Annotated in this window: 49 protein-coding genes, 1 tRNA gene and 1 pseudogene (2 of these 51 only partly in view); 27 read left to right on the top strand and 24 right to left on the bottom strand. The window is 62.5% G+C overall.

Annotated elements, in window-relative coordinates:
- Nucleotides 1-2551 carry the 5' portion of an efflux RND transporter permease subunit gene (locus EK23_RS15525; RefSeq protein ID WP_045226282.1) on the bottom strand. It extends 566 nt beyond the left edge of the window, so only the first 2551 of its 3117 coding nucleotides appear in the window; it begins with the start codon at nt 2549-2551; its stop codon lies beyond the left edge, outside the window.
- A complete protein-coding gene (locus EK23_RS15520) occupies nt 2548-3669 on the bottom strand; it encodes an efflux RND transporter periplasmic adaptor subunit (protein ID WP_045226281.1) in 1122 nt (373 codons plus the stop codon). The genes EK23_RS15525 and EK23_RS15520 overlap by 4 nt, the downstream gene beginning before the upstream one ends.
- A gap of 120 nt (nt 3670-3789) precedes the next feature.
- On the opposite strand from EK23_RS15520, the gene EK23_RS15515 reads away from it, so the two are divergent.
- The 5 genes and pseudogenes from EK23_RS15515 to EK23_RS24925 all read left to right on the top strand — a co-directional run.
- A complete protein-coding gene (locus tag EK23_RS15515) occupies nt 3790-4368 on the top strand; it encodes a TetR/AcrR family transcriptional regulator (RefSeq protein ID WP_052808239.1) in 579 nt (192 codons plus the stop codon).
- Between the two features lie 320 nt (nt 4369-4688).
- Nucleotides 4689-5255 carry a winged helix-turn-helix transcriptional regulator gene (locus tag EK23_RS15510; RefSeq protein WP_235282111.1) on the top strand — a complete coding sequence of 189 codons (567 nt, stop codon included), beginning with the start codon at nt 4689-4691 and terminating at the stop codon, nt 5253-5255.
- The gene (fabF, locus tag EK23_RS15505) at nt 5252-6526 is read left to right on the top strand and encodes a beta-ketoacyl-ACP synthase II (RefSeq protein WP_045226278.1); all 1275 of its coding nucleotides are present in this window, start codon (nt 5252-5254) and stop codon (nt 6524-6526) included. The genes EK23_RS15510 and fabF overlap by 4 nt, the downstream gene beginning before the upstream one ends.
- Nucleotides 6527-6536: 10 nt before the next feature.
- Nucleotides 6537-6815, top strand: coding sequence for a glutathione S-transferase N-terminal domain-containing protein (locus EK23_RS24725; protein ID WP_082054238.1), 279 nt, complete (start codon nt 6537-6539; stop codon nt 6813-6815).
- Between the two features lie 678 nt (nt 6816-7493).
- Nucleotides 7494-7604: pseudogene (locus tag EK23_RS24925) on the top strand (transposase); the annotation flags it as partial.
- Nucleotides 7605-7743: 139 nt separating this feature from the next.
- Here EK23_RS24925 and EK23_RS24870 read toward each other — a convergent pair.
- From EK23_RS24870 to EK23_RS15485, 4 genes are all read right to left on the bottom strand, one after another.
- Nucleotides 7744-7980: a hypothetical protein gene (locus tag EK23_RS24870; protein ID WP_235282110.1), complete on the bottom strand. Its 237-nt coding sequence runs from the start codon at nt 7978-7980 to the stop codon at nt 7744-7746.
- A gap of 77 nt (nt 7981-8057) precedes the next feature.
- Entirely contained in the window at nt 8058-8516 is a 459-nt protein-coding gene (locus EK23_RS21950) for a hypothetical protein (RefSeq protein WP_145998693.1), read from the bottom strand.
- Between the two features lie 73 nt (nt 8517-8589).
- Entirely contained in the window at nt 8590-8829 is a 240-nt protein-coding gene (locus EK23_RS15490; RefSeq protein ID WP_145998692.1) for a hypothetical protein, read from the bottom strand.
- 261 nt (nt 8830-9090) lie between these two features.
- A complete protein-coding gene (locus EK23_RS15485) occupies nt 9091-9282 on the bottom strand; it encodes a hypothetical protein (protein ID WP_045226276.1) in 192 nt (63 codons plus the stop codon).
- 190 nt (nt 9283-9472) lie between these two features.
- On the opposite strand from EK23_RS15485, the gene EK23_RS15480 reads away from it, so the two are divergent.
- Nucleotides 9473-9928: a hypothetical protein gene (locus EK23_RS15480; RefSeq protein WP_045226275.1), complete on the top strand. Its 456-nt coding sequence runs from the start codon at nt 9473-9475 to the stop codon at nt 9926-9928.
- A gap of 182 nt (nt 9929-10110) precedes the next feature.
- On the opposite strand, the gene EK23_RS15475 is transcribed toward EK23_RS15480, so the two are convergent.
- The gene (locus tag EK23_RS15475) at nt 10111-11151 is read right to left on the bottom strand and encodes a threonine aldolase family protein (protein ID WP_045226274.1); all 1041 of its coding nucleotides are present in this window, start codon (nt 11149-11151) and stop codon (nt 10111-10113) included.
- 371 nt (nt 11152-11522) lie between these two features.
- Nucleotides 11523-11819, bottom strand: a complete 297-nt coding sequence (locus EK23_RS15470) for a hypothetical protein (RefSeq protein WP_145998691.1) — start codon at nt 11817-11819, stop codon at nt 11523-11525.
- Nucleotides 11820-12204: 385 nt separating this feature from the next.
- Here EK23_RS15470 and EK23_RS21945 point away from each other — a divergent pair, with 385 nt between their 5' ends.
- Complete coding sequence (locus EK23_RS21945) at nt 12205-13407, top strand: ComEA family DNA-binding protein (RefSeq protein ID WP_082054236.1); 1203 nt, start codon at nt 12205-12207, stop codon at nt 13405-13407.
- Between the two features lie 52 nt (nt 13408-13459).
- Here the strand turns inward: EK23_RS21945 and EK23_RS15460 are convergent, their stop codons facing one another.
- The 6 genes from EK23_RS15460 to EK23_RS15435 all read right to left on the bottom strand — a co-directional run bounded on the left by EK23_RS15460 (nt 13460) and on the right by EK23_RS15435 (nt 17186).
- Nucleotides 13460-14728 carry an RNA polymerase sigma factor gene (locus EK23_RS15460; protein WP_045226272.1) on the bottom strand — a complete coding sequence of 423 codons (1269 nt, stop codon included), beginning with the start codon at nt 14726-14728 and terminating at the stop codon, nt 13460-13462.
- Between the two features lie 20 nt (nt 14729-14748).
- Complete coding sequence (locus tag EK23_RS15455) at nt 14749-15225, bottom strand: VOC family protein (RefSeq protein WP_045226271.1); 477 nt, start codon at nt 15223-15225, stop codon at nt 14749-14751.
- Nucleotides 15222-15629: a YciI family protein gene (locus EK23_RS15450; RefSeq protein WP_045226270.1), complete on the bottom strand. Its 408-nt coding sequence runs from the start codon at nt 15627-15629 to the stop codon at nt 15222-15224. The genes EK23_RS15455 and EK23_RS15450 overlap by 4 nt, the downstream gene beginning before the upstream one ends.
- A gap of 12 nt (nt 15630-15641) precedes the next feature.
- Nucleotides 15642-16169, bottom strand: a complete 528-nt coding sequence (locus EK23_RS15445; RefSeq protein ID WP_045226269.1) for an SRPBCC family protein — start codon at nt 16167-16169, stop codon at nt 15642-15644.
- A gap of 109 nt (nt 16170-16278) precedes the next feature.
- Nucleotides 16279-16719 (bottom strand): YciI family protein, encoded by a 441-nt coding sequence (locus EK23_RS15440; RefSeq protein ID WP_045226268.1) that lies wholly within the window; start codon nt 16717-16719, stop codon nt 16279-16281.
- Between the two features lie 110 nt (nt 16720-16829).
- Entirely contained in the window at nt 16830-17186 is a 357-nt protein-coding gene (locus EK23_RS15435) for a YciI family protein (RefSeq protein ID WP_045226267.1), read from the bottom strand.
- Nucleotides 17187-17363: 177 nt separating this feature from the next.
- Here EK23_RS15435 and EK23_RS15430 point away from each other — a divergent pair, with 177 nt between their 5' ends.
- Nucleotides 17364-18779 carry a mechanosensitive ion channel domain-containing protein gene (locus EK23_RS15430; protein ID WP_082054235.1) on the top strand — a complete coding sequence of 472 codons (1416 nt, stop codon included), beginning with the start codon at nt 17364-17366 and terminating at the stop codon, nt 18777-18779.
- A 231-nt stretch (nt 18780-19010) separates the two neighbouring features.
- On the opposite strand, the gene EK23_RS23700 is transcribed toward EK23_RS15430, so the two are convergent.
- From EK23_RS23700 to EK23_RS15410, 4 genes are all read right to left on the bottom strand, one after another.
- Nucleotides 19011-19325 carry a hypothetical protein gene (locus EK23_RS23700; RefSeq protein WP_158002526.1) on the bottom strand — a complete coding sequence of 105 codons (315 nt, stop codon included), beginning with the start codon at nt 19323-19325 and terminating at the stop codon, nt 19011-19013.
- Nucleotides 19326-19579: 254 nt separating this feature from the next.
- Nucleotides 19580-19655, bottom strand: a tRNA-Lys gene (locus tag EK23_RS15420).
- Between the two features lie 330 nt (nt 19656-19985).
- The gene (locus tag EK23_RS15415) at nt 19986-20645 is read right to left on the bottom strand and encodes a thiopurine S-methyltransferase (protein ID WP_045226265.1); all 660 of its coding nucleotides are present in this window, start codon (nt 20643-20645) and stop codon (nt 19986-19988) included.
- Nucleotides 20646-21084: 439 nt separating this feature from the next.
- Nucleotides 21085-22035 (bottom strand): LysR family transcriptional regulator, encoded by a 951-nt coding sequence (locus tag EK23_RS15410; RefSeq protein WP_045226264.1) that lies wholly within the window; start codon nt 22033-22035, stop codon nt 21085-21087.
- A 100-nt stretch (nt 22036-22135) separates the two neighbouring features.
- Between EK23_RS15410 and EK23_RS15405 the strand changes: the two genes are divergently transcribed.
- The 12 genes from EK23_RS15405 (at nt 22136) to pbpC (ending at nt 41807) form a co-directional block, all read left to right on the top strand.
- Nucleotides 22136-22738, top strand: a complete 603-nt coding sequence (locus EK23_RS15405; RefSeq protein WP_045226263.1) for an FMN-dependent NADH-azoreductase — start codon at nt 22136-22138, stop codon at nt 22736-22738.
- A 46-nt stretch (nt 22739-22784) separates the two neighbouring features.
- Nucleotides 22785-23345 carry a YceI family protein gene (locus EK23_RS15400; protein WP_045226262.1) on the top strand — a complete coding sequence of 187 codons (561 nt, stop codon included), beginning with the start codon at nt 22785-22787 and terminating at the stop codon, nt 23343-23345.
- 29 nt (nt 23346-23374) lie between these two features.
- On the top strand, nt 23375-24271 hold the full coding sequence (locus tag EK23_RS15395; protein ID WP_045226261.1) for a pirin family protein: 897 nt from the start codon (nt 23375-23377) through the stop codon (nt 24269-24271).
- Nucleotides 24272-24338: 67 nt separating this feature from the next.
- A complete protein-coding gene (locus EK23_RS21940) occupies nt 24339-24716 on the top strand; it encodes a dioxygenase family protein (protein ID WP_158002525.1) in 378 nt (125 codons plus the stop codon).
- Nucleotides 24717-24766: 50 nt separating this feature from the next.
- Nucleotides 24767-25285, top strand: a complete 519-nt coding sequence (locus tag EK23_RS15385; protein ID WP_158002524.1) for a tetratricopeptide repeat protein — start codon at nt 24767-24769, stop codon at nt 25283-25285.
- Entirely contained in the window at nt 25282-27225 is a 1944-nt protein-coding gene (gene yoaA / locus EK23_RS15380) for a DNA repair helicase YoaA (protein WP_327037061.1), read from the top strand. Before EK23_RS15385 ends, yoaA begins: the two co-directional genes overlap by 4 nt.
- The gene (gene tsaB, locus EK23_RS15375) at nt 27222-27911 is read left to right on the top strand and encodes a tRNA (adenosine(37)-N6)-threonylcarbamoyltransferase complex dimerization subunit type 1 TsaB (protein WP_045226260.1); all 690 of its coding nucleotides are present in this window, start codon (nt 27222-27224) and stop codon (nt 27909-27911) included. Before yoaA ends, tsaB begins: the two co-directional genes overlap by 4 nt.
- A gap of 129 nt (nt 27912-28040) precedes the next feature.
- Nucleotides 28041-28223, top strand: a complete 183-nt coding sequence (locus EK23_RS15370; protein WP_235282108.1) for a hypothetical protein — start codon at nt 28041-28043, stop codon at nt 28221-28223.
- Between the two features lie 492 nt (nt 28224-28715).
- Nucleotides 28716-32912 carry a bifunctional diguanylate cyclase/phosphodiesterase gene (locus EK23_RS21935; RefSeq protein WP_052808234.1) on the top strand — a complete coding sequence of 1399 codons (4197 nt, stop codon included), beginning with the start codon at nt 28716-28718 and terminating at the stop codon, nt 32910-32912.
- An 87-nt stretch (nt 32913-32999) separates the two neighbouring features.
- On the top strand, nt 33000-33869 hold the full coding sequence (locus EK23_RS15360) for an aldo/keto reductase (RefSeq protein ID WP_045226258.1): 870 nt from the start codon (nt 33000-33002) through the stop codon (nt 33867-33869).
- A 43-nt stretch (nt 33870-33912) separates the two neighbouring features.
- Nucleotides 33913-39678: an alpha-2-macroglobulin family protein gene (locus tag EK23_RS15355; protein ID WP_052808233.1), complete on the top strand. Its 5766-nt coding sequence runs from the start codon at nt 33913-33915 to the stop codon at nt 39676-39678.
- Complete coding sequence (pbpC, locus tag EK23_RS15350) at nt 39675-41807, top strand: penicillin-binding protein 1C (RefSeq protein WP_052808232.1); 2133 nt, start codon at nt 39675-39677, stop codon at nt 41805-41807. Before EK23_RS15355 ends, pbpC begins: the two co-directional genes overlap by 4 nt.
- Nucleotides 41808-41812: 5 nt before the next feature.
- Here the strand turns inward: pbpC and EK23_RS15345 are convergent, their stop codons facing one another.
- Nucleotides 41813-43150: an MFS transporter gene (locus EK23_RS15345; RefSeq protein WP_045226257.1), complete on the bottom strand. Its 1338-nt coding sequence runs from the start codon at nt 43148-43150 to the stop codon at nt 41813-41815.
- Between the two features lie 28 nt (nt 43151-43178).
- Between EK23_RS15345 and EK23_RS15340 the strand changes: the two genes are divergently transcribed.
- Nucleotides 43179-44201 (top strand): glycosyltransferase family 4 protein, encoded by a 1023-nt coding sequence (locus EK23_RS15340; RefSeq protein WP_045226256.1) that lies wholly within the window; start codon nt 43179-43181, stop codon nt 44199-44201.
- Between the two features lie 2 nt (nt 44202-44203).
- Here the strand turns inward: EK23_RS15340 and EK23_RS24245 are convergent, their stop codons facing one another.
- Complete coding sequence (locus tag EK23_RS24245) at nt 44204-45172, bottom strand: FKBP-type peptidyl-prolyl cis-trans isomerase (RefSeq protein ID WP_158002523.1); 969 nt, start codon at nt 45170-45172, stop codon at nt 44204-44206.
- 287 nt (nt 45173-45459) lie between these two features.
- On the opposite strand from EK23_RS24245, the gene EK23_RS15330 reads away from it, so the two are divergent.
- On the top strand, nt 45460-45831 hold the full coding sequence (locus EK23_RS15330) for a cupin domain-containing protein (RefSeq protein WP_052808230.1): 372 nt from the start codon (nt 45460-45462) through the stop codon (nt 45829-45831).
- Between the two features lie 38 nt (nt 45832-45869).
- Here EK23_RS15330 and EK23_RS15325 read toward each other — a convergent pair whose 3' ends face one another.
- Together EK23_RS15325 and EK23_RS15320 are read right to left on the bottom strand one after the other, a co-directional pair.
- A complete protein-coding gene (locus tag EK23_RS15325; RefSeq protein WP_045226316.1) occupies nt 45870-46757 on the bottom strand; it encodes a carbon-nitrogen hydrolase in 888 nt (295 codons plus the stop codon).
- Complete coding sequence (locus tag EK23_RS15320) at nt 46757-47812, bottom strand: agmatine deiminase family protein (protein ID WP_045226315.1); 1056 nt, start codon at nt 47810-47812, stop codon at nt 46757-46759. The genes EK23_RS15325 and EK23_RS15320 overlap by 1 nt, the downstream gene beginning before the upstream one ends.
- Nucleotides 47813-48018: 206 nt before the next feature.
- On the opposite strand from EK23_RS15320, the gene EK23_RS15315 reads away from it, so the two are divergent.
- From EK23_RS15315 to EK23_RS15300, 4 genes are all read left to right on the top strand, one after another.
- Nucleotides 48019-49122: a hypothetical protein gene (locus tag EK23_RS15315; RefSeq protein ID WP_235282105.1), complete on the top strand. Its 1104-nt coding sequence runs from the start codon at nt 48019-48021 to the stop codon at nt 49120-49122.
- Nucleotides 49123-49188: 66 nt separating this feature from the next.
- Nucleotides 49189-49743, top strand: a complete 555-nt coding sequence (locus EK23_RS15310) for a hypothetical protein (protein WP_145998689.1) — start codon at nt 49189-49191, stop codon at nt 49741-49743.
- 883 nt (nt 49744-50626) lie between these two features.
- On the top strand, nt 50627-53113 hold the full coding sequence (locus EK23_RS15305) for a multicopper oxidase domain-containing protein (protein WP_052808229.1): 2487 nt from the start codon (nt 50627-50629) through the stop codon (nt 53111-53113).
- 17 nt (nt 53114-53130) lie between these two features.
- On the top strand, nt 53131-54081 hold the full coding sequence (locus tag EK23_RS15300; RefSeq protein ID WP_052808228.1) for an SCO family protein: 951 nt from the start codon (nt 53131-53133) through the stop codon (nt 54079-54081).
- 196 nt (nt 54082-54277) lie between these two features.
- On the opposite strand, the gene EK23_RS15295 is transcribed toward EK23_RS15300, so the two are convergent.
- Nucleotides 54278-56356, bottom strand: coding sequence for a PQQ-dependent sugar dehydrogenase (locus tag EK23_RS15295; RefSeq protein WP_052808227.1), 2079 nt, complete (start codon nt 56354-56356; stop codon nt 54278-54280).
- A 239-nt stretch (nt 56357-56595) separates the two neighbouring features.
- Here EK23_RS15295 and EK23_RS15290 point away from each other — a divergent pair, with 239 nt between their 5' ends.
- Nucleotides 56596-57120 carry an MOSC domain-containing protein gene (locus EK23_RS15290; RefSeq protein ID WP_235282104.1) on the top strand — a complete coding sequence of 175 codons (525 nt, stop codon included), beginning with the start codon at nt 56596-56598 and terminating at the stop codon, nt 57118-57120.
- A gap of 30 nt (nt 57121-57150) precedes the next feature.
- On the opposite strand, the gene EK23_RS15285 is transcribed toward EK23_RS15290, so the two are convergent.
- On the bottom strand, nt 57151-57256 hold the final stretch of the coding sequence (locus EK23_RS15285; RefSeq protein WP_045226253.1) for a response regulator transcription factor. Its footprint extends 557 nt past the window's final position; the window shows 106 of its 663 coding nt (coding positions 558-663); its start codon lies off the right edge, out of view — the gene reads right to left on this strand; it ends in the stop codon at nt 57151-57153.

Below are 57256 nucleotides of genomic sequence, written 5' to 3'. Positions count from 1 at the left end.
CGTCTTCCTTGGCGGCACCGGTCTCCATGAAATAGCCGGGCGGCAGTTCGGCCTGAAGGGCTGCCAACTGTGGAATGATCTCGCTCGCCACATCCGGTGCCTGCACGCCGTCGACGATGTCAGCCCGTATTGAGATGGCCGGATAGCGGTCGCGCCGCCAGCGGATGCCGTCCTCGAACATCGTTTCCAGTTGGGCCAACTGGGAGAGCGGCACGGCTCTGCCGTTGCCGGTCTGAATCGAAACATCGGGCAACTCGGCCGCCGAGGCGCGTTGCTGCGGCTGCGAGCGCCAGACGATGTCGATGATCTCGTTGCCCTCCCGGAACTGCCCTACCGGTAGCCCCGAATAATGGCCGCGCAGGGCCTGAGCCAGACTCAAGGAACTGACCCCCAGTGCCCGCGCCTTGTCCTGATCCAGCTTCAGACGCAGTGATGGCAGGCGTTCGTCCCAGTCATCGTTCACGTCCACCGTGTGCGGATTGGCCCGGACAACACCCTTGACCCGATCGGCAATCCGCCGCACCTCGGCAGGTTTTTCGCCTAGCACCCGGAACAGCACCGGGTATTCCTGGGGCGGGCCTACGTCCAGGCGCATGACGCGGCCACGCAGTTGTGGAAAATCCGTCTGGAACAACTCCCGCAAGCGGTGCAGCACCCGTTCGCGCGCGGCTTTGTCGCGGGTCATGACCATGGTCTGGGCCAGGTTGGAATGATTCAACTGCTGCGTGATTAGCAGGAAGAAGCGCGGGCTACCGCCGCCCACATAGGTGGCGTAGTGGACCACATCGTCGTCCTTGGCGAGGACGGCTTCCAGATCACGGGCGGCGGCCTCGGTTTCGGCGAAGGAACTGCCTTCCGGCAGCCACAGGTCCACCATGAGTTCCGGCCGGCTCGACAGCGGAAAGAACTGCTGAGGCACCCGGCTCATGGCGACGATACCGAGACCGAAGAGCGCGACCGTCAGGGCGATTACCGCGCTGCGGTGATCGACACACCAGCGCACCGAGCGCCGCAGCCGCCTGTAGAAGGGCGTGTCGAAATGCTCGCCGCTCGCTTCACCATCCGCTTGACCCTTGAGCATCCAGTAGCCCAGATAAGGTGTGAAGATCACCGCACCGACCCACGACAGCAGCAGCGAGATGCCCACTACCTGAAAGATCGCCACCGTGTACTCGCCCGCCGACGAGCGGGCCAGCCCCACCGGCAGGAAGCCGGCGATGGTGATGAGGGTGCCGGTCAGCATGGGAAAGGCGGTGGCGCCATAGGCGTAGGTGGCGGCCCGGACGCGGTCCCAACCTTCGTCCAGCTTGCGGGCCATCATTTCGATGGCGATCATGGCATCGTCCACCAACAGCCCCAGCGCAAGGATCAGGGCACCCAGGGAGATTCGGTGCAGATTGATACCGAAGACCAGCATGCACAGCAGGGTTCCCGCCAGCACCAGGGGCACGGTCAGTGCCACCACGGAGCCGGCCCGCCAGCCGAGACTCAGGAAGCTCACCAGCAGCACCGTTCCCAGGGCCTCGAAGAAGGTCTGCAGGAACTCGCCGATGGCCAGCTTCACCACCTTGGGTTGGTCAGCCACCTGCTCGATGGTGGCGCCAACCGGCAGTTCGGCCTGGATGCGGTCCATCTCCGCCTGGAGCGCCTTGCCCATGGCCAGCACGTCGCCGGTCTTGTCCATGGTGATGCCCAGCCCGACCACGTCCTTGCCATTGAAGCGCATCTTGAATTCTGCCGGCTCTTCATAACCCCGCCGCACCGTCGCCACATCAGCAATCCTGATGGACGTGCCGTTGACCCGGACGGCCAGGTTTGCCACCTCGTCCACCGAGGCCAGACTTCCGGTGATCCGGATGGGCAGGTTGCGTCTGGGTTCCTCCACTTGGCCCGTGGATGCCAGGGTGTTTTGGCCGCGCAAGGCCTCGCCGATCTGCGCGGTGCTGAAGCCCAGCTTGGCGAGCTTCTTGTCGGAGAATTCCACGAAGATCTTCTCGTCCTGAGTGCCTATGAGATCGACTTTTTCCACATCCGGTACCCGGAGGAAGCGCTGGCGGGCCGATTCCGCCAAGTCCTTCAGCTCGGCGTAGCCGAAACCTTCGCCGGAAAAGGCATAGATGACGCTGTAGGTGTCGCCGAATTCGTCGTTGAAGAAGGGTCCGATGACGCCCGGCGGTAGCCTAAGGCCGATATCGCCGACCTTTTTCCGCGCCTGATACCAGAGATCCGGGATTTCATCGGCCGGAATGTCCTCGCGGGCATTGATGAAGATCACCGATTCGCCCGGCTTGGAATAGCTGCGCAGGTAATCCAGATCCGGCAGTTCCTGCAGCTTCTTCTCCAAGCGGTCGGTGATCTGCTCCTCCACCTCGGCGGCGGTGGCTCCGGGATAAAGGGTCTTGACCACCATGACGCGGAAGGTGAACTGGGGATCTTCGCCCTGGCCGATGAGGAAATAGGCCACGACGCCACCGAGGACGAGCAGGACCATCAGCATTCCGGTGAAGGCGCGGTGCCGCAGCGCCCAGGCGGTGAGATTGAAACCGTTCATGGCCGCCCTCCTTCGGCAGCGAGTACCCGCACGGCCTGGCCTTCGATGAGCCGCTGCACACCCGCGCTGACGATGGTTTGGCCGGGCGCGACGCCGGCCACCTCGATGTGTTCGCCATCCAAGGCCCGCCCCAGCGTCACGGGAACGGATCTGACGGTGTCGGCATCGAGCAGCCAGATCTTGGGCTGCTTCGGATCTTGATGGGTGGTGAAGACGGCCGAGCGAGGAATGACCGGAACAGTGGGCTCGGTGGTCGTCAGCCAGACCGTGGCCGTCATGCCCAGCAGCGCCTGATCACGGCCATCCAGCAGTGCCGCTTTCACGCGGTACGTGCGCGTCGCGGGATCGGCGGCGGGCGCCACTTCGCGGACGCTCCCGCGAAATCGCCGCTCGCCCTGGGACCACAGCGAAACCTCGACCGCCTGACCCGGCGTGACATCGCCGATACTCTGCTCGGGGACATGGACAGTCACTTCCTTTTCATCGAGTTGGGCCAGCCGCGCCACCGACTGCCCCGCAGCGATCACGTCGCCCGCCTCGACGCTGAAACCGGAGATGACACCATCGCGTTCGGCTGTCAACTCGGAATAACGAAGCTGGTTCGCGGTCTGCTCCAGCTGTGCTGACAGGGCAGCCACACGCTCCTTCGCGCCGGTGTAGGCGGTCTGGCGCCGGTCGAATTCCGGCGGGGCGATGATGTTCTGGTCCAGCAATTCCCGGTAACGAGCCAGATCGGCACGAGAGAACTCGCATTCGGCCCTGGCGGCGGTGAGTTGGGCCTTCAGGTTCTGAGTGGCCAGCCGGTAATCATTGGCGTCCAGGCGGGCGATGACTTGCCCCTTGCGGACCCGGTCGCCCACCTCCACAAGCCGGGTGACCACTTTCCCGGCAACGCGGAACGCCAGCGCGGTTTCCCTGCGGGCGGTGACCTCACCTGCGAAGCCGGCTGTGGGGTGGGCAGCGGCTTCCCCCACGCGGATGACGCGCACCGGGCGGGGCGGGGCAGGGTTTTCTGGCGGCGTCGAGCAGCCGGCCAGCCCCAGGATTCCCAAGAGGATGGGAATAGATGAGTACCGGAACGTCCGTGCCGGGCGGGGAGTGGAATTGGATTTGATCATGGCGACACCATTAACTATACTGGACCGTAAAGTAAGTCTACATAACTTTACTGGACGGTCAAGTAATTTATGAACAATTCATCACAACCCAAGCAGGGTCGGCCCCGTGATCCGGAGCGCATGCGTCGGGTCCTCGAGGTGGCGGAGCAACTCTTTCTGGAACAGGGATTCGAGCGGACCAGCGTGGAAGCGATTGCCAAGGCGTCGGGGGTGTCGAAGATGACGATCTACTCCTACTTCCCCACCAAGAAGGCGCTGTTCGAGGCCACGATTGGCAAGCGTATCGATGCCGCGTTCGATTTCGGGAGCGATGTAAGCCTGCCCTGTGGCGAGCCACGCAAAGCATTGACCCTCGTCGGCCGCCATTTCCTGGCGCTGATTCGGGCTGAGGACGTCATCCGCAAGCAGCGCGTCCTCTTTGCAGAGGCCGGCGTGCAGCCTGACGCCTGCGGCGCCTTCTTCCATCAGGGACCGCTCAACATCGTCGCCCGCGTGCGGGACTTCCTGGACGGCGCCGTGGCGGCTGGTAGCCTGCAGGCCCACGATACCGAGACCGGAGCAGACCAGTTCCTCTCATTGTTTCTCGGCGCCGCTCACATTAAGGCCATGCTGGGGCTTGGCAAGCCGACGCCCGAAGAGGACGAGCATCTCTTGGAGCGGAACGTGGACATGTTCATGAGGGCTTACGGAAGAGACTGAAGATTTCGAAAAGGGCTATGTGTGATCGTTTGCACTCATCCGAGCCTCCCCGGGTAATTGTCCGGCGTTGGCGAGTCTCACCCGACGCTTCAAACATCTGAGCTTATTGGACTTCAATCACGGCCCCGGTCTCCTCCTGAAGCGCCTCAAAGGCGGAGCTAGTCCTTCTCCGGAAAGCCTTGCTGCTGGAACGCCTTTTTGATGAAGGACAAGGCAGCCTCCATGTCACGCCGCACAGTTGTCAGACGTTTGACCGCTGACAATTCAACGAGGCCAACACACTGGGGGTAAAACAAGCTGATCATGAAATACCCACAGACTTGCATTATGAAAGCTGTGCTGATAACGTTACTTTCACAATGCAACGAACTAGTTTTAAAGACATGGAATGTCCGGCCGCCCGGGCGCTGGAACGCGTCGGTGAATGGTGGAGCATCCTGATCCTCCGGGATGCCTTCCATGGCCTTTCGCGCTTCGACGAATTCCAGGCGAGCCTTGGCATCGCGCCAAACATCCTGACGCGTCGGCTGAAGCATTTGACCGAAAACGGTTTGCTCGAACGCCTCCGGTACAACGAACGCCCGCCGCGCTACGAATACAGGCTGACGGCCCAGGGCCGCGACTTTTTTCCAGTGCTGGCGGCGCTGCTCGCCTGGGGAAACCGGCATCTGACCCCAGAGGGCATTTCGGTGCAGCTGGCGGATCGAGACTCAGGTCAAGTGCTGGAACCGATTCTGGTCGACCGGAGCACCGGAAGGCCGATCACGCCGGACAACGTAAGGCTGCATCCGGGGCCGGCGGCCAGCGCTCAGGTCCACGCTCGGGCGGCGCGCATCCATGGGCGCTACGCCCGCGCATCTTTGCCGGATGAGGAGAAGGAATCATGAAGCCGCGCCGTATCGTGGTCACTGGGTTGGGCCTGGTTTCACCCTTGGGCTGCGGGGTGGACATCGTCTGGTCGCGCCTGATCGCCGGGCGGTCTGGTCTCAGGGTCCTTCCCGATGAAATGGTCGCCGATCTGCCCGCCAAGGTGGGGGGCGTGGTGCCGACCCAGGCGGAAGACCCGGAGGCAGGCTTTGATCCCGATGTCGCCGCCGCGCCCAAGGATCAACGCAAGATGGACCGTTTCATCCTGTTTGCCTTGGCGGCGGCGGAAGAAGCCATCACCCAGGCGGGCTGGCGGCCCGTCGATGCCCTTGCGCGCGAACGAACCGCCACCATCATCGCCTCCGGCATTGGCGGCTTCCCGGCCATTGTCAACGCCGTGCGCACTACGGACTCACGCGGCGTGCAGCGCCTGTCGCCTTTCACGATCCCGTCTTTTCTCGTCAACATGGCCGCCGGCCATGTGTCCATTCGCCATGGCTTAAAGGGGCCTCTGGGAGCTCCGGTGACCGCCTGCGCGGCGGGCGTACAAGCCGTCGGCGACGCCGCGCGGTTGATTCGCTGCGGCGAAGCGGACATCGCCTTGTGCGGCGGCGCGGAAGCCTGCATCGACAAGGTCAGCCTGGGTGGATTTGCGGCCGCCCGAGCGCTGTCCACCGCCTTCAACGACGAGCCGGAACAAGCATCCCGGCCATTCGACAGTGCGCGCGACGGATTCGTGATGGGGGAAGGTGCCGGTCTGCTGGTGATCGAGGCGCTGGAGCACGCACGTGCACGAGGAGCCAAGCCTATTGCCGAAATCCTGGGCTACGGCACCAGTGCCGATGCCTATCACCTGACCGCCGGTCCCGAGGATGGCAGCGGCGCGCGGCGTGCCATGCAGACCGCCTTGGAACAGGCGGGCCTCGCCGCAGCGGATGTGCAGCATCTGAACGCCCATGCCACCTCCACGCCGCTGGGTGACCGCGGGGAACTGGAGGCCATCAAGGGCCTGTTTGGCCGGGAAGGGCGCATCGCGGTGAGTTCGACCAAGTCGGCCACTGGCCATCTGCTGGGTGCGGCCGGTGGCATCGAGGCCATTTTTACGGTGCTGGCCCTGCGCGACCAGATCGTGCCCGCCACGCTGAATCTGAAAAATCCCGATCCGGCCGGCAACGGCGTGGACCTCGTCAGTGGTGCGGCCAGACCCAAGGCCATCGAGCATGCCTTATCCAACGGCTTCGGCTTCGGCGGGGTGAACGCCAGTCTCGTCTTCCGGCGCTGGCAGGACTGAAGGTACGGCCATGGCTGCCCCGAATTGCCGTGGGGCGCCGATTCCGTTGACCTTCCACCCCTGGGCGGTGAGGTTGGCGAGCTTGTCCATGAAACTGTATTCGACGCCGCGCACACGGTCGGCTCGTTGCCGATGGGTATTGCAGGAGCTAGGAGTGCACTTCGAAGCGATACCCGTGAGACTCTCCCAGGGCGACACACGCTTCCTGAAACTGAATCCTTATGGACGCGTCCCAGTGCTGGTCGATGGCGATTTGGTGTTGTCGGCGTCTGTCGCTATCTGCCTATAGCTGGCGGAGAAATATGCGGATCGGGGCTTTATTCCGACGCCGGGGACTGCCCAACGTGCTACGCATGACCAGTGACGCCTGTTCCGCTCGACCGAACTGGAGCAACCCCTGTGGCAAATTCGCCGGCATACGGCGCTGTATCGGGTTGAAGAGCGGCTACCCACTTAAGTCGCCTTCGCCCGGGATAACTTTCACCTGCAGTAGGAAAGGTTTTGAATGAGGTGTTGCGAGACAAGGTCCATCTGACGGGCTCTCGTTTCAGCGACACAGACCTTTCGACCGGGAGTCCGCCCGCCCCTATGGCCCATTTAGGGCGACGTTACAAGCGCAGGGCACGCCCATTGGACCGACGAAGTTTCCTCATCGCCGCCCACGCGCTCGGATTACGCGCAGTTCTGGTGACCAAAAACACCCGCGAGTTTCAGCGGGTAACTGGGCTCAGCTTGCAAGACTGGTCAGTAATCCCTGATAAAGGCAACCTTCCGAGTTCGCGCCTTCGATCCTAACTGCCCCAGCAACTCACGAACGTCTGCTCTCCCAAAATTCGGATGACGCGTACATGCCCTAACCAGCTTGTAGGTCCAAACAGAACCGGCCCCGAAAAATCGGACAGCCGCTGAAGTGAAGTCTCTGTTCTAATCACCGCCCCCGCGAGAGGGCAGATCCTGAGCCCAGAAGATGAAACGAAAGAGAAGGAATCGCTCGGCGGCCTTCAAGGCCAAGGTGGCCCTGGCGACGATCAAAAGCGACAAGACCCTGACCGAGTTAGCGGAACAATTCGAGGTTCACGGTGAATGTCTGCATATCGGGACTGCCGAACAGCGGCTAAGGTCGATGCAGCGGCGTATTCAGCAAGGACGGCAGTAATGCGAACTTCACCGGCCGTCCCGGCGCGGAATGGCCGTAATGCTCCAGGTCGCGGACAGCTTTACACAGCTAGGATCTCATGAGCCCGGCGTTGTGGCTTGGCGCCTTTAAAAGCCCCGCAAAGACCTTTCGTGAGCACTTTCAGGTGATCATCAACGCTTACAAGCAGGGTATTTCCAATGCCGCCGCTGAGTCGATCAACAGCCAGATTTAAGCGGCCATTGCCCGCGCTCGAGGCTATCGCAATCTGGAAAACCTGCTGAATGTGATTTACCCCGATGTCGGCAAACTCGCCCATTTGCTCGCTTCACCCTATGTCCCGGCAACACCACCAACATGAAACCCGATTCCACACCAATTGGCGTAGACCCCAGTTTAATGCGGATCCCATGCCGGCGTGCCATTTGGATTATTGTTCCATGCATCGGGCCCTCCCCAATATCCCCACGGCGTCATGGTTCCCCAACCGGACTGCTGGTCTTCACTCAACTCGTGGGCGATCATCGCCTGATCGGATAGTTGGCGATCAACGGCCAGTTGCTGCAACTTCTGAAATTCAATATCGCGACCCACATAGAGGCAGGCGCAGGTATCCGGATCGGCGTAGATGTAGAAAACGCCCTCAGGCCGCTCTATCCGGGTGATAGCTTCAGGAGCCAGCGTATTCATCATGTCCTGAGTCTCCTTGGTGTCCGCGATCACGATCTTGAATCCGGCATCCAGCAGATGTTGTTCTTCGATGCGGTTTTCGGAATCCTTGATTTCCGAGTTGATGGAACTGCAACCGGTGAACAAGAGCGGCGCTAGAAGGCTGAGGGCGGCGATTGATTTCATGCGTCTGTCGGGTGTTGGCCAGCGGGCTGGACAGGATCTTGTAGAGAATGGGTTGAAGCAAGCCTTTTTTGCTTCAGCTGTCGCGACTCAACAACTCGGTCCGGGTCAGCGCCTTTTGAGCGTCGGCGATACGCTTCTCCATGTCCAGGTGCCATCGTTCCCACTCCTCGACGCCATTGCGGCTGCCAGACATGGGTCGCATCGGGAATCCGTCTGCCATGAGGGTTTCCAGTGCCTCCGTCAGCCGGCGTAGCTCCGTCCGCAGTAAATGGATGGCTTCGATTTCGCCCAAAGGCTCATTTCTATCGTTCATTGACTTGGAAGCTGTCGTTGCCTGCGCCGTAATGGCTGAGTCGGGCCTATCGCATTGCAGGAATTGCGGCATCGCAATCTGCGCATGTCGCAGCGCCGTGGTAGCTGTGATGCCAGTGGAAAAATGGACACACCTGTACCGTCGCGCCTGAAGTCGTCGGCGTATCCGATTGCGCCGGGTGGAAGCAACAGCGCACGGAATGGCACCTGATCCGGCCGATTCCAGCAAGCGCGTCGTTGCCGCTGCGGAATCTTGCAAAGCTCAGTGCCCGGGAAATGGCGGTATTGCCATCCAATGGGTAGCGCCGAAGTAGGGTTCGGCGTTACGGTCCAGCCAGCGCAGCAAAACCTGGTTCCAAGAAATCAATTCCGCCAGCTCCTCTGACCCCGCCTTGCAGACCAGAATTTCGGTGCCATCCTTGGGTGCCGATGCGATGGGTTGCCACTCACTCACGTCAAATTCTCCGCATGATCCAGGGTTTCGGCTGATCTTACCATAGGGGCTTTGGATTCTCGGGCCATCGTTGCGCCGATTGATTCAATAGTCCATTCGGTGCTATCGGTGGGCGTGAATGCATTCAGAGACACGGCCATTCCGGTATGCTCCTGTCCCAAGACCGGCAGCAAGCGCGCGGAAAACGAGAATGTCCGACGATGAGTTCTTCGATCAACTTTGGGATACACCGGCGCTGAGGCGGATTGGGGAGCGCTTACGCCGCGACCCTTATATCGCAATTCCCGAGCTGTTGCGGGCGGGCAGGACGGTATGGGAAGTCGCTAAGGCTTTCAAGTCGTGTGCGCTTGTCACCGAATTCGGCGAAGGCTATCTTGTGCCCGAGGTTGAGGTGATTCATGCCGCTGCCAAGAATGGGGCCGATTGGGAAATCGCTGATGTATTCCATACCCGGAATGAGGCCGCGCAGCGGGTTGCCGAGGAAATTTACGCCGAAATCACTCACAAACTGACGCCTGGCATCGATGATTTCGTCGAGGTGGAGACATTTCTTTTCGGATTCGATTCCAGTGGAAATCCTGTTCGGGTAAAACCCCAAATCCATATCATCGTGTTGCCGGATGCGGAGGAGTTGGGGCGCCTGTAAAAGCGCGGGCGAGCATGACCTGAGCGCATTCAGTCCCGTTAAGCCCGAAAGAGGAATACCACTTGTCCGAAGTTGCGGATTCACGCATGCGTGCCGCCGAAGCAAGGCAGGTTCGGTTGGCGCCTCGATCCGAGTCTTCAACAGTCGGGCGCAATGCAAGGGGGGGCAGTGATCTTAACCAGTCAAGATTGATTGCGGAGGGATTGCTCGAGATCGTTGAGCAAAAGATCGATTTGCTCCCGGGTCGTATCCCATCCGCACATGAAGCGCGCCGCCCCGTGGCAAGCGCTGACATGAAGTGGCCAGCCGCGATGGCGGAGTTCATCCACTGCGCGCTCCGGCAATTGAACGAAAACTGCATTGGCCTCTGGCGGAAACCTCGGCTCGACGCCCACCTGGCTCAATCGCTTTGCAAGGTAAGCTGCGCATTCGTTGGCATGGCGGGCGTTGCGGAGCCATGCGCCGCTCTCGATCAGGCCCAGCAAGGGCGCAGCGATCAGGCGCATCTTGGCGGCCATCTGGCCGCTTTGCTTGCAGCGAAACTCAAAGTCACGCGCCAATTCTCGGTCGAAGAAGACGACCGTATCACCGATTCCGCCGCCATTTTTGGAAGCGCCCAGACTCAAGACGTCCACACCGGCTTTCCAAGTTGCCTCGGCGGGACTCGTAGCGAGCGCCGCGACCGCGTTCATCAGGCGCGCACCATCCATATGGACTTTCATGTTCCGCTCCTGGGCTAGCTGGGCGAGCAGGGCGATCTCACATGGCGTGTAGATGGTGCCGACCTCGGTGGACTGGGTGAGGCTTAAGACCGCTGGCTTGGGAAAGCGGAAGTCACCATCATGGCTTGCGAGTTGCTCGACGGCGTCCGGTGTCAGCTTGCCGGACTGGCTCCTGGCGAGCAGCAGGCGCGCGCCTTGCGTGAAGAATCCAGGAGCTCCGCATTCATCGGTCTCTATATGTGACCAGGCATGGCAGATGACGGCTTGATAGGGCCGGCACAAATGCGCCAGCGCCATGCTGTTCGCCGCCGTGCCATTGAAGGCGAAGAAAATCTCCGCATCGTGCTCGAATAGTTCGCGAATGGCGTCCGCGGCGCGCGAAGTCCACTCGTCATTCCCGTATGCGGGCGCGCTGCCGGCATTGGCCCGGACGAAAAATTCCATGGCTTCCGGACATAGCCCGGACCAGTTATCGCTCGCAAATTGGGGGCCTTGATTCATGGGCACACTGCGGATTTGGTGGAGGGGGAAAGTCCTCGGGGCAGTCTGAAACCTTAACATGGCGGGGGTTGAAGTTTGTAGCGCGAGACAGACTTGCGACCATTCCTCTGCCAGCAGATCGGATCGAGCTGGCTGCCGAACTCGGACTGAGGGTCTCACGCATGTAGGCGAGATCGAAAAATTGAAGAAGTGAAATCTGGAGTCTGCCTGAGGGCGACGCGGAGAGCCGGGGATTGATTGCCCGTTTCCCCCGTTTGAAATCAAAGCTCGCTTGAGGGTCGTCCTTCCCTGGACGAAGCGTGTTCAAGAACGAGTTCTAAATCCGGCGCTGAGTTGCGGCTGGGAAGCGCCCGATTCGATGGAGCGTGCGCCTAAAGACCAGCCATATCGGCTGCGGCATTCAAGGTCGCCTTCGGCTCGTTCTTCTGAGTCGGCGTCACCTGCGCCAGACTGCCCCTGGCGGAAAGATTGCGGGTTTGCTGCACGGTTCCCGGCACCTTCGCGATGCTTCCGCGGGCGGAAAGGTTCTTGATGGCAGGACTTTGAGCATCCAAAGCAACGCTGTTCGCGCCGGATTTCCCTTGGGCCTGGGCGGCACTCAACGGCGCCAGCAGTGCGCAAGCAGTGATAATCGAGACAAGAACGGTACGACCATTACAAGTTGCCATGAACCTTCTCCTTCCAGTGTGTGTTCGATTCGACCTTATGTCCCGAAGGCAACTCGTAATTCAATTCATCAGAATCGCATCGGGGTTGGGTATAGTCTCCATGGTCGGTAACCGATCTTCCGTATCCTATTCACCATCAAAGTTGTGAAGTATTCACAAATTGCCCGATGGCAGCTCCCTGGCTCCGAATGTCTGCCATATCCTCCGTATGGTTACCAGAAAGCCGATCGAGGCTCTGAAACCGAGTCAGCAGATGCTTACATAATTGCACTATTAGGTTGCATGGCGCACTATTAGGGGGCGTCTCAGATTCTAATTGAGTGTGGGTTTGAATTGCTCCGTTATTCCCCTACAATGGCGCCTCCTCAATAACTGAGTCATTTCAATGCATGCAATCCAAAATCTGGTTACCTATCCCCAATCGATAGAGTTGGGGTTTAATGGCACGAGCGGTTATACAATTACAAATAATCGTCTTATCTTGAATACTGGGGAAATTTTCAGTAATCGCCCATCGGGAAATCTCAGCGGGACCCTGTCCCTCGAGCTTTGGGCCTTGAATGAACCCTATCGGGGCTTGGATTTTTGCGGAATCCCCTTGGCGGGAATAGCCATCGGCGAATTGCGGGGCCAGCACGTCATTGGCCCAAGCACGTGGGACCTGGCATTCCAGGAACCACCCGCAGGTTCCTGGCAGCTCACCTTGATGCTGCGGGAATGGAACGGAAGCGCTTTTGAGACCCGCGACTTTGTGAATTTCGCGCTCCCCTACAGAACCGATTCTCGCCCTGGGCAAGCGGTATACGGCAATCAGGCGGTGACCCATGTCAGCTTCGTGGAGCAGACGAAGTCCGCCAACTTTGACGCCCAAACGGGACATTGGATCAGCAACGAGTCCCTCATTCAGTCCCATGGCACCAGACCTGTGCCGGGTGACTTGCTTCTGCAAGGCAACTGTGGCTATGACCTGCAGAACAACCGAATTTCCATGAATGTTGGCGAAATTGTCAGCCGACGTCAGTCGGGCAATATCAGTGGAACCTTGTCATTGGAATTGTGGGCCCTTCATCAGCCCTATCAAGGTGGCTACTTTGAGGGCTTTGCCTTGGCTGGGGTTAGCATCGGGCAGGTTCACGGTCAGCAGTTCGTGCAGGATCTTAACGTTCAGGCAGATTTTCACGAAGCTCCCGAGGGTACCTGGTATCTAAGCCTGATGCTGCGTGAGTGGGACGGTAGTGCTTACATTACGCAGGATGCCATCAACTTTGCTGCCCCTTATGTCGTGAAGCAGAAGGGCATTGCGGTGCGCGGCGATCAGGACAATGTCATCACAGTCAATTTCGGGGACGGCAAAAGGTCACCGGCCCAAGTCAGCGAGCCCAGCCCGGTGGAAAGCGCCAGCACGGTCACTGGTGCGTCCATCAATCAAGTGACACTGGATGAATTGGCATCCTTGAAAGGCGTGCCCAGAAAGACAGCAGAAAGCATCATCGCCGCAAGGCCGTTTTCGACGTTTGAAGATGTCTCGAAGGTCAAAGGCGTCGGGCCCAAATTCTTGAAATTGCTGCGTGAGCTGTTTTCGCTCTGAGCGGGGAAATCCGGAGAAAGGGCTTCGATGCAGCCTTTTCTCCGTCACACGCTTACCGCTCACCGCCGGGATGCCTTGCCAACTCCTGCAACCGACTGAGCAGAAACCGTCGCTCCGGTTCCTGCCTGGCGAGTTCGAGGGCACGCTCGTAGGCCTCACGCGCGGCGGCAATTCTGCCCAGTCGCCGGCATAGGTCGGCCCTGGCGGCGTGAGCGAGGTGATAGTTTGCCAATTCGCCCTGTGCCAGGAGGTCGTCGACATGAGTAAGGCCGATTGCGGGGCCGTCGCGCATTGCCAACGCCACCGCCCTGTTCAACGCGATGATCGGCGAAGGGTCGATTCGCATCAGTACGTCATATAAACCTACGATTTGGGGCCAATCGGTATCGCCGCTGCTTGGCGCTTCCGCGTGCACGGCGGCGATGGCGGCTTGAAGCGTGTAAGGCCCGAAGCGGGGTGAGTTCAGTGCTTGTTCCAGCAAAGCGATGCCTTCGGCAATTTTGGCGGAGTCCCATAGGAGGCGATCCTGCCGTTCCAAAAGGATCAGTTCACCGTTAGGCGCAGTCCGGGCCTGACGACGGGATTCATGCAGCAGCATCAGCGCCAGCAAACCCAAGACTTCCGCTTCCGGCATGAGTTGGACGATCAAGCGGCCGAGCCGAATCGCTTCATCGGAAAGATCGCCTCGGGTCAAGGAGTTTCCAAATGAGGCGGAATAGCCTTCGTTATAGACCAGATACACCACGCGCAGAACCGCATCCAGCCGCTCGGGCAGTTCCTCCCGAGCCGGGACCTGATAGGGAATGCGCGCGTCGCGGATTTTGGCCTTGGCGCGCACGATGCGCTGGGCCATGGTTGGCACTGCCGCGAGGTAGGCGCGGGCGATCTCTTCGGTGGTAAGTCCGCACACTTCACGCAAGGTGAGGGCGATGCGAGCGTCGGGCGCCAGGGCAGGGTGGCAGCAAGTAAAGATCAGACGCAGTCGGTCGTCTTCCACATCGTTATCCATCCACGCAGTCTCCTGCTCGCTGCGTGGATCGATAGTGTCGGCTGCATCATCCAATGGCTCAAATCGGGCCCGGCGTCGCAGGGCATCGATGGCTTTGAACCGACCCGTCGAGACCAGCCAGGCCCGAGGCTGGCAGGGGATCCCCTGACTGGGCCATTGCTCCAATGCTGCGCGGAAGGCGTCATGCAGGGCTTCCTCGGCCAGGTCGAAATAGCCCAGCAACCGGACCAGGGTAGCGAAGACGCGGCGAGATTCTGTCCGGTAGATGGCGGCTACCACCTCCGCGATATCCTGCTTCCCTTTTTGTTCCATGGAAAGCTCGCTATGGCTGGCTAGGGCCGCTCGCAGGCATATTGCAATGCGGCGATGTCCAGTTTGGTCATGCCCAACATGGCTCGCATGACGCGTTGTGATTTGGCCGAGTCCGGGTCGTTCAACAGATGGCCTAGCACCGATGGCACGATCTGCCAGGACACACCGAAGCGGTCGGTCAGCCAACCGCATTGGACAGGCTTGCCGCCGGCGGAGAGCTTTTCCCAGAGTTCGTCCACCTCGTCCTGTGTGGCGCAATTGACAACAAAGGAAATGGCGGGGCTGAACGCGTAATGGGGGCCGCCGTTGAGGGCGACGAACTCCTGGTCTTCGAGTTCGAAGGTGCAGGTCATGACCGAACCTTCAGGTCCTGGACCGGCAGCCCCGTAGCGTGTGATGGAGCCTACGCGCGAGTTCTTGAATACCGAGACATAGAAGTGCATGGCTTCCTCGGCCTGGGTGTCGAACCAGAGAAAGGGCGTGATTCTTTGCGTCATGAGGTGGAACTCCGGTGGCTTGATCCCTGAATTCCGCCATAGCGGCTCTCCAGCCGGAGTGTTTCCTCGATGGGGCGTACCTCAATGCTGCCGATACGCGCCGAGGGCCATTTCAATGCCATCTGGATCGCGTCGTTCATATCGGTTGCCTCGATCAAAAAGAAGCCGCCCAAAGTCTCTTTGGTTTCTGCGAACGGGCCGTCCGTTATCATGGCTTTGCCATTCCGGACCCGCGCCGTCGCCGCGGTTCGGACGCTTTGAAGGGCGTTTGCCGCAATCAGGCGGCCATTGCCGCGGAGTGTTTCCACGTAATCCAGCGTTTCACGGCGCAAGGCATCCCATTCTTCGGGATTCAGAGCATCGAGGGTGGCTTCCGATTCGTACGCCAGGCATAAATATTTCATCTCATCGCTCCCTCATGGCATTTCGGCGACGGATTTGAGTTGCGCCAGTCCCGCCTCGAAGTCCTTTCCGCACATCTTGTCCATGCTGAAGAAGGTGGTCATCACTTTTGAAAGGTAAGGCATGGGACCGAACATGGCCCAGACGACGCGAGTCTCTCCGGCTTGTTCGTCGAAGCTGAATTCTGACGTGTTGCGAGCTTTCATGGGTTTGAAGAAGTCCAGTTGGATCGCGATCTTGGTCGGTCGCGAGCTCTCTATGATTTCCATGCGGCCCATGCCGACCTGCTTATTACCTTCCCAGGCATAGCTGGCACCTATGCCGCTGGCGACATGGCTGAATGTTCGCTTCATGGCCGGATCCTTTTTTTCCCAGGGCGACCAATGGCTCCAGGCGTGGAGGTCGTTGACCAGATCGTAGATCCGATCGGCCGGCGCCTTTATCCGGGTGCTGCGTTCGATGCGGAAGCTGTCGGGCTTGGTGGCCGCATAGATGAGCAAGGTGGCGAGGGCTATTGCGAGGATGGACATAAATTCGATCATGGGTTTGCTCCCTTATCAGTTTCGATTGGCTTACGGTTTTCAGGCTTCGTCACGCCGAAGCGGAAACCGGTATGCAATAAGATTCCTCCTGCAGTTTTGAGTTGGGTATTCAGTTTCCCCGGGACCTGGCCCGGTCTTCCGCCGCGACGCGCAGCCGCGCTTCTTGTTCCCGAAGTTCTGGCGTAAGTTCGGAGCCGAAATCCTCCATCTCGAACAGTGGACGAATTTCGATTTCCGCATCACCCAGCAAGGGCTTGGGACAGCGTCGGACCCAAGCGATGGCTTCCTCAAGCGACCGACACTCCCAGAGCCAGAAGCCGCACACCAATTGGCGGGTTTCGCGAAAGGGCCCGGGAACCACGGTTTGCCCGTCGCCGGTAAACAACACGCGAGCGCCCCGGCTGCTGGGTGTAAGCCCGTCGCCTCCGAGCATGATGCCGGCTTTTGCCAGTTCCTCGTTGAAACGGCCCATCTCCGTCAGCATGGCCTCGCTTGGCATCACCCCGGCTTCGGTGTTTTCATCGGCCTTGATCAGAATCATGAATCGCATGGCAGTAACCTCGCATTTGCGTGTTGTCATGGTGTGCGGCTCGGCGCCGCGCGACAAGTAGTCGATTTACCGCCAGCCAAATCGACAGCTGGGACGCATTGCGTTCGACCTTATCCTTCGCTCGGGGCGTTCAATCGGCGTACCGGCCTTATTTCAACGCAGCCCACACGGGCTGGGGGAATCCCGGCGGCAATTCGGATGGCTTCGTCCAGATCGAGGGCTTCGATCAGATAGAATCCGGCCAACTGTTCCTTGGTTTCGGCAAAGGGGCCATCGTTGATGGACAACTTGCCACTCCTGAGCCTCACCGTCGTTGCCGTTTGTACCGACTCCAGGGCCTCACCGCCGATCAAGTGCCCGCTCTCACGCAAGGATTGCGCATAGGCAAGACATTCAATGTCTTGAGGGCTTTCCGGCAGGGTGTGCAATTTTTCCTCTTCGCTGTAGACGAGACACAGATATTTCATCGGGTTCTCCACACTGTGTTCGGGTTGCCATCTGCTCATTAGTCGAATGGAGTTGGGCCAATTCGACACCGGATTCGATCTGCCTGAGGATGCGCTACAGGAAAGTTCGGTGGACGCTTGGCGGATGAGCCGTGAATGGCTTGACGCCTCACGACCTGCAGCGGATCATGCGGCCAAATGGAAGTAAATACCATAGAAAATTCAGCCCTTTGGCACGTCCTGGTGGCCGGGGTGAGGCACCCGATCTTTACGCTCGGATCTCAGGCTGTGAGCCTGGCGTGGCTTTTCGAAGTGATCCTGCTGTTTGCGGTGGTCGTTTTGGCCGCGAAATCCTCAAAGCGGGTCATGCAGCGCCGCATCCTGACCCGCTTCGGAATGAGCGAGGGCAATCGCGAAGTTCTTTCGAGCCTCATGGGCTTCGCCATCGGCTTGCTGGGAGGCGGACTTCTGCTGCAGGCTCTCGGGCTCAATCTGGACAGCCTGGCCCTGGTTCTGGGCGGGCTGGGCGTCGGGGTTGGTTTCGGTCTGCAGGATCTGACCAAGAATCTGATCAGCGGAATCATGTTGCTTGGCGAACGCAAGCTCAAGGTGGGCGACTTGGTCGAATTCAACGGCAAGATCGGCTTCATTCAGGAAATCGCGATTCGATCCACGGTGATCCGCACCTTGCGCGGCTCGGAGCTCATTGTGCCCAATTCCGAATTGACGAACGCCTTGATGGAGAACTGGAGCTACACCAATCGCCAGGGGAGGATCGATCTTCCCGTTCAGGTGCGGGCTGACGTCAATCCGGTTTGGGTGACCGAAGTGCTTCTGGATATTGCGTACCGCGAAAGGCATGTGCTCGCGGAGCCTGCGCCCAAGGTGTTGCTGGATCGCTTTGGCGCCGATTTGCTGGAGTTCCAATTGCAAGTTTGGGTCGATGGCATCGACCAGGCCGCCGCTATCAAGAGCTCACTCAACTTCAGCATCGAGTACGGCTTTCGCCAGAGCGGTATATCGCTGCAAGGGCAGACGGCTGGTTTATCCAGAGCAGGGAATACCGGGGCTGACACTCGGTTCCCGGATTCTGCCGGTGGCGAGCGTGGCCTGCTCCATCGTCTCAAGGAATTGCCCTATTGTCAGTCGTTTGATGAGCTGCAGTTGCGCCAGTTCATCGAACTGGGCTATCGCAAAACGCTGGCGCAGGGCGAAATCTTGGTGAGGCAGGGCTCGATGGAACACGCGTTTTGCCTTGTGCTGGCGGGATCGGTCGATGCCATCTTCGAAAACGCACGCATCAGCCGCCGCCTTTTCACGTTTGGGGTGGGCGATTACTTCGGCGAGCTCCCCTTATTGCTGAATATCCCTTACCCGACAACGATGCGGGCGGTTGGTGAAACCGTGCTGTTCGTCATCGGACGTCAGGGATTCAACAAACTACTGCAGACCTATCCGGGGTTGGAGCGCGAAATAGCGGAGGAAGTTATGAAGCGGCAGGAACGTATCCAGGTCTGTCAGCAGGGACTAAGGGAACAGGGTTTGCTGGAATCGGACGAGCCGGAAAACCCCGTCGCCTGGCTTCGCAGGCGCCTCATGCGCTTGTTTGCCTGAATCGAACTGCCCACGCTCCCGAGCGGTTTCGGAGGCGCTGCGCGCCGAAGGATTTTGGGAAATGACCAGCTAGACCTGACGAGATGCTGATCGCCTCAAGCAATCTGGTTGGCCAGATAGACCGCGGCTACGTCGCCGATGATTCTTAGTCGAGCGGCCCTGGAATGGGGTTGACTGGATCAGGCTCCCCGGGGGCGGATGCTACCTGTACCCAAGCGGCGTATTCGGTTCCTAACTCATGGTGGGGCGGAACGGCTCCTTGCCGAGTTTCCACTGCATCTGGCGGATATGGCTCGGTTCAGTCTGGAGCCAGGACTTCGGTGGGCGAATGTGATGTACCTTGAATGGACACAGGTTGATGTGATGAGGCGTTGTGTATGGATTCATCCAGATCAAGCGAAAGCCCGTAAAGCCATCGCTGTGAAGGGTGTATTCGTCATCCGTAGTCAGTTTGGCAAGTGTCAGATGCACGTTCTCAGATATAAGCGAAAGCCGTTTACGGTGGAACACCATGGCTTGGCGGCAAGCATTGAAGCGGGTGGGCATTCAGGACTTCCGCTGATACGATTTGAGGCATACCTGGCCTTCATGGCACGGACAGGCCGGAACGCCTCCTAACGTATTGCAGGAGCTTGGCTGATGGGAATTCGACGAAATGGTTAGGCGCTACGCGCATATGAGCGGCGAACACCTCTCGGGATACGCCAGGAGCATGACGGAAGGCCTTAGGTCCGTGGCTACGAATCGGCTACGGTCAGAAGGCTTAGGAGAGTAGAATGGAGATTAAGTGTTTGAAATCATGGTGGGTCGTGTGCGACTCGAACGCACGACCATCGCATTAAAAGTGCGGTGCTCTACCGACTGAGCTAACGACCCCAGACCCGTAATCATAATTAAACTCCTGGGTTACCGCAAGCCAAAAGCGCTAACTCACTGCTTCCGGAATGCTATTTCTTAGCCGGTCATTTGCCCCAATGCATTGCTTACCACTCTGATTCCGGTAGGGAAACGCGGAAAAAAATCCAAACGGGACTTCTCCATGCCCGTCAACGCAAACTGACGGGCTTCCGTTGCCGCTGCGGGCTTGCTTCGCGCAAGCCGGCAGTGCCTCCGTCATGCTCTGATCCGCTGCTCAGCCCCTCGTGGTCCTGCCCACAGGGATCCACGGCCTGGAATGCCCGTGGCTGAACACGTCTCCGTTTCGCGTCATTTGGGGTGTATCGCATAGGCACTTTCATTCAGCATGGCAAGCCCTCTCGCCGCGAGGCCCGGATGCTCGGGCAGGACGTCGCGGGTGGCGATCCGCGTGACTTCATGGGTCCTTTCGAACAACTCCCTGACCCTCGCTTCCGGCGTGGAAAACGGCGGACCTTCCATGGTGGCAGGGTCGTATTCCAGGGTGATCAGCAGAATCGGAGCATGTTCGGGCGCGATCTTGCGCAAGTGGTCGACATAGCGCTGCTGCAAGTCTGAAGGCAGGGCAATCAGGGCCGCACGGTCGTACACGGCGTCCACTTCGGGCAAATGATCCGGCTGTACCTGGAAGAAGTCACCACACAGCAATTGAAGGCCATGACTGTGATAACTCAGTAGTCCAGCCATCTGGTCGATCTCGAAGGCAATCGCCTGCTCCTGAAAGAAATCGGTAACCGCGATAGAACTGAGTTCGACACCCACCACACCGACGCCTTGATCGCGCAGCCAGAGCATGTCCAGTGTCTTGCCGCACAGGGGCACGAATACCTGACGCGGCGGAGTTGCTCGGGTAAGGTTTGGCCAATGTTCCACCAGCAGGGCGTTGTATCGGGGCTGGTGAAAGCCGATTTCGTGAAGTTTCCAGCATTCAAGCCAGAATTGAGGATCCATGAGAATTCTGTGCGACTTTAATCATTGAATTTGCCAAATCAACTGACGGCCATATAGCGGCCTGCAGTCCGCGGCAATTGGTCCATTGTATGGCCGATGAAACCGGCGCGCCGCAGTGAAGTGTTAAATGAATGGTCGGGTAATTGGCTACAGCGCAAGCTGTGTCATTACGGTAAAAAGTGTCTAAAGACAGGGTAAGCGCCTGAGAAACTCAAGGATGGGCGCCACCAGGCGATAACGTAAACAGATGGTCCGTGCGGAACCGAACCTGTAAATCCGCACCTGAGCCGACCGGCGGGGAGAGCCCCGCCGAGCCGGTCCGCAAACCAGTTTCCTCCTCTGACGATGACACTATCGTCGCTGAAACGCTCGGCAATCGCATGCAGCCTTGATTGCCGGGCGTTTTTTTCCGTCCGTTACTGAGGCGCACGGCACGTGCTCATCCGGCTTCGCGAGATGCGGCTTGGGGTTCCGTTGCGTCTGTCCTGGATGGGCCGCCGCAGCGCCTCTCCGTCTCGTCACGGATGATCTGAGCCAGGGTTAAAGTGCCGGGACCCGCGCTGTCGCGGTCGGCAAAGATCAGGTAGAGGCTGGCCCAGCGCTCGGCGCCTTCACGCAAGGGGAGGGGCCGCAATGTGCCCGCTTCGATCTCCTCGCGAATGCTGTCCTCCGCATACCAGGCAAAGCCCAGACCCATGCAGGCCGCGCGGATGGATGTGGCTTTGTGGCTCACGGTCAAGCGTTGCTCGTTGAGCCAGCCGGGTGTGCGCGTGCGTTCCCGGCCGGTGTCGCGGACCACCAGGTGACGGTGCTGGCGCAGGTCGTCGAGGGTCAGGGGGCGACCCAGACGATGCAGCGGATGCCCGGGATGGGCCGCCGCGATGAAGCGCATCTGCATCAGCGCGTCACCGACGAAGCCGGGTGGCACCGAGGTGCCGATGGCAAGGTCCACCTGGCCTTCCAGCAGGGCTTCGTCGGTGCCGCCTAGCACGGATTCGATCAGTTCGATGCGAATATCGGAATGCTCCTCGGCAAAGCGGGCGAAACAGTCCAGCAGCAGCCAGGTGGGGAACACGTTTTCCACCGCCAGGCGCAGCTCCGGCTCCCAGCCGGCGGAGAGGCTGGCGGCAGTGCGCTCCAGGCGCAGCGCCTCATCCAGCAGGATCTTGCCCCGTCGGTATAGGACCTGGCCTTCCTCCGTGAGGACCGCGCGCCGGCCCTGTATCCGGAAGACCTGGATACCCAGTAGTCTTTCCAGTTTCTGGACCGCGTAGGTCAGCGTCGACTGGCTTTTGTGCAAGGTCTCGGCAGCCTGGGCGTATCCGCCGGCATCCACGACGGCGATGAGACTGCGCCATTGGTCCAGGGTGATCTTGGGCAGGGTCTGCATAAAGATCGAAGAATTAGATTTAATAAGACGAAAGTTTCTGCTTTTTTATCGAACCAATCAATAGTCAAATGTTGCCACCGACACACCCCGGAGGTTCATCATGCAAACCCTGCTACAAATCAACACCAGCCTGTTTTCGGAACAAGGCCATTCCTCGCTCCTGGCGCAAAGTTTCGTCGATGCCTGGCGCCGTACGCATCCCCAAGGCCAGGTCATTCTGCGCGATCTGGCCCGCAAACCGGTGCCCCATCTGACGGCGGAGCGATTCCAGGCCCTGTTGACGCCGGCGGAATCGCGCAGCGCGGAACAGCAGTCCATCGCCGCGTTTTCCGATGCGCTGATCGAGGAGTTGGAGCGCGCTGACCACATCGTGCTCGGGCTGCCCATGTACAACTTCGGCGTGTCTTCGATCCTGAAGGCTTATTTCGATCATGTGGCGCGGGCCGGCATCACGTTCCGGTATACGGAAAACGGCCCGGTCGGGCTGCTGCGAAATAAGCCGGTCCACGTGCTGGCGACTCGTGGCGGCGCCTACCGAGGAACCGACAAGGATACCCAGACTGCCTATGTGCGGGACTTCCTGGGATTCATCGGCCTTCGCGATATCCATTTCATCTATGCCGAGGGCTTGAATCGGAGTCCGGACACCCAGCAGGCCGCTCTGGCCGCGGCGGAGGCGGAGATCGCCAGGATCGCCGCGTGAGCGCATCGCTGTTACACAGATTGACCAACCCAACCCGGAGTACATCATGAAAGTCGTCGCTGGCTTCGCCTTTTTGCTGCTCGCCGCCGGTTCCGCCTGGGGCGACACCTATACCATTGATCCCAATCATACCCTTCCGGTATTCGAGGTCGGGCATCTGGGTTTCTCGACCCAACGCGGCCGCTTTGAGCAGACGGCCGGGACCATTCACTTGGACTGGGAAAAAAGGACCGGTTCCGTCACCTGGACCATCCAGGCGGATTCCATCGACATGGGGCAGGCCAAATGGAACGAGCACTTGAAGTCGCCAGATTTCTTCAACGTCGCGTCCTTCCCGACCATCACCTACCGCGCCGAGCGTCTGCAATTCCAAGGCGACACCCCGGTGTCCGCCGAGGGCGAGCTGACCTTGCTCGGCGTGGCTCGGCCGGTGAAAGTCTCGATCCTCCGTTTCACCTGTGGCACGCACCCGATCAATCACAAGGAGTTGTGCGCGGCTGATATCGAGGCAACGCTGAAACGCTCCGAATTCGGCATGTCCAAGTACCTACCCGGCGTCAGCGACGCGGTGCGGGTGCTGGTCCCGGTGGAAGCCTATAAAGACTGAAAAGGGTCCTTGGACCTTGGGAGAGTGCCATGAATACACGTACCCTTGCTCGGATCATCCCTTCCGTTGCCGCCTCTGATGGCGCCGGCGTCAAGCTGCGCCGCAGTCTCGGCAATGCCCAGACACTGCGGCATGATCCCTTCCTGATGCTGGACGAGTTCTACTCGGATGACCCGCAGGACTATCTGCGGGGTTTTCCGGCCCATCCGCACCGCGGCTTCGAGACTGTCACCTACATGCTCGACGGACATATGCGGCACGAAGACCACCTGGGCCACCGGGGCGACCTGGGACCTGGCGACGTGCAATGGATGACGGCCGGACGGGGCATCGTGCATTCGGAAATGCCCCAGCAGACGGAAGGCCGTATGCGTGGCTTTCAACTCTGGATCAACCTGCCGGCGAAGGAGAAGATGAGGCCGCCGGCCTACCGCGATATCGCCGCCCGTGAGGTGCCCGTAGTGACTCTCGAGTGCGGCGGCAAGGTGCGCGTTATCGCAGGGACACTGATGCAAGAAGGGCGAATAGCGGAAGGCCCGATTTCGGGCGGCAGCACCAATCCCCTGTACCTCGACGTCGTCCTGCCCGCAGGCGGGCAGTTCATGGCGCCGGTGGAGCCGGAGCACAATGCCTTCATCTATCTGTATGAAGGCGAGGCATGGGTTGGTGACGACCGGCGGGAACTACCAATGCGCGCGGCGGGGCTGCTCTCGGCAGGTGAGCAGGTGCGGGTGGATACCTCGCAGGTGGGGGCGCGTTTTCTTCTGCTGGCGGGTAAGCCCTTGGGCGAGCCCGTGGTTCAGTATGGGCCGTTTGTGATGAACACACGGCAAGAAATCGAGCAGGCCCTCGCGGATTACCGGGATGGGACCCTGACGGCTCCAGCCGGCAGCGGGCCGGAGCAGCGGAGAAGCCGCAATGGCTGAGGCGTAGGGGCAAGCTCGGAAGAGCGTCCCAAGGATGCCGGTCATCTTCATGGGACATGGAAGTCCCATGAACGCGATCGAAGACAATCGGTTCAGCCATGCCTGGACCGCTTTGGGCGCTTCGCTTCCGCGTCCCGAGGCCATCCTCTGCGCTTTCGCGCACTGGGAGACCTGCGGAACGCCAGTGAAGGCGACACCGGCGACAGCTTGCGACTTCCGTGGCTTTCCGAAAGAACTCTACCAATTTCGTTATCCGGCCCCCGGTACGACCGACCTGGCTGAACGAATCGCCCGGCTCGAGCCGGCTGTTTCACATCGCGGACGCGGTTTCGCGCTCAAGGCCAATCTTGCTATGCTATGGCCCCGGCGCGTCACGCGCGATGCCTGCATGGCGCGCCTCGGGGTGAGGGCTTGCAGCAATGCAGGCCTTTTGATTTTTTGGTAGCGCTGGCCAGAAACCCGTCCACCAGTTCTACCCCGTGTCTTGACCATGTCATGAATCGTTTGTTGCAGGCTTTTTGCCTCATGCTCCTCGTCTCCGGGTGCGCTTCGGTTTCAGGTCCCGAGGTCGCGCCTCGGGCACCGAAGGCGCCATCGGACGTCGCGCCCGCGCAGCCCGAATCCGTGCTGGAGGCGCCGGTGGAGCAACCGCGCAGAGTCGAGCGTCTGCGCCGCCCAACCGAGCCGTCGGTGCCCGCTACGCCTGCTGTGGCGGCCCTGGTCCGGGATGCGGAGCTTAGCCGCAGCCGCGGCGATCTGGACAAGGCCGCTTCGTCTCTGGAGCGCGCTATCCGCATTCAGCCGCGCAATCCGGAATTGTGGACGCGCATGGCCGGGCTGCGGCTGGAGCAGAACCAGCCGACTGTCGCCGAAAACCTGGCGAAGAAGTCCAACGTGCTGGCCAAGGGCAACCGCAGCCTGATCCAGAGAAACTGGGCCTTGATCGCACAGGCTCGGCGCAACGCGGGCGACAGTTCCGGCGCCGCGGAAGCGGAAGCCAGGGCAGGGCGGTGACGTCCATCAGCCTGGAGGCGGTTTTTGGGCCCGAGGGCCTGCTGGCTAGAACGGTTCCGGGCTATGTGCCTCGGCAAGGTCAGTTGGACATGGCCAAGGCGGTACAAACTGCCATTGGATCGGGCCGTACCCTCATCGCCGAAGCGGGCACCGGCACGGGCAAGACCTACGCCTATCTAGTTCCGGCCATTCTGTCGGGCCGCCGCAGCGTCATTTCCACCGGCACCAAGAACCTGCAAGACCAGTTGTTCCGCAAAGACCTTCCGGTGGTGCGCGACGCCTTGGGCGTGCCATTTCGCGCCGCGTTGCTCAAGGGTCGCAACAACTATCTCTGCCTGTATCGCATGGAAAACGCCCTGGCCTACCGGAAGGGGCATGCGCGGGACGAGACGGCGATGCTGGAAATGCTGTCGCACTGGTCCCGCACCACCCGTTCCGGGGATACCTCGGAGATGACCGGGGTGGCGGAAGCCTCGCCCTTGTGGATACAGGTCACCTCCACCGCCGACAACTGCCTGGGGCAGGAATGTCCCAAGCTGGCGGACTGCTTCCTGGTGAAAGCCCGGCGCACGGCCCAGGAAGCCGAGGTGCTGGTGGTCAATCACCATCTGGTATGGGCCGACTGGGCCTTGAAGACCGATGGTTTCGGCGAATTGTTACCGAAAGCCGAGGTAGTCGTTATCGACGAGGCGCACCAGTTTGCCGAGACGGCGGCAAACTTTCTGAGCCTGACGATCACATCGCGGCAGATCAACGAACTCGCCGACGACGTGGTGACCGAGCAGGTCAAGGACGCGCCGGACCAGCCTGAGCTTTCCAAAAGCGCCGAAGACCTGGAAAACCGGGCCGCCGAGCTGCGCCTTTCGCTCGGTGCGGAGATGAGGCGGGACGCCTGGGCAGCGGTCAGCCACGACGAGCGGGTGCGCGAGAGCTTGCAAGCGCTGCAGCGGCAGCTTGAAGACCTAGGCCTGGAATTGCGGCAGGCGGCGGTGCGGGGCAAGGGCCTGGAGGCCTGCTGGAAGCGTTGCGAGGAACTGCAGGGTCGGCTGGCAGCATTTCTCGAAGAGCGCGAAAGCGATGCGGTGCGCTGGTTCGAGACCCAAAAGCGCGGATTCTCCCTGAGCCGAACGCCGCTGGAGGTCGGGGATGAATTTTCCCGTTTTCACCAGGCGTCGGAGGCGGCCTGGATCTTCACTTCGGCCACCTTGAGCGTGTCCAGGCGATTCGAGCATTTTACCCAGGCCTTAGGTCTGCGCGATGCCGACGCCCGCGCCTGGGACAGTCCCTTTGATTATCCGCGTCAGTCGCTGCTGTATGTGCCCATGGATCTGCCCGACCCGTCTGCGCCGGATTACACCGCTAGCGTGGTGCAGGCCGCCGTTCCGGTGCTGCAGGCCAGTCGGGGCAGGGCATTCTTTTTGTTTACCAGCTACCAGGCTATGCAGACCGCCGCGAACGTGTTGAGGGATCAACTGCCCTATCCGCTGTTCCTGCAAGGCACCTTGCCCAAGGCAGCCCTGGTGGATGCCTTCCGGGCGGCGGGAGACGGCGTATTGCTCGGCACCGCCAGCTTCTGGGAGGGGGTGGATGTGCGCGGACCGGCCCTGTCCTGCGTCATCATCGACAAACTACCTTTCGCCGCGCCCAGCGACCCGGTTTTGAACGCCCGCCTGGAGGCCCTGAAAGCCCGCGGCCAGAGCCCTTTTGCCGGGTATCAGTTGCCTGCGGCGGTGATCGCGCTCAAACAAGGGGTGGGGCGTCTGATCCGTTCCAGCGATGACCGTGGCGTGCTCATGTTGTGCGATCCCAGGATCGTCAGCCGGCCTTACGGCAAGGTTTTTCTCAACAGCCTGCCGCCTATGCGGCGGACCCGCCTACTGGGTCGGGTACAGGCTTTTTTCGCCGAGGAGGCGGCGGGAATCCCGCCGAACGACCCATGAAGATTCTGGCCGTTGAAACCGCTACGGAAGCCTGCTCCGCCGCCTTGTACGTGGATGGTGCAGTGCTGGAGCGCTATGAACTCGCTCCGCAGCAGCATAATCACCTGATCATTCCCATGCTTGATTCCATTCTGGCGGAGGCCGGCCTGGGCCTTGCTCAGCTTGATGCGCTGGCCTTCGGACGGGGGCCGGGCTCGTTTACCGGTGTGCGCATCGCCACCGGCGTGATCCAGGGGCTGGCCTTTGCCAAGGATTTGCCCGTGGCGCCGGTGTCGACCCTCGCGGCCTTGGCACTGCAGGCCTTCGACGAGGCCGAAGACGGCCATGCCTTCACCTGCATGGATGCGCGCATGGGGGAGGTGTATTGGGGCGTCTACGCGCGGACGCCCGAAGGGGTGGAGTCGATGCTGATGGAATCGGTGGGGCCCGCCGATTCCGTCGCCGTCCCGGCAGAACTGGCGGGAATCGGCATCGGCTCGGGTTGGGGGCCGTATGGGGACACCCTCAGACAACGGGTGGGCGGCGCCCAGTTGCGTGGGGTGATTGAGGGCCGATTCCCGCGCGCCGGCCACGTCGCGCGCTTGGGCAGCAGTATCGTTCTCGGGGGGGCGTGCGTTGCCGCTGAATTTGCGCAACCGGTTTACCTGCGCGACGACGTGGCGAAAAAGCCGGCTCCGCGGGTTTGAGTAAGCTGTACGAAAATGGAGAATGCCAGAAAGTTGAGTTGGATCAAATAACCATACTTCGGTTAAGGTAATGTTTGCCTGCGCGTCAAGCTTGACCGCCTCAAACAACCAAAAATGCGAGGAGATACTATGGAGCAGCAAAAAGATTACTTCTGGGTCTACATCGGCGGCGTGGTACTGATTGCCGGTTCAGTACTCTTTATGGTGAAGAGTTCCGAGCATGAAAAATATGCAACGGCCTCCAAGGCCATCGCGGAAGACTCTTCCAATTCCGCTTATCGCGATACCGCCCACTATGGGATCGGGAAGTAGCAGGATCTCCGTCGTGTGAATGGGAAGTCCACCCATGGCTAGGACGCGCGGCGCAGCCAGAGGAGGCAGGCGGCCAGGCTAAAACCTGGGGGCGATGGGTTGAGATACCACTCGCAATCGATTCGCAGGAACCGATTGCGAATCGGCAAAACTCCGGCGCGCAAGGTGCCGGACAAGCGAGCCAGATATCCAGGAAGGTATCTGGCTCGTTTTATACCCGCTAAAGAAAGTTGCCTTATCTTTTTATCAGGTCTGAAGGAGAAGCCAAAGGCCCATTTTCCATCACATCCTGCTCATAAGGCTTGCCGCGTGCACATCAAGTCTTCGCCGCCTGGCCTGCGTTCTCGGCCTCAGTAGAATCACCACGTTCCCCAAGCAGCCGTTACAAGGCGCCCGATCTTCTGCACAATGCACTAGTATTTCGCGAGTCAGCGCATTTCGGTCCGGCAGCACGCTGGGTGCGCAAGGGAGCCATACCATGTCCGAGCCGTTATGAGCCGACGCTTTTCGCCCAGTGCGGTGGCCGTTGCCTACGCGGCTTTTGGTGTGCTCTGGATTGCGGTGTCCGACCGCCTGCTGAGCCTGATCGTCGACAGTCCGGCCTTGCTGGTCCGCATCAGCACGGTCAAGGGCTTTGGGTTCGTCCTGTTCACAGCGGGCTTGTTGTATTTCCTGCTGAAGGCCAAATTGGCCCCTCCCGATTCGCCTTCGCCCACAGGGACGTTTTCCTATCAGCGGGGCCAGCGCTATTTCATCCTTACCTTCCTTGGTCTGGCCCTGGGTGCCCCCCTGCTCGGCTATGGCATCTACAGGGTGCACAGTCCGCAGGTAGAACGGGAGGCCCTGTCCAATCTCACCGCCATTGCCCGCCTCAAGGTGGAGGAAATTGAAGGCTGGCTGGCGGAGCGGGATGGCGACGGCTTCGCACTGGCAACCAGTCGCGGGTTTGCCGATCTGGTCCAGGCCGGTGCCATGCATCCGGATGACCCGGGATCGGTCAACCGGCTTTTAGAACGCCTGGAAAATCTACGCACAGCGTATGCGTACGACCAGATATCGGTGTTCAGCCCCGAAGGGCGGACACTGGCGGTCGCGGGCGAGCGCGGCGTCATGCCTGCCGCGATCAAAGAATTCATGCAAAGGGCGCAGGCTTCGCGCACCGTTACACGCACCGAGATTGACCGGGATGAAGACGGCACGCTGCATCTGGACTGGATCGTGCCCATCGTGTTTCGCGATGCCCCCGGCATGCCCCTGGCCGGCACTGTGGTACTTCATGTGGAGCCGGAGCGGTATCTGTTCCCCCTGATCCAGACCTGGCCCACGGTGAGTGGGAGCGGCGAGTCGCTCCTGGTGCGAAGGGATGGAAACTTTGTTCTGTTTATCAACAAATTGCGCCATCGCGACGACCCGCCTTTGAGTCTGCGTTTGCCGCTTGATCTTCAACTGCCAGCGGCGCGCGCGATAGCGACCGACGGCAGCGGTGTGATGCGCGGCATCGACTACCGGGGCAATGCCGTGTTGGCGGCATTCCGGCCGGTGCAGGGCACCAACTGGCGCCTGTTGGCCAAAGTGGATCGGGACGAGGTGCTGGCGCCGGTGCTGGAACTGGTGGTATGGGTCAGCCTCTTCGCTTTTTTCACGGTGGCCTTCACCAGCATGGCCCTGCTGATGCTCTGGCAGCAGCGCCAGAGGTCGCATCAATGGGAAATGGCCGCCCATGCGGCGGGTGCCGTGGCCGAAAGCGAAGCCAAGCTGCGGGCCATCGTCGACAACGCGCCCCTGACCATCTTCATGAAGGACCCCGAGGGCAGGTATCTGCTGATCAACCGGAATTACCAGGAGGCGTTCCATATTGCCGAGCAGCAACTCCTGGGAAAGCTCGACCGCGACCTGTTCCCAGAAACTTTTGCCGATGCGTTCGCACGCAACGACCGAAAGGTGCTGGAGTCACAACAGCCGCTGCAGTTCGAGGAAAGACTGCCTCACGATGACGGCGTCCATACCTATCTGTCCATCAAGTTTCCCGTCCGCCGGTTGTCCGGCGAGATCTACGCGGTATGTGGCATCGCCGCCGATATCAGCGAGCGCAAGCAGGCGGAAACCAAGATCGAGCGCTTGTCGCGCGTCTACGCCGCACTCAGCGAGTGCAATCAGGCCATCGTGCGTTGCCTGGACGAGGCCGAGTTGTTTGCGCAGGTCTGCCGGAGCGCGGTGCAGCATGTGGGGGTGGAACTGGCCTGGGTAGGCCTGCTGGAGGCTGGCAGTTCCAGGGTCGTGCCCGTCGCCTGGTATGGCGAGGGCGAGGAATACCTGCGTGACCTTGAGATCACTGCCGACGAAGGGAGCGCCTTGGGGCGGGGCCCCGGCGGCATCGCCATCCGCACTGGGCAGGCCTGTTGGTTCGATAATTTTCTCAAGGACGCCAGGACCTTGCCCTGGCACGAGCGGGCCGGGCGGCACAGCTGGAACGCCGTGGCCGCCTTACCGGTCCGGCAAGGCGGCGAGGTGGTTGGCATCTTTTCGCTGTATGCCCGAGAAATGGATACGTTCGACCCCGACGTGCGCGGCCTGTTCGAGGAGATGGCCACGGATATCAGTTTTGCGCTGGACAACTTCAAGTCAGAGAGAGAACGCCAACGGGTAGAGGATGAACTGCGCAAGAGCCAAAACCTGTTTCACACCCTGGCCCTTTCGGCGCCGGTGGGCATCTTCCGGGCGGATCGGGCGGGTCGTTGCATCTTCGTCAATCAGACCTGGCGCGATCTGACCGGCCTTGCCAGCGGGACCGTGTGCGGCGAGACCTGGCTCGAGCTTGTGGCCGAGGAGGATTTGCCGCAGGTGTCCAGGGCATGGGGTGAGTGCCTGCAGAATGGGCGGTCGTTTCGCCAGGATTTCCGCCTGCGCGCTTCCACGCGGGACTTGATCTGGGTGGCCGGCCGCGCCGAGGCGGAGCGCGACGCGGCTGGCCAGATCACCGGTATTCTGGGCACCGTCACCGACATCACCGAGCTGAAACTGCAGCAGGAGCGCCTCAGGCAGGCGCTGGTGGTGTTCGAGAATTCCCGGGAAGGCATCCTGGTTACGGACGCCGAGGAGCGCATCGTCCTGATGAACCGGGCTTTCACTGAAATGACGGGGTACACGATGGAGGAATCCATGGGGTTAACCCCCAGGTTCCTGAAGTCCGGCCGACACGACCGCAGCTTTTACGACCGGCTGTGGCAGGACTTGTTGCAGACCGGGCATTGGCAGGGGGAAATCTGGAACCGGCGCAAGAGCGGCGAGGTATTTCCAGAACTGGTCAGCATCAGCACGGTGAAGGATGAAAGCGGCGCAGTGAAGCAATTCGTGGGGATTTTCTCTGACATATCCCAGATCAAGGACGCGGTGGATAAACTGGACTTCCTGGCCCACCACGACCCCCTTACCGGCCTGCCCAACCGTCTGGTATTGACCAGCCGGCTGCAGCACAGCCTCAGTGCCGCCAAGCGCGAACGCAAGCGGCTGGCGCTTTTGATGCTGGATCTGGACCGCTTCAAGGATGTCAACGACAGCTTCGGCCATGTGGCCGGCGACGAACTGCTGCGTCAGGTGGCGGAGCGGCTGGCCAAGCGCCTGCGCGGTGCCGACACGGTGACCCGCCTGGGTGGGGACGAGTTCACCGTGTTGCTGGAAGATCTCGCCCAGCCCCAGGATGCCGCCCACGTGGCCTGGGATATCATCGGCGCCATGAACGAACCCTGGCGGCTGTCCAATGGCTTGGAAGTGCGGGTCGGCACCAGTGTCGGCATCGCCTTGTACCCAGAACATGGGAGCACCTCGGAAGACCTGCTGCAACACGCGGACGCGGCGCTTTACCGTGCCAAGGACGAGGGACGCGGGAACTTCAAGTATTTCTCGGACGAGCTGACCCAGGCCGCGCGGCGCCGAATCAGCCTGGAATCCATGCTGCGTCGGGCGATCCGGCAGCAGAATCTGTCGGTCCACTATCAGCCGCAATATGACATCGCCAGCGGCGCCATCGTCGGCGCGGAGGCCTTGTTGCGCTGGACCGACCCGGAAGAAGGCCGCATTCCGCCGAGCAGTTTCATTTCCGTGGCCGAACAGACGGGCTTGATCGGCGAGATCGGGGAGTGGGTGCTGCGCGAGACCTGCCGCCAGGGGCGTGCCTGGCTCGATTCCGGACTACCGCCCCTGAACCTGGCGGTAAACCTGTCCATGCATCAGTTTCGCTACGGTGACATCCGCCATACCGTCGCCGCTGTCCTTGCGGAGACCCGATTTCCCGCCGCGTATCTGGAACTGGAGCTGACCGAAAGCGCCCTCATGGACCGCGAGAGCGACGTAGTGGAACTGCTGCAGGGACTGCGCGCCTTGAACGTCCGCCTGGCCATCGACGACTTCGGTACTGGTTACTCCTCGCTGGCCTATCTGAAGCGCTTTCCCCTTAACGTGCTCAAGATCGACAAGAGTTTCATCGAGGACATACCCGTGCACACGGGCGACATGGAGATAGCCGCGGCCATCATTGCCCTTGGGCACATCCTACGGCTGCGGGTAGTGGCGGAAGGTGTCGAGACGCTTGACCAGCTCGCGTTCCTGCGGGAGAAGGGCTGCGATCTGTTCCAGGGCTATCTGCGCAGCCCCCCGATACCCGCCGAGGAGTTCGAGAAGCTGTTTGCCTGAACCGGCAGACGCACGCGGCAGGGGTTCGCATCCCGGGCCTGAATATGCTTTCATGGGCTATTGTCCACGACTACGCCAAGGCAGAGCATGATCCTGCGTGAAATCGGCAGTACCGGTATTCAGGTTTCCGGCATCGGCCTTGGCGCCATGCCGCTTTCCATCGCCGGGCGCCCTGAGCCGGATCAGGCGTTCGCGGTCATCCAGGCCTATCTGGACGGGGGCGGCAGTTTCATCGACACAGCCAATGTCTACTGCTTGGACGACGGCGACCTGGGCCACAACGAACGGCTTATCGCGCAGGCTCTGCAGCGGCTGGGGCGGAGCCAGGATGTGGTGGTGGCCTCCAAGGGCGGATTGCGCCGGCCCAAGGGCGATTGGGTGGTAGACGCCAGTCCGGGATGGCTGCGCACCTCCTGCGAGCAAAGCCTCAAGGCCCTCGGCCGGCAGTGCATCGAGTTGTATCAGTTGCATGCGGTGGATACGCGGGTCGGCCTGCTGGCCAGCCTGGAAACCCTGGTCGAACTGCGCAAGGAAGGCAAGATCCGCCACATCGGCCTGTCGAACGTCACGCTGGCGCAGCTGCGTCAGGCGCTCGCACTGACCCCCATCGCCAGCGTGCAGAACCGTTGCAATCCCTTCGAGCGGGACGATCTGGACAACGGATTGCTGGATTTCTGCGCCGAGCACGCCATCAGCTATATTCCTCACAGCCCGGTGGGCGGCCATCACGGCCACGTGCGCCTGCAGCGCTGCGAGCCGCTGAAGCGGCTGGCGGCAAAATACCAGGCCAGCCCCTACCAATTGGTGCTGGCCTGGTTCCTGGCCATGGGCGGACATGTGCTGCCCATACCCGGCGCCAGCCGGGTGGCGAGCATTCGCGACAGCCTGGCTGCCACCGAACTAGCCCTGGAGCCCGGTGACATAGAACTGATCGACCGGCTGCCCGCGGCGGCGTGAGCTGCGACCCAGGCAGGCCATTCAACACGGAGTCAAGGACCCCATGCGCTTCCTGCTGTATTTCCTAACCTTCATGCTATTCACCGCGGCCGAGGCCAAGACCGCCCCGCCCAGCGCGACGACCAAAGTGGAGCTGTTCACGCCGCAAGGCAGCGTCAAGGGCGTGCGCCAGGTGCAGGCGCGGTTCAGCGAGGCCATGGTGCGTTTTGGCGATCCGCGCCTGACCGACCCCTTCAGCCGCCGGTGCCCCGCGTCAGGCAGCGGACGCTGGGTGGACGAACGCAGCTGGGTCTTCGATTTCGCCGCCGACCTGCCGGCGGGCTTGCGCTGCGAGTTCCTCTTGCAGCCCGGTCTCAGGGATCTGGCGGGCCATCCCGTCAGCGATCCGGGGCCCTACCTTTTTGACACCGGCGGGCCATCGATCCTAGGTAGCCTGCCTTCGGAGGGCGCCAGCGGCATCGACGAGGCCCAGGCCTTCGTGCTGCGGCTGGACGCGCCGCCGGATCCGGAATCGGTGCGGCGCGGAGCGCGCTGCGAGGTGGAAGGGATCGCCGAGCGCATCGAGGTGGAACCCCTGCTGGGCGATGCGCGCGCCGCCTTGCTGTCGGCGCAGTTTCGTCAGGATAACGACTGGTTCTTCGATGAGGCCGGGGGCGAGGACCGCTTGCTGGCCCTGCGCTGCCGCCGTAATTTTCCGCCGGACACCGAGGTCCGGCTGGTGTGGGGCGCAGGTATCGCTTCGGCCGCCGGCATCGTCACCGACAATGATCAGGTGTTGAGCTTCAAGACCCGCCCCGCCTTCACCGCCAGTTTCCAGTGCGAACGCGTCAACGCCAATGCCCAGTGCGTGCCCTTGCTGCCCATGACGCTGCGCTTCAGCGCCCCGATCCCGGCCGACAAGGCCTGGACCATCCATCTGGCCGGCACCCAGGGCAAGGATTATCCCGCCGAGCCGGTGGATTCCAGCAAGACGCCGGTGGTGGACCGCATCACCTTCAAGGGGCCATTCCCGGAGAAAGAGCGCTTTACCATCGTCATTCCCGAGGGTCTGACCGACGATGCCGGCCGGCCCCTGGAAAATGCCTCCAGCTTCCCGCTGGCGGTGGAGACCGACGAGTTGCCGCCGCTGGCCAAGTTTTCCGGCGAGTTCGGCATTCTGGAACTGAAGGAAGGCGGCGTGCTGCCGGTCACCTTGCGCAATCTGGAGGCGCCGGTGGCGGGTAAGCAGGCCCCGGCTTCTGGGCCGGCCATTCCCGGCAAGGTTCAGCGCCAGGATCAGGACGACCAGGACATCATGCGCTGGATGAAAAAAGTGGCCGAGGCGGGCAAGACGCGCATGGAGTCCGAGACGCTGCCCAATGGCGACTTGCGCTGGCGCAACCTGACGGGCAGCGAATCGGTGTTTGCCGCCGGCGATCCGGCGCAGACCATCGAGGTGCCCAAGCCTGGTGGCGGGAAGGAATTCGAAGTGGTCGGGATTCCCCTGAAGGATCCCGGCTTCTATGTGGTGGAACTGGCCAGTCCCAAACTGGGCGCGGCGCTGTTGGGCGAGACCCGGCCGCGTTATGTGGCCACCTCGGCTCTGGTCACCAATATGGCGGTGCATCTGAAATGGGGCCGCGAATCCTCCCTCATCTGGGTGAGCACCCTGGACCAGGCACAGCCGGTGGCGCAGGCCGAGATTCGCGTCAGCGATTTCTGCAGCGGCGCGGAGGTCTGGCGGGGCCAGACCGATGCCGACGGCCTCGCCCGAATTGAAGGCGGCAATCTGCCGGCACCCAACGGCTCGCAAGAGTGCGCCGACTGGAACGACGCTCACCCGCTGTTCGTCAGCGCGCGCAAAGCCGGCGATCTGGGCTTTACCGTCTCGGCCTGGAACAAGGGCCTGCAGCCCGGCGATTTCAAGCTGAGCGAGGGCAGCGCCTATCAGGCCAAGGTGGCGCATACCGTGTTCGACCGCACCCTGTTCCGCGCCGGGGAAACCGTGTCCATGAAGCACTATGCCCGCCAGCGTACCGGGTCGGGTTTCGCCCTGCCCGCCGAAGCCCTGCCGGATCGATTGGAAGTGCGCCACAGCGGCAGCGGTGACAAGTACGAACTGCCCCTGGCCTTCGATGCCCGCGGCATCGCCGAATCGAGCTGGGCCATACCGCGCGAGGCCAAGCTGGGAACCTACGAGGTGAGCTGGTACCGGGGCGAGAACTGGTGGGGGGAAGGTGGCGGCTTCCGGGTCGAGCAGTTCCGCGTGCCCAGCATGAAAGGGGTGATCCAGCCCTCACAGCCCTTCCTGGTCAATGCCCGCGACGCGACGTTGGACCTGTTCGTGAGCTATCTCAGCGGCGGCGGTGCCAGCGGCGCGCCTGTCAAACTGCGCACCCAGACGGAGCCCAAAACCCTGAGTTTCAAGGGCTATGAGGATTTCAGTTTCGGCGGCGCGGAAGTTCACGAGGGATTTCAGGAAGAGCGCGACGACTCGGGACGCAGCCCCGTGCAGACCGTGGCGCTCACCCTGGACAAGGCGGGGGCGGCCCGTTACACCGTCAAGGACCTGCCGGTACCGGACGGGGCCCGCGAGTTATTGGCGGAGCTGGAATTCCAGGATGCCAACGGCGAGCGCATGACCGTGGCGCAGCGCATCCCGCTGTGGCCCGCCAGCCTTAGCTTGGGGTTGAAGCCCGATGGCTGGGTGGCCAACGCCGAGCAGCTGCGCTTCCAGGTGGCGGCCCTGGACCTCAGCGGCCAGCCGCTGCAGGCCCAGGCGGTCCAGGTGGAACTGTTCCAGAAGATCACCTATTCCTATCGCAAGCGCTTGATCGGTGGCTTTTACGCCTATGAGGACAAGACCGAGATCAAGCGCCTGCCGCAATCCTGCCGCGGCAATACGGACGCCCACGGCATCGTCGCCTGCGATATCAAGCCCGGCATTTCCGGCGAGGTGGTGCTGCGCGCCGCAACCCGGGATGCCCAGGGAAACACCGCCATCGCGACCCAGGAAGTTTGGGTGGCGGGTGGGGACGAGTGGTGGTTCAGCGGCGGGCCCAGCGACCGCATGGACCTGCTGCCCGAGCAGAAAGCCTACGAACCGGGCGCCGAGGCGCAGTTTCAAGTGCGCATGCCCTTTCGCGAGGCGACGGCCCTGGTCACGGTGGAGCGGGAAGGGGTGCTGGATGCCTTCGTGACCCGCCTTTCCGGCAAGCAGCCGGTGCTGCGGCTGCCCATCAAGGACTATTACGCACCCAACGTCTATGTCTCGGTGCTGGCCCTGCGCGGCCGGGTGGAGGAACACCTCGGCTGGTTTCGGGCATTGGCCGAGCGGCTTGGGCTGGCGGAGCGCCGGGTATCGGAAACCGCCCTGGTGGACCTCAACAAACCGGCCTACCGGTTGGGCCTGGCGGGTATCGATGTCGGCTGGTCGCCCTACCGGCTGGACGTGCAGGTGCATCCGGACCGGGAGGTCTACAAGGTGCGCGACAAAGCCAAGGTCAGGCTCTCTGTAAAGGCGGCCAACGGGCAGCCGCTGCCGCCGGAGGCCGAAGTGGCGGTGGCCGCGGTGGATGAAGGGCTGCTGGAACTGAAGCCCAACGAGTCCTGGCGGCTACTGGAGCATATGATGGGGCAGCGCGGCATCGAGGTGCACACCGCCACGGCGCAGATGCAGGTGGTGGGCAAGCGCCATTACGGGCGCAAGGCCATACCCCATGGCGGCGGCGGCGGACATCAGGCGGCGCGCGAGCTGTTCGACACCTTGCTGTTGTGGCGTGGCCGCCTGCCACTGGACGCCAATGGCGAGGCGGAGTTGGAGGTGCCGCTCAACGATTCCCTGAGCAGCTTCCGTCTGGCGGCGGTCGCCAGTGCCGGGCTCGACCATTTCGGGCGCGGCGAGGCCAGTATCCGCAGCACCCAGGACCTCATGCTGCATGCCGGACTGCCGCCGGTTGTGCGGGAAGGCGACCGCTTCAAGGCCATCTTCACCCTGCGCAACGCCTCCCAACGCAAGCTGGCCCTGAAGGTGGGCGCGCATGTCGCGGGTCTTGAGGCGTCGCCCACGGCGTCGCAGGCCCCGGAGTCGGGCAACGCTGCGGCAGGCCGTGAGCTGCCGCCCCTGCAACTGGAACTGGAGGCCGGGCAGGCGCGGGACCTGGCCTGGGACATCGACGTGCCGGCCGAAGCCCGGCGGCTGGAGTGGGATGTGTCGGCGGAAGCCAGCGACGGTTCAGCCCGCGACCGCATGAAATCCAGTCAGGAGGTAATCGCGGCCGTGCCAACGCGGGTGTTCCAGGCCACCCTGCAGCAGGTGGACAAGCTGGTCGATGTGCCGGTGGCCAGGCCTCAGGATGCCGTGCCGGGACGCGGTGACGTGCGGGTGTCCCTGCGCGCCCGCTTGGGAGACGGTTTGGGTGGGGTGATCGAGTACATGACCCGCTACCCCTATGCCTGCCTGGAGCAGCGGGTATCGCGCGCCGTCGCCCTGGGCGACGACGGCCTGTGGTCGGGTATCCAGCGCGAATTGCCGGCCTATGTCGACCGCGATGGCCTGTTCCGCTATTTCGCCAGCGACAAGCTGCAGGGCAGCGACGTGCTTACGGCCTATGTCTTGGCCATCGCCAAGGCGTCCGGTCGGGAACTGCCGTCTGAACTGCAGCGCCAGGCGCTGGACGGGTTGCGGAGCTTCGTTGGCGGCCAGCTGCTGCGCCCATCCGCCTTGCCCGTGGCGGACCTGGTTCTGCGCAAGCTGGCGGCGGTTCGGACCCTGGCCCTCTACGGGGAGGCCAAGGCCGAGATGCTGGCTTCCCTGAATCTGGATCCGCAGAACTGGCCGACTTCCGCCCTGTTGGACTGGATCGAGATACTCCAGCACCTGCCGGCATTGCCGCAATCGGCGGCGCGCCTGCAGGAGGCGCAGCAACTGCTCAGGTCCCGCCTCAACCTGCAGGGCACCACCCTGGGTTTCTCCAGCGAGGCCAGCGACGCCCTATGGTGGCTGATGGTCTCCGCGGACGAGAATGCCGTCCGCGCCATCCTGACCCTGCTGGATCTGCCGTCCTGGCGCGAGGATCTGCCGCGCCTGGTGACTGGCGCCATCGGCCGGCAACAGGCCGGCCACTGGCTCACCACGCCGGCCAATGCCTGGGGTACGGTTGCGCTGAATCAGTTCAGCCGCCGCTTCGAAGCCCAGGAGGTAACCGGGTACACGGAAGCCAGCCTCGGCGAAGCGAGCAAGGGGATGGAATGGAGCGAGACCGCGCAGCATTCGGCCTTGAACCTGCCGTGGCCAGAGACGGGAGCGGGGGAGCTCAAGCTGACCCACAACGGCGCCGGCAAGCCCTGGGCGCTGATCCAGTCGCGGGCGGCCATTCCCCTCAAGCAGCCGCTGTTCACCGGTTACAGCATCCAGCGCAGCGTGACCCGGGTGGAACAGGCCCAGCCCGGAGTGTGGAGCCGGGGCGATGTGGCCCGCGTGCGGCTGGAACTGGATGCGCAGACGGACATGACCTGGGTGGTGGTGGACGATCCCATCCCGGCCGGGGCCAGCATCCTGGGTTCCGGGCTGGGAGGCGATTCCAGCCTGCTGACGGCGGGCGAGCGCCAGGAAGGCTGGGTGTCGCCGGTGTTCCAGGAGAGGCGCTTCGATGCGCTGCGGGCCTATTACGACTTTGTGCCGAAAGGGAAGTGGACGCTGGAATACACCGTGCGCTTCAACAACCCCGGCCGCTTCGAACTGCCGCCTACCCGGGTGGAAGCCTTGTACGCGCCGGAAATGTTCGGGGAACTGCCCAACGCCGCGCTGGAGATCGGGGACGCGCCTTGAGTTTCACCGCGGCCTCGGGCCGATTGCAGTGCTGGCTGCTGTCGCTCACCCTGCTCGGGTTCAGCGCGGCGGCGAGCAGCCTGCCGGATTTCCAGGCGGTGAAGCAGGGCTGGCGTCCTTCCGATGCCACCCTGCTGGATCGCAGCGGTGAGCCCTTGCAGGCGCAGCGCATGGATTTCAGCGTGCGGCGGCTGGCCTGGACGCCGCTGTCCGGAGTCTCGCAGGCCTTGAGGCAGGCTGTGGTGTCGGCGGAGGACCGGCGCTTCTACCAGCATCGGGGCGTGGACTGGCGGGCCTTGGCCAGTGCGGTGTTGGGCGGAGCCGGGGAAGGACGATTGCGCGGCGCCAGCACCCTCAGCATGCAACTGGCATCCCTGCTCGACCCGGCCCTCAGGCCCGCATCCGGGCGCCGCAGCCTGGCGCAGAAATGGCGCCAGATCCAGGCGGCGCTGGAACTGGAGCAGCGTTGGGGCAAGGACCAGATCTTCGAAGCCTACCTGAATCTGGCGGGGTTTCGGGGCGAATTGCAGGGTGTCGCCGCCGCTTCGGCGGCGCTGTTCGCCACCCATCCCTCCGGCCTGGGGCCGGATCAGGGTTTGCTGCTGGCCGCCATGCTACGGGCACCCAACGCCGCCGCGCCCGCGCTGGCGCGGCGCGCCTGCGCCCTGGGCCATGCCTTGGGCCAGTCGCCGGACTGCGCCGCGCTGACGCAGAAGGCGGCCGGGGCCCTGGAGCGCGAAGCCCTGGCCGCTCCATCTCCTCATCTCGCGCCCCACCTGGCCCGCCGCCTGCTGCGCGAACCGGGGCAGTCGGTGCAGAGCACCATGGATGGGGGGCTGCAGCGGCGTGTGCTGCAGATCCTGCGCGGGCAGTTGCAGGGCTTGGCGAACAGCAATGTGCGCGACGGCGCGGCTCTGGTGGTGGACAACGCCACCGGCGACGTTCTCGTCTATGTGGGTTCGGCGGGTTCCGCATCCCGCTCCCAGGTGGACGGCGTGCGCGCACCGCGCCAGGCGGGCTCCACCCTCAAGCCGTTTCTCTACGGCCTGGCGCTGGAGAAGCGCTATCTCACCGCGGCTTCCCTGCTGGATGACGCGCCCCTCAATCTCAAAACCGCTTCGGGGCTGTACATCCCGCAGAACTACGACCGGGAGTTCAAGGGGCTGGTGAGCGTGCGCAGTGCCCTGGCCGGTTCGCTGAACATTCCTGCCGTGCGCACCCTGATGCTAGTGGGCGTGGAGCGCTTCCGCGAGCGGTTGCGGGAACACGGTTACGCGGGCATCCAGCGCAGCGGCGAGTATTACGGTTACTCTCTGGCGCTGGGTTCGGCGGAGGTGAGCCTCTGGGAGCAGGTGCAGGCCTACCGATCGCTGGCCCTGGAGGGCATGCTCAGGCCGCTACGGGTGCTTCCGGACGAGGCGGAGGAGCCTGGCCGGAGGGTCCTCGACCCGGCGGCGGCCTACATCATCGCGGACATCCTGGCCGACCGCAGCAGCCGCGCCCTGACCTTCGGCCTGGCCAATCCGCTGGCCGGGCGCTTCTGGGCCGCTGTCAAAACCGGCACCAGCAAGGACATGCGCGACAACTGGTGCATCGGCTTCAACCGCCGCTACACCGTGGGCGTCTGGGTGGGCAACTTCGAGGGCGATTCCATGCGCGAGGTGTCCGGCGTCAGCGGCGCGGCGCCCGCCTGGGCGGAAATCATGGCGGCGCTCGACGACGGCGCCGCGGGCGAGGGACCGGCTATACCGGACGGGCTGCAGCGCCAGGTGCTGCGCTTCGAGCCGGCTCTGGAGCCGCCGCGCCAGGAATGGTTCCTGGCCGGCACGGAAACCGCCACGGTGCGCCTGACGGACCCGGCCACCCGCCGCGCCCGCATCGAGGCGCCGGCCGACGGCGTGCTTATCGCGCTGGACCCGGATATTCCGGTTGAGCATCAAGCGCTGCTGCTGTCAGCCAGCCCGAGGCGGCCTGGCTGGTCATTCCAACTCGACGGCCAGCGCCTGGCCGACGCTCAAGCGGTCTTCAAATGGCAGCCGCGCCCCGGCGCTCACACCCTGGAACTGCTGGATGACGGCGGCAAGCCCCAGGACCAGGTGCGTTTCACGGTGCGGGCCTTGACCCGCTGAGGCGCTCAGCCCTTGCGCCGCGCGGCGATTTCGGCGCGCAACTGGCGCTGGCGCGCGTGGTCGATGGGGAAGTTCCACATCAGAGGCACGCCCAGTGCGATAACCAGGCAGGGCAGCCAACCGTAGACGCGCAGCAGCCAGATGATGGCCTCCGGCGGCTGGCTGGCGGCGGTGGGATCGAAGCCGAAGGCGGCGGGGAGGGCCGTGGCCAGCACCACGCCCAGAGCTACGGCCAGCTTGACGGCGATGCCCCAGAGGGCGAAGAACATCCCCGTGCGCTGGCGGCCCGAGGCGAGGATGTCCTGATCCAGCACGTCCGCCGCGATGGAGTTGGAGAGCATGAAGATGGCGGCAAAACTGCTGCCGCGCAGGATGATCAGTGTCACGTAGAACGCTGCGTCTCCCGACCCTACAAGGGGAAATCCCAGGCTCCACAGCCCCACCCACAGGGCCGCCAGCAGCACGGCGCGGTGCTTGTTGATGCGCCGCGCGATGGCCAGCCAGACCGGCACTGCCGCCAGGGAGGCTAGATGCTCCAGCAGGATCATCGGGGCAAACAGGTCCGCGCGTCCCACCACATGGGTCAGCACCAGCTTGTGCAAGGTCGCCTGGATCATCACCGCCGAACCCAACAACATCAGGGTGCCCAGGGTGCGCAGGAAGGCCCGGTTATGCAGCACCAGCTTGAGCGCCTCCCAGCCCGAGACGCCGGGCTGGGGCAGTTCCTCGGCGGGAAATTCCGGCACCTTGGCCAGGCACAGGCTGACCAGTGGCGGCAGGCTGAACACGATCAAGCAGGCGACCGCCCACAATTGCTCCCGGTTGCCGCCATGACCCAGCAGACTCATCACCGACAGGACGCTGAGGAAGATCACCTGCCCCAGGGCGCCGAAGCCCTCGCGCCAGGCTGCCACCCGCGTCCGCTCCAGGTAATCGGTGGACAACTCCGCGCCCCAGGATTTGTGGGGCAGGTCCACCAGGGTGAAGGACAGGAACAGCAGGGTGGACCAGGCCAGCACGTAGATCAGCGACACCTGCGGCGGCGGCACGAACAGCGCCCAGGTGGCCAGCATCATCAGTGGCGTGCCCAGGGCGATCCAGGGCTTGCGCCGGCCCCAGCGTGTGCGCAGGCGGTCGCTGAGCACGCCCATGATGGGATCGACGAACAGATCCAGCACACGCGAGGCGGCGATGGCGGCGCCCACGCCCGCCAGGGGCAAGGCCATGTCTTCGGCGTAAAATGCCGGAATGAACAAAGCCATGGGCAGGGTGATGACGGCATGAGTCAGATGGGGCAGGGCGTAGGCGATGATCAGGCCACGGGGCAGGGGGTGTCTTTCCATAGCGGCATTTTGAACTAGGTCGGACCCCATGAGAATCGCCCTGATCACCGACGCCTGGCACCCGCAGGTGAACGGCATCGTCACGACGCTGGCCAGCCTGGCGAAGGCGCTAGAAGGCCTGGGCCATGCGGTGGAGATCTTCGGCCCGGACCGCTTTCGCACCTGGCCCTGTCCCGGATACCCGGACGTAGGCCTGTCCTTCCTGTGCGGGCCGAGGCTGCGTCCACTGCTGGAAGCCTTCCGGCCCGACGCCATCCACATCGCGACGGAAGGGCCGGTGGGTTATGCGGCGCGGCGCTATTGCCGCCATCGCGGCTTGGCCTATACCAGCTCGTTCCACAGTTTCTTCGACGAGTATCTGAAACTGCGCATAGGCTTTCCGCTATGGATCAGCCGCACCTATCTGCGCTGGTTCCACCGGCGCAGCGCCCGGGTTCTGGTTGGCTGCGAGTCTCTCGCCAAGATCCTGCAATCGCGCGGATTCCGGCGTACGGCCCTATGGCTCCTGGGCGTTGACACGGAACTTTTCAAGCCGGGCGACAAGACCTGGTTGAGCTTGCCCCGCCCGGTCTTCCTTTACGTGGGCCGGCTGGCGGTGGAGAAGAACGTGGAGGGATTCCTGCGGCTGGACCTGCCCGGCAGCAAGCTCGTGGTGGGCGATGGCCCGCAGCGCGCTGAATTGCAGGCACGCTTTCCCGGAGCGCAGTATCAGGGCTATCGGCGCGGTGCGGAATTGGCGCGCTGCATGGCGGCTGCCGATGTGCTGGTCTTCCCCAGCCGCACCGACACCTTCGGGCTGGCCATGCTGGAGGCCCTGGCCTGCGGCGTCCCGGTGGCGGCCCTGCCGGTGCCAGGGCCGCTGGATGTGGTCCGCAGTGGAAAGGTGGGGATATTGGACGAGGACCTGAAGGCGGCCGCCCTTGGGGCCCTGGCACTGAATCCGGATGACTGTCGGCGCTATGCCCTCGGCTTCAGCTGGGCGTCCAGCGCCCGGTCATTCCTGGCGCAACTGGTGCCCTGCGGGCTGGGCGCCGCGCGGCTTAAGGCCTGATTTCAGCCGCCGACCTTCAGCAACTGCACGTCGAAGATCAAGGCGGTGTTGGGCTTGATGCCGGAGCCGCTGCCGGTTTCGCCATAGGCCAGTTCCGGCGGGATGTAAAAGCGGTAATAGGCGCCTTCCTGCATGAGCTGCAGTCCCTCGGTCCAACCGGGAATCACCTGATCCAGTGCAAAGGACACGTTGGAATTGCTGTCGAAACGCTCACCCGAGGGCAGGATGCCGCGGTAGTTCACGGTGACGGTTTCGGTGGGGCCCGGCCGGATGCCGGTCCCCTCCTCGATCACGCGGTATTGCAGGCCGCTGGCCGTCCGCTGCACTTTCGGCAGGGTGGCGTTCTCCGCCAGGAAAGCCTGACTATCGGCGAGGTTCTGTGCGGCGTCGTCGCTGCTGCAGCAGGAGGAAGGCGCGCTGTAGCGCTCGCCTTTATAGCGCGTCCTGAAGTCCAGCTTGGCGATGACGGTCTTTTGGTCTTCCGCGGTCTTGAACTTGAGGTTGGCCTTGATGTTCACGCTCCCTTTCATCGCCAGCCCTTTGTCGAGTAGCTTCCCGGTGTCGCGGTAGGACTTGACCTTGATGTCCTCGACGATGAAGGTGGTGCCGAAGTTCTTGAGCACCGCTTCGGAGAAAAGGTTGGCGACACGGAACAACAGGCTGGGGATGTCAGATTCGCTGAATTTGCTCACGTCGTAGTGGATGCGGTAAGCGTTCTTCCTGGGCGTGAGCCACTGGCCGTCACCCAGGGTGGACAGCAACTGGGAGTTGATGCGCCCGTCTTCATGGAACTGAAGCGTGTCGCCGATTTCCACGCTGGAAGGCAGGGTCAGCCCTGAGAAGCTGGCGCGCAGGGTGGACGTGCCGTTGATTTCCCAAAGACCCACGGGGTCGATGTAGGAGGCCGTAAAAGCGACTCGGCTGACGGAGAACGCTAAGAGCAGGGTCAACAGGGATGTGGATCGGCGCATAACGGTGCAAGGGAGTTGAGGGATCGGGCGGGTGTTTGGTGCTGGCCGTTTTTGCGCATTTCCAGGCGGTGCCTGTGCGCGGGGGCAATTCGCAAGTTCCTGAGTTTAATAGGTCACGCCGTAAGTTGCCAAGTCGATTTTCAACCTGGCGGTCTCGCTCAGTTGGCAGGGCTGCGTCTCCCGCCGGATAATAGACCACCGATCGAGTCAAATTGAACAGCGGCTGGCGCGGGCCGGACCAGACCTCCGCGCCGCCGCGCATTCCCCGTATTTCCTGGAGACAGTGGATGAAGCGTGCCTGTGTTCTTAGCATCTGCCTGGCTGTTGCCGCGCCGGCCCTCCTGGCCGACGAACCTGCCCCCGAGGGTCTGACGCGCGCGCCCCTGCTGGAGCGGCAGATCGAACTGCCTACGAACCGGCTCAAGACCAATTTGCTGCGGGTGACTCTGGCCCAGGGCTACAAGACCCCGCTGCACACCCACGAAGGGCCAGGGCCGCGCTACGTGCTGAAGGGGCAGGTGCGCATGGAAGAGGGCGGCGAGGCCCACGTCTATGGACCGGGCGAGGTGTTCTGGGAGACGGGGACGTGGATGACCATCGAGAACGTGGGACAGGGCGAGGCGGAATTGCTCATCGTTGAGCTGACCTCGCCCAAATAAGGGGAGCTGCCTGAAACGCCGCGAAGGAGTCTTCGGCGCTAATCCAGAAAGCGTCTGACCAGTCCGCCGTATTCGTCGATGCGGCGGTCGCGCAGGAAGGGCCAGATGCGCCGCACCGCCTCAGAGCGGGCGCGGTCGATCTCCACGATCATCACCCGCCGTTCCTCGGCGTTGGCCTGGGCCAGGAATTCGCCCTGAGGTCCCGCCACGAAACTGTTCCCCCAGAAGCGGATGCCGCGGCTGTTCGGGCTGGGGTCGGGCTCGTGGCCGATGCGGTTGCAGGACAGCACCGGCAGGCCGTTGGCCACGGCATGGCCGCGTTGCACCGTAATCCAGGCATTGAGCTGGCGCAGGCGCTCATCTTCCGGGTCGTCCGGGTTCCAGCCGATGGCGGTGGGGTAGAGCAACAGGTCCGCACCGGCCAGGGCCATCAAGCGCGCCGCTTCCGGATACCACTGGTCCCAGCAGACCAGGATGCCGAGCTTGCCTACCGAGGTCTGAATGGGCTTGAAGCCGATGTCGCCGGGGGTGAAATAGAACTTCTCGTAGTAGCCGGGATCGTCGGGGATGTGCATCTTGCGATATTTTCCCGCGAGCGTTCCGTCCTTCTCCAGCACCACCGCGGTGTTGTGGTACAGCCCCGGCGCGCGCCGCTCGAACAGGGAAGCGACGATGACCACCCCCAGTTCCCGCGCCAGGTGCCCCAGGGTTTCGCTGGTGGGCCCCGGTATGGGTTCCGCCTGGTCGAAGTTGTCGGTGTCCTCCACCTGGCAGAAATAAGGCCCCAGGTGCAGTTCCGGCAACAGTACCAGTTCGGCGCCATTGTCGACGGCCTCGCGGATGGCTTCGATGGACTCGGCCAGGTTCTCCTCGCGGGTGGCGCCGCAGGCCTGCTGCACCAGGGCGACGGTCAGGGTGTCGTTCATCATTTCGCTGCGATTGCTATGGATTTTGGAAACTGCATGCTCATGCAATGGATGCTGCCATATTGCCGGATCAGCGGCGTGGAGGGAATGGCGACGATCTCCCGCCCGGGGAAGCAGGCAGCCAGACGTTCGGCGGCCGCCCCGTCGGCCGGGTCGCCATAGACCGGCAGCAGCACCGCGCCGTTGATGACGAGGAAGTTGGCGTAGGTGGCCGGCAAACGCTCGCCGTGCTCGCTGTCGATGCGCGCCGGGATCGGCAGGGGCACCAGGCGGTAGGGTTCGCCATTGGCCCGACGCAGGGCCGCCAGTTCCTCGGCCATGGCCTGCAGGTCCGGGTAGAGCGGGTCCGCCGGGTCGTCGCAGGCAGTGTAGGCGATGGTCTTCGCGTCGCAGAAGCGCGCCAAGGTGTCCACATGGGCGTCGGTGTCATCGCCTTCGGCATGGCCGTGATGCAGCCAGAGGATGCGTCCCAGACCGAAAGACTGCTTGAGCTGGGCCTCGATCTGCTCGTGGCTGCACTGCGGGTTGCGATTGGGATTCAGCAGGCAGCGGGCCGTGGTCAGCAGGGTACCGGCGCCGTCGGTCTCAAGGCTCCCGCCCTCCAGCACGAAATCCACAGGGATTCGGGGCGTTTGACCCAGCACGCCGCTCTCGTGCAGGCGCCGGGCGAGCGCGGCGTCAGACCCATGTTCGTACTTGTTGCCCCAGCCGTTGAAGCGGAAATCCAGCAGTCTCGGGCCTTGGTCCGTCTCGATGGTCAGCGGCGCGGTGTCGCGCACCCAGACATCGTTGTAGGGCATAGTCACCAGGCGCACCGCGGCAAGGTCTACGCCCTTTGCCGTCAAGCGGGTTTCGATGTGCTTCGCGTGGGCCGCGTCGCGGCAGGCGACGATGAGGATTTGCCGCGCCGCCACCGCCTGGGCGATCAGGCTGTAGGTTTCCTCCACGGCGGGCAGCCAGTGGCTGAAATCGCCCTCGGCATAAGGCCAGGCGATGAGCACCGCCGACTGCGGCGCCCATTCGGGCGGAAAGTGCAAGCTACTGAATTCGTTCAAGGCAATCACCGGGAATGGAAGGAAGCGCGCGATTGTACCGGATTTTCGCCGATCGAGGCGCAGTCAGGTCGCAGCGGGTTGCCCTGTGCTTCGCCTGGGCCTATGCTTCGCTACCGTGATCGTGCCTCAGCGCCATGAAACCAGGACTTAGCCATTTAACACTCAGCTTCATATTCTCCCTGCTCTGGGTCACCCCAGTTCAAGCGATGACCGAGACGGCCGTTCCCGCCCAGGTGAACAGCGAACTCGCCTATGCCCTGCGCTTTGTCGGGCCTGACAGGGAAAACCCGGCGAGTCTCAGCGTGGAGCGCCTTCATGGGCTGATCGGTTTCCTGGAACAAGCCAAGGCGGGCAAGGCCCTCTTTCACCCGGAAAATCCCAAGGGCCTGGTCTCCGCCTATTACGAAACGGACGTCGGGCGCGACATGGAGCATCTGCTGAGGCTCACCTACAGCCCGGACGTGCCTGAGGTCTTCACCGCACCTTCGACGCTGCGCCGCGCCGACTGGACCCGGGTGGAGGCCGATGGCGGCAAACTCCCGAGGCTCTGGGAGAGGCGCGGGACTCCGGAGGCCCCGGCCCATTTCACCGGGGTGGAGCATCTGGTCAATACCCCGGACCAGACCACCGGCGCCTACTACGACTACGACCTGGCCCGAACCGTGATCCTGACCCGCTATCAGGGCCGGCCCCTGCTGCTGAGCCTGTCCAAGCAGACTGGTGTGTCCGGCGTGGGCAGGAAGGGCTTGATCGTGGGGCCGGACGAACGCTGGGATTATCTCTATACGGGAGAAACCGGGCTCAATCACTTCGGCATCGGCTGGGCCAAGACCTATATGTACGACTCCTGCTCGGTGGCCCTCTATCTGGAATCCCCGACGCCCCAACGGCGGGTCCGCCTGGGTGTGTTCAAGTGGCTGAGCGCGGGTTGGAGCGGCATCAACATGGTGAAGACGGAACATATTCACGCGGGGCTGGCCCGCTATGGCGCGACCTTCAAGCAGATCGTCGAACATCCCAAGCTGACCGACCTGCAAGGCGTCGAGCGCCATCTCAAGGCGATCCAGTCGCTGCCCGAGCCGCGCCTGAAGCAGATCGCCGCCGACTACCTGACGCAACTTGGCAAGCAGGCGCGACAGCGCGGGCTGTTGAACGCGGTTGAGACGGATGCCCTGCTCGGCGCGGATCAGTCCGGTAAGGGTACGCAGCGGGGCGATCTGGAATCCATCGTGGTGATTGAGTACCTGAAGAAGTTGTTGGGCAGGCCCCATCAGGTGGACTTGACGCAGGTGCTGGCGGATAGCCAGTGAATTCTTGTGGCGGAACCTGGGAAAGCGGGTGAACGAAGATCTTGCCGAATGGAGGAAGTTGAAACGATGGGTCGCCTGAAATGGACACTGCGGAGAGGGTGTTTTCTGCTGGCTTTGCTGGCGGCGGGTTGCGAGCCCCTGGTGTTTCGCGCGCCGCAGCAATCGCCGCCGGACGATTACGCCCTCACGGCATCCCAGGTTTTGCTGGCCAAGGTGGCGGAGGACAAGCCCGAGGCGCCTGTCGCCGGCAATTTCAACGGCGAGGCGGTGGTTGTGGACTACAGCCCCGGTGAAAGTGGCGCCTGCGCGACCCTGCTGGTGACCTACCAGAACCTGAGCTATTCGGAAACCTGGGAAGCCTGTGGGGAAGGGCGTATCCGGCGGGCGAGCGGAGAAGCCGGCGTCCTGCCAAAGAACGAGGAGTTCAAGAGCGTGCGCCGTGGTGTGGTACAAGGAGCCTGGAAGCTGGGAGAGGCGCAGGCGGTCTACGCGGATTTCGAGGTCTACGGCGAGGCCGTGGGCAAGCCCGACGCCGGCCAGTGCCAGACGGTTGAACTGACCATCATCCAGAACGACAAGACCTTGGAAACCAGCCACGCGCGGGCCTGCGGAGAGCCTTAGGTCCTATCCCTTACACGCTCTGGTTCCCACGCAGAGCATGGTCGTGGGCTGCACCACCTCCAGCGGTGGACGCGGTTCCCGCACCGGCACGCTGTAAATCGACCCTCCATGCGCTTGACAAGGCCATCTGGCCTTGCCCTGACCAACACCCCTTGGGCGGTGCAATCGAAACCGGTTGCACCGCCTTATTTCTTGCCTGGTGCTTTCATCGAACGAGCCTCGCTCCCAGGCTCGGCGTGGGAGCGGCAAGCCCGGCGCTAGCGTGGACGCGGAGCTCCCGCAAGGGGTTTCCGCGTGGAGCATCAGAATCAGAAAGATAGTGCTCCCTCCCATGCCCTGCGTGGGAGTATGAGTCCGTGGTCAAGTAAGGAGATTTACCCGTATACGGCACTTTACGGATACGCGGTGCTCGCTGCCGCGGGCACTGAGTCAGATATCCCGCAGAAGCCCCGCCGCTAGGCCCTTCCCACAGAAATCAACCCGGTGCCTGAGTCACTGCGACACCAGGTAGCGGACCAACGGTCTGAAGTGTCACAAATCCATATCACCTTGTTTTAAATGCCATCACTGTTGTGAAGCCGCGCTGTTCCTGGCGTCACGCCTTCCAGCAAAGCCTTCTTGCGGCTATTACCCAGTCATAACTTTTTACATAAAGTCCGTATGGGAATTTTACCAATCTTAAGCGATTGATTGATCAGTATAAATCGAGCTGGCACGCCTTGTGCTGTCGTGTAAGCACGACGCTAAAAATACAAATGTCGTAAGGCCATTCGGGGTCGGAGATTTATTCCTACTCCGCATGGGCAGAAGCGCAAGTGTTCCGGAATCCCGTGCCTTGCAAAGCGACCCTTACCAAACATAAACATTGAAGAGGCAACAGCTTATGAACCAGATTCACCGTCACCGCGATCGCGTGGCAAAGGCCGTGACGCTCGCTGTATTTGGCCTGATGGGCCAATGCATGGATTCCGCGTTGGCGGCTTTCAACATTCCGACCGACGCCCCGCGCAGCCCGCTGTTCGGCGCTACCGCCTTCAGCCAGAAATTGCTGCAGTTCGAGGAGTTCGGCACGCGCCCCATGCCGACCAGCGAGGCCAGTCCTGATACGCTGATGCCGGCCCCTGTGAAAACTGCTGGCGATCCCAAAGGCTGCACGACCACGCCCAGCGGCGCAGCCCTCGATACCTTCCTGGCCAAGTCCCTGTACCCGATGCCGGCCGAATTTTCCGATTACGGCAATCACGCCAATCCGTGGGACGCTCAGGTGAAGGATTGTCTGCCCGGCGTGGTCAACACGGTCATGGATGCACGTCCACCGGGTGAGTGGTTCGGCCATCAGCGCTGGGACGAATTCAAGCCGGAGATCTTCTTCCAGAGCGCCATGTCCGGCTCGCGCGGCAACGGTGGCCTGCGCGATCAGTGGCAAAGACACCACTATAACGCGGGCGAGTTCGGCCCGGGCGGCCTGTATTACAACACCGTCTATTCCTTCAACGACCCAAAGCTGAATCACGCCTTCGACGGCACCACCAAGGGCATTGGCATCCGCATCCATCCCTCCATGCCGGAGCAGGACCCCAAGTCGGTCTGGACCTTCGACGGCACCCTGCCGCCCAAGCTGCTGATGGCGCGTTACGGGGAGACCATCCTGTTCCGCCACCACAATGCGCTGCCCATTTCCGATGCGGCCAACAACGGCTTCGGCATCCACACCATCACCACCCACGAGCACAACGGCCACAACCCGGGCGAGAGCGACGGCTTCCTGCACGCCTATTCCTATCCCGGCCAGTATTACGATTACCGCTGGCCCATGATCCTGGCTGGCCATGATTCCATCAACACCGCCGCCACCGATCCCCGCGCCGGCGCGCCCGATGGCAATGGCGGAATCACGAATATTCCGGGCGATCCGGGCGAGGTGATGAGCAGCCACTGGTTCCACGACCATATGGAAGACCACACCGCCCAGAACGTCTACAAGGGCAACGCGGCGATGATGAACTATTACAGTTCCGTCGACCGCGGCCGCGAGCCCAAGTCGACGAACGAAGCGCTGGACGGCGGCGGAAAGCCGGGCTACCGCTGCCATTACGCGAAGCCGACCGACCCCAACAACATCAACCTGTGCCTGCCCAGCGGCAGCAATCTGGACTGGGGCAACCGCGATTACGACATGAACCTGGTGGTGGCCGACAAGGCCTGGAGCGCGAACGGCCAGCTCTTCTTCAACCCCTTCAACACCGACGGGTTCCTGGGCGACCAGATGACCGTCAACTGGCAGTACAAGCCCTTCGTGGATGTGCGCGCCCGCCGCTACCGCTTCCGCATTCTCAATGGCAGCGTTTCGCGCTATGTGAAGATCGCCCTGGTGGACAGCGCCGGCAAGCGCGTGCCCTTCCACATGATCGCCAACGACGGCAACATCATGCAACACGCCATCCCCTTCCCCAACAGCCAGTCCCAGGACCTGCCCACCCAGGCCATCGCCGAGCGCTATGACATCGTTGTCGATTTCAAGAACTATGTGGGCAAGAAACTCTATTTCGTCAACCTGATGGAGCACACCTCGGGCATCCGCCCCAACGGGGAAATCCCCCTGGCCGACGTGCTCAGCGGCAAATACAGGGCCGATGGACTGAATGGCGACCCGGTGGTGGGCAAGTTCATGGAGTTCCGCGTGCATGCCCTGCCCTCGGGCCAGGCGGACTACAGCATGAAGCCGGCGGACTACGAGCCCGGCAAACTGAAAATGGTACCCCTGCCGAAGTTCACCACGACGGAATTGAATTCTGCCAAGCACCGCAGCTTCGAATTCGGCAAGTCCGGCGGCGGCACCGACGGCAAGCCCTGGACCATCAAGGTCGACCGCGACACCCCGGTGTCGGCGGACTCGCACTTGGTGTCGGCGGCTCCGCAGATGGGCGGCGTGGAGATCTGGCATCTGATCAACGGTTCCGGCGGCGGCTGGAGCCACCCGGCCCACATCCACTTCGAGGAAGGCCGCATCCTTTACCGCGACGGCAAGAAGCCGCCCCTGTGGGAGCAGTATGCCCGCAAGGACGTCTACCGTATCGGTTCCGAGGTGAATTCCTCCCGCCAGATCGACGTGGCGATCCGGGTCCGCGACTTCATCGGCACCTACGTGGAGCACTGCCATAATACGCAGCACGAGGACAACGCCATGCTGCTGCGCTGGGACAGCCAGCGCAAGGGCGACCTCAAGCTGAGCAGCCAGAACCTGCTCGCCATTCCGACGCCGATGATGGACTGGAACGGCGCCTGGTACGAGGATACCTATACGCTGCCGAGCTACCTGAACGGCGACACCCAGGCGGCACAGGGCTTCATCGTACCGACCCTGCCCTGATCGCGAAGGAGGCCGGTATGTTGCAAGCCCGCACTGCACTCCCCCGCGCGGGGCTGTGGCTGGCGCTCATGCTGGGCATGATCCTCGGAAGCGGCCCCTCGCGGGCCGCGCCCGAGGGCTCTCCCTGGGGGCGCGATTATTTTCCCAATGTGACGCTCCAGACCCAGGATGGGCAGAGCGTCCGTTTCTACGACGATCTCATCAAGGACAAGGTCGTCGCCATCAATTTCATCTTCACCGGCTGCACCGAGAGTTGTCCGGTGGAAACGGCCAATCTGAAGCGGGTGCAAAAGATGCTGGGCGAGCGGATGGGGAAGGATGTCTTCTTCTACTCCATCAGCATCGACCCCAGGCATGACACACCCGCCAGCCTCAAGACCTATGCCGACAAGTTCAAGGTGGGGCCGGGCTGGACCTTCCTCACCGGCAAGGCGGAGGACGTCACCCTGCTGCGCAAGAAGCTGGGGCTTTACCGCGACGACGCCGAGGGCCGCAAGATGGCGGGCCACAGCATCAGCCTGATCGTCGGCAACGAAGCCACCGGGCGTTGGATCAAGCGCTCGCCCTTCGATGAGCCAAAACTGCTGGCGCGCATGCTGGGCAGCACTTTGCCCCAGATCACCCATGCCGGTGCGAATCGGCTCAGCTACGCCTCCGCCACGGAAGTGCCGGTGCAGGGAAAGGGCGAGCGCCTTTACAACTCACGCTGCGCATCCTGCCATAGCCTGAGCAACCAGGACGGCATCGGCCCGGGCATGGCCGGCGTGACGCGCAAGCGCGACCGTGCCTGGCTGGAGCGCTGGCTGGAGAACCCGGCGGCGATGTTAGCCCGGAAAGACCCGGTGGCCGTGGCCTTGTATCGCCAGTTTAACCAGGTGATGATGCCCAATCTGAAGCTGGACAAGAGCGAGATCGCAGCCCTGCTGGAATATCTGGAAACACCGGGAGCGCTGGCGCAGCGGGATTGATAATGCTGGAGCCCGTTTCCACGCTCTGCGTGGGAGAGTCAAGCTCCGCGCCCTGAAGCGCTCATCCTCGCTCCCATGCTCCGCGTGGGAGCGGCAAAGCCCGGTCCTCCGCGCCAGTCTAAGGACGCGGAGCGTCCAGTCCAAGGTTCCCACGCTCCGCGTGGGAACCAGAAGAAGAGAGTGCTGAGCATCCCGCTCACCTCACGCTCGTTTCCGAGATGCCGGCAGGTGTCGGGCTGGGCGAGGCCGAGGGTTCCGGGCTGCTGGATGGCGAGGGGCTGGGTGAAACCGATGGTTCCGGACTGCCTGACGGACTGGGCGAGGCGGAGGGCGATGGGGATGGCGACTGCGTCGCGCCCGGCGCAATCAGCTTCTTGATGACGCCAGTTGCCAGATAAGCGCCATTGCCGTCGCGTGGAGCGGGCACCCCGCTGGTATTGCCCATGACATAAAGCTCGCCCTTGGCATCCTGTCCCAATCCGTATAGGGACATGCCGACACTGGTTTCGCCGCGCAGGTTCAGCTCGGTGATAGTGCGCAAGGGCAGGGCCCCGCCCTTCAACTGGCCGCCAGCTATCCTGAACAAGCGCCCGCTGGTATCGGCGGAACCGAAACTGCGCGCGTAGTCGCCAAATACATACTGGCCGCGCAGGCCCTTGATGGCTTTGCCCCGATAGACGAAACCGCCGACGATGGCGATGCCCTCGTCGTGGTCATATTGCGCAATGGGGTCGGTCAGGCCTGAGTCCGGGGCTCCGGCGCAGTTCCCTGTGCTGACGAAGGCGGCGCCGCTGCCGTCGCTGCCATTGGGGTTGAAGAAAAGGCTACCTTCCTTGTATCGCCAGCCGTAATTGCGACCCTTGAGTACGAAGTCCACTTCCTCGATGGCGTTCTGCCCCACATCGCCCGCCAGCAAGCTGCCCTTGGTCTTGTCGAAGGAGAACCGGTAGGGGTTGCGGAAACCGTAGGCCAAGATCTCGTCGCATAGGCCGTCGGCCCGGCATCCTGCGTCTCCGCCACGACTGCCGCGTGCGAAATAGGGATTGCTGCGCGGAATGCCGTATTGCCCGTTGGTTGAGGTTCGCTTGGTCGGATCGATGCGCAGGATCTTGCCGAGCGCCGTGGCGCGGTCCTGGCCGTTGCCGATGCCGGCGTTGTGTCCGCCGATGGCGTCCTGGTCATTGGCGCTGCCGCCATCACCCAGGGCGACATAGAGGAATCCGTCAGGGCCGAAGTTGAGCGCTCCCCCATTGTGGTTGAGCTGGGGTTGGTCGATGCGCAACACGACACGCCGGCCGCCGCTGATCACGGGTTGCGCGGCCCGCGGATTATCGATCCGCCATTCGGAAATCACCGTGCGGTGATTGGGCGCCGATCCGGCGGACAGGCCGGACAGGGTGAAGTCGGCCAGGCTCCCCGCATCGTAGGGCTCGGAGGTGTAGAGATACAACAGGCGGTTGCGCTGGTAGCGGGGATGGAAGGCCACGCCCAGGAGGCCGCGCTCGTCATAACCCGGGACAGCCGGAATCGCCAGTCCCAGATCGCTGACCAGAAGGTTTGAAACATCCAGCACCAGGTTCTTGCTGCCGGTCTTCACGTCGATCGCCCATAGCGTTCCGACCGTATCGGTGACGAACAGATGCCGTTTATCGCCGGGTGCGGCAATACCCCAGTTGGGGGAAACCAGGCCTTGGCCCGCAGCGACGATTGTCACCAGCGATGCGTCACTGCTGGAGCTGGCGCCGATGGCGTTAGGGATCGGGTTGCTGAGCGGGTCGCAACCGGCTGCCGGAGCCGTGGACGGTGTCGGGGAGGCGCTCGCTCCGGGCGTGGCGCTGGGCGAGGCTGATGCGCCGGGAACCGGCGAGCCCGCCGGGCTAGGCGTGGGGGATGCGCTCGGGGCGGCTGCCGTCACGGTGATGCGTCCCGTCATGCCCAGCGTGCAATGGGGCTTGCAGAAATAGGGGAAGCTGCCTGCCGTCCTGAAAGTGGCGCCATGGATGAAGCTGGAAACGGCACCCGCATTTCCGGAATCCCAGTGTCCGTCGGAACTGCAGCCGCTTCCCGAGGTGGTGGTGTGCAGGCCATTCTGGAAAACCCAGCGGACCGTGTCGCCTGCCTGGATGGTCAGGTTTGCGGGCTGGAAGCTGTTGCTGACAACCTGGACGACATGCTCCCGGGCATGTGCGTTGCCCGGCACGTAGGACAGGATGCCGCCAATCGCGCATGCAAGCAGAACCAGAGCATGCGGAACCACGTTGAGCAGAGTAGCCATGGCAGTCCTCCTGGCCGCGATGCGGCGGTTTCGATTTCACCAGGCAAAAACACACCACTACTCGTGCTCGCGCCAAGGCGCAGGCGGACATTGAGGCGTGGTAGTTATGCTGGTAGATTCCAGTTAGACGCTAAATGGTTCAAGCTCGGCGGCCCGTTTTTTCAGGTCATGCGACGCAAGACGCGCGCCGCGAAATGTGCTGCCGGCCCATGATCTTCGCTTTAGTACGGAATTTGCGCGTGAGCATTCTGGAAAACAATGGCAGGTGCCAGGGCCGCCTGGTGTGGATCGGCCTGCGCCCGGCGCGCCGGGCGCCGCTGCTCACCGCCGCGGAAGCGCGCGTTGACCCCTCAAGTGGGCTGGAGGGCGATCATTTTGCCGGACGCTACAATCGCCAACGTCAGATCACCCTGATTCAGGCGGAGCACCTGAGCGTGATTTCCGCCCTGCTCGAACAACCCGTGGAAGCCGCGCAGCTGCGCCGTAACCTGCTGATTGCCGGAATCAACCTGCTGGCCTTAAAGGGGCAATTGGTGAGCATCGGCGATGTCCTGCTGCGTATCAGCGGCCATTGCCACCCCTGCAGTCGTATGGAAGCTAGCCTGGGCCCGGGCGGTTACGACGCTATGCGTGGGCATGGGGGTGTTACGGCGGAAGTGCTACGGGGCGGCATTCTACGCGTGGGCGACCGGGTGACGCGGGCCCAGCAGGATCTGTTTGCCGAAGTGGAAGGCGACTCTGTAGGTGCCGAAGACCGGGAATGATCCGGTGGCTCAGGGGTGCCGGGGCTGGTGTCAGCTTAGAGCGTCTCCGAAAGGCGAAGAGCTTGCGGATGAAGACAGGGGGGGCGTGCTCCCGCACTGGGCGCATAAGGAACCCAGTTCGGCCAGGGACGAAGCC

Origin of the sequence: Methyloterricola oryzae (assembly GCF_000934725.1) — a bacterium.
GTDB classification, from domain to species: Bacteria; Pseudomonadota; Gammaproteobacteria; order Methylococcales; family Methylococcaceae; genus Methyloterricola; species Methyloterricola oryzae.
This window is presented reverse-complemented; position numbering and strand designations above follow the sequence as displayed.

Excerpts from the sequence above, each read along its gene's own strand:
- EK23_RS24245 (WP_158002523.1), bottom strand. The coding sequence starts at position 45,172 with ATGCGCCGATCCACATCCCTGTTGACCCTGCTCTTAGCGTTCTCCGTC.
- EK23_RS21935 (WP_052808234.1), top strand. The coding sequence starts at position 28,716 with ATGAGCCGACGCTTTTCGCCCAGTGCGGTGGCCGTTGCCTACGCGGCT.
- EK23_RS15330 (WP_052808230.1), top strand. The coding sequence starts at position 45,460 with ATGAAGCGTGCCTGTGTTCTTAGCATCTGCCTGGCTGTTGCCGCGCCG.
- EK23_RS15300 (WP_052808228.1), top strand. The coding sequence starts at position 53,131 with ATGTTGCAAGCCCGCACTGCACTCCCCCGCGCGGGGCTGTGGCTGGCG.
- EK23_RS15400 (WP_045226262.1), top strand. The coding sequence starts at position 22,785 with ATGAAAGTCGTCGCTGGCTTCGCCTTTTTGCTGCTCGCCGCCGGTTCC.
- EK23_RS15305 (WP_052808229.1), top strand. The coding sequence starts at position 50,627 with ATGAACCAGATTCACCGTCACCGCGATCGCGTGGCAAAGGCCGTGACG.
- EK23_RS15405 (WP_045226263.1), top strand. The coding sequence starts at position 22,136 with ATGCAAACCCTGCTACAAATCAACACCAGCCTGTTTTCGGAACAAGGC.
- EK23_RS15475 (WP_045226274.1), bottom strand. The coding sequence starts at position 11,151 with ATGAATCAAGGCCCCCAATTTGCGAGCGATAACTGGTCCGGGCTATGT.
- EK23_RS15325 (WP_045226316.1), bottom strand. The coding sequence starts at position 46,757 with ATGAACGACACCCTGACCGTCGCCCTGGTGCAGCAGGCCTGCGGCGCC.
- EK23_RS15310 (WP_145998689.1), top strand. The coding sequence starts at position 49,189 with ATGGGTCGCCTGAAATGGACACTGCGGAGAGGGTGTTTTCTGCTGGCT.
- EK23_RS21950 (WP_145998693.1), bottom strand. The coding sequence starts at position 8,516 with ATGAAATCAATCGCCGCCCTCAGCCTTCTAGCGCCGCTCTTGTTCACC.
- EK23_RS15480 (WP_045226275.1), top strand. The coding sequence starts at position 9,473 with ATGTCCGACGATGAGTTCTTCGATCAACTTTGGGATACACCGGCGCTG.
- EK23_RS23700 (WP_158002526.1), bottom strand. The coding sequence starts at position 19,325 with ATGCCCACCCGCTTCAATGCTTGCCGCCAAGCCATGGTGTTCCACCGT.
- EK23_RS15460 (WP_045226272.1), bottom strand. The coding sequence starts at position 14,728 with ATGGAACAAAAAGGGAAGCAGGATATCGCGGAGGTGGTAGCCGCCATC.
- EK23_RS15315 (WP_235282105.1), top strand. The coding sequence starts at position 48,019 with ATGACCGAGACGGCCGTTCCCGCCCAGGTGAACAGCGAACTCGCCTAT.
- EK23_RS15385 (WP_158002524.1), top strand. The coding sequence starts at position 24,767 with ATGAATCGTTTGTTGCAGGCTTTTTGCCTCATGCTCCTCGTCTCCGGG.
- EK23_RS15295 (WP_052808227.1), bottom strand. The coding sequence starts at position 56,356 with ATGGCTACTCTGCTCAACGTGGTTCCGCATGCTCTGGTTCTGCTTGCA.
- EK23_RS15410 (WP_045226264.1), bottom strand. The coding sequence starts at position 22,035 with ATGCAGACCCTGCCCAAGATCACCCTGGACCAATGGCGCAGTCTCATC.
- EK23_RS15435 (WP_045226267.1), bottom strand. The coding sequence starts at position 17,186 with ATGAAATATCTGTGTCTCGTCTACAGCGAAGAGGAAAAATTGCACACC.
- EK23_RS24725 (WP_082054238.1), top strand. The coding sequence starts at position 6,537 with ATGGCTGCCCCGAATTGCCGTGGGGCGCCGATTCCGTTGACCTTCCAC.
- fabF (WP_045226278.1), top strand. The coding sequence starts at position 5,252 with ATGAAGCCGCGCCGTATCGTGGTCACTGGGTTGGGCCTGGTTTCACCC.
- EK23_RS15415 (WP_045226265.1), bottom strand. The coding sequence starts at position 20,645 with ATGGATCCTCAATTCTGGCTTGAATGCTGGAAACTTCACGAAATCGGC.
- EK23_RS21945 (WP_082054236.1), top strand. The coding sequence starts at position 12,205 with ATGCATGCAATCCAAAATCTGGTTACCTATCCCCAATCGATAGAGTTG.
- EK23_RS15340 (WP_045226256.1), top strand. The coding sequence starts at position 43,179 with ATGAGAATCGCCCTGATCACCGACGCCTGGCACCCGCAGGTGAACGGC.
- EK23_RS15395 (WP_045226261.1), top strand. The coding sequence starts at position 23,375 with ATGAATACACGTACCCTTGCTCGGATCATCCCTTCCGTTGCCGCCTCT.
- EK23_RS15360 (WP_045226258.1), top strand. The coding sequence starts at position 33,000 with ATGATCCTGCGTGAAATCGGCAGTACCGGTATTCAGGTTTCCGGCATC.
- EK23_RS15515 (WP_052808239.1), top strand. The coding sequence starts at position 3,790 with ATGCGTCGGGTCCTCGAGGTGGCGGAGCAACTCTTTCTGGAACAGGGA.
- EK23_RS15490 (WP_145998692.1), bottom strand. The coding sequence starts at position 8,829 with ATGAACGATAGAAATGAGCCTTTGGGCGAAATCGAAGCCATCCATTTA.
- EK23_RS15455 (WP_045226271.1), bottom strand. The coding sequence starts at position 15,225 with ATGACGCAAAGAATCACGCCCTTTCTCTGGTTCGACACCCAGGCCGAG.
- tsaB (WP_045226260.1), top strand. The coding sequence starts at position 27,222 with ATGAAGATTCTGGCCGTTGAAACCGCTACGGAAGCCTGCTCCGCCGCC.
- EK23_RS15450 (WP_045226270.1), bottom strand. The coding sequence starts at position 15,629 with ATGAAATATTTATGCCTGGCGTACGAATCGGAAGCCACCCTCGATGCT.
- EK23_RS15520 (WP_045226281.1), bottom strand. The coding sequence starts at position 3,669 with ATGATCAAATCCAATTCCACTCCCCGCCCGGCACGGACGTTCCGGTAC.
- EK23_RS15345 (WP_045226257.1), bottom strand. The coding sequence starts at position 43,150 with ATGGAAAGACACCCCCTGCCCCGTGGCCTGATCATCGCCTACGCCCTG.
- EK23_RS15355 (WP_052808233.1), top strand. The coding sequence starts at position 33,913 with ATGCGCTTCCTGCTGTATTTCCTAACCTTCATGCTATTCACCGCGGCC.
- EK23_RS24870 (WP_235282110.1), bottom strand. The coding sequence starts at position 7,980 with ATGGGCGAGTTTGCCGACATCGGGGTAAATCACATTCAGCAGGTTTTC.
- EK23_RS15470 (WP_145998691.1), bottom strand. The coding sequence starts at position 11,819 with ATGGCAACTTGTAATGGTCGTACCGTTCTTGTCTCGATTATCACTGCT.
- EK23_RS15445 (WP_045226269.1), bottom strand. The coding sequence starts at position 16,169 with ATGATCGAATTTATGTCCATCCTCGCAATAGCCCTCGCCACCTTGCTC.
- EK23_RS21940 (WP_158002525.1), top strand. The coding sequence starts at position 24,339 with ATGAACGCGATCGAAGACAATCGGTTCAGCCATGCCTGGACCGCTTTG.
- EK23_RS15430 (WP_082054235.1), top strand. The coding sequence starts at position 17,364 with ATGGAAGTAAATACCATAGAAAATTCAGCCCTTTGGCACGTCCTGGTG.
- EK23_RS15440 (WP_045226268.1), bottom strand. The coding sequence starts at position 16,719 with ATGCGATTCATGATTCTGATCAAGGCCGATGAAAACACCGAAGCCGGG.
- EK23_RS15370 (WP_235282108.1), top strand. The coding sequence starts at position 28,041 with ATGGAGCAGCAAAAAGATTACTTCTGGGTCTACATCGGCGGCGTGGTA.